Genomic DNA, 42,306 nt, shown 5'->3' with positions numbered 1-42,306 from the left:
GCCTCACCCATCGCTGCCACATCCTCGAAACCGGAAATGACAGCTTCCGCTTCAAAAACAGCTCGGCGAAGCCCGCTAAATCCACCAAGGAGAAACCGCGAAACTTGACGAACGCCTGACCCACAAATCATCATCAAGCCGGGTCAGTTCTCAATGGAAATCCTGGGTCAATTCTCGGCGGAAGTCGACAAAGACTGGAATAGCTGTTTCTCGCCGGCCGCCGCACTCGTGCCGGAGCGTCGATGCGCCGTACGCCAAGCCAATATCCAGCCCGATGCAGAGCGCCGTTGCCGATGACGTTGGCCAGTTCGACGGATCATCCGGATTTGGTTTAGGGTGCGCGCTCAAAATCGAACTCCCGTGGCAAAAGGGTTGCGTGCGAAGGCGCTCGTGCGAGCGAGGATTGGATCGGCCTCGTTACCTTCAAAGGTCACAGCTTCGGGCATCGGCCCCTGCACGTCGCCAAAGGCGGCGGCAATCGCGTCGGGCGCGAAGAAACGAGATTCGAGGCTGTCGAAGATGTTCAAGTACTCCCGAGCGAATACGGTGGCAGGCATGGCGCGGCGCTCCCGCTCGACGTCGGCAGGGGTGAGATGGGTGCATTCGTCGATCCGCGCCTCGATCTTCAACCAGTCCCGCTGATCGCCGTCGCTCCAAAGCCGGTAGAAAAATCCCTCCTTGGCCCATGCCGTCGATAGGAGCATGACGCGCGCAGTTCTCGCATGGCGCAAGACCATCGGCATCGCCGCCTGAAACAGCGCGTCCGAGACGCGCGCCGCCTCGTCCACCACCATCACGCCATCGACCGTCAGGCCGCGAATCGCCGCGTCGTCTTGTCCCGGCAGACCGAGCACGCGCGAGCCGTTTTCGAGCTGCAAGGAGAAGGCATTGTCGATCGCCAATTTCGCCCCGGCATGGAGCAGGAAGCCGCGAATACGGCGGATGGCCTCGCCTGATTGGCGCTGCGTCGGGGCGAGCACGAGCGAAGTGGAGCCTGCGGGTCCGAACTTCAGGTGATGCGCCGTCGCAATGGCGGCGGCAGTGGTCTTTCCCGCCTGCCGATGGACGAGTGCAATTGCTCGCTTGCGGCGCGGCGTCTCGACGAGCTTGCGCTGCCACGGATCGAGCTTGAGCCCGAGCGCAAGGCGCGCCCATGCTTCCGGCTCCTGCTGATAGAGCGCGAGCCTCAGCGCGCCCTTCGCTATTTTCCGAGCGTCGGGCGGCAAACCGTCAAGAACGGCGCGGACCCTCTCGACCGCTCCCGACGCTTGGCGCGCGCCTCCGGCAGCGCTAGTCGGGACTCTCTGGCTCGCAGACAATGGCTTCGATCTGCTTGATCCCCCCGCTCCTCCCGTTGCCCAACGCTTCGACAAGATTTGCGGCGATGGTTTCGGCGCTGATCGCGACATTGACATTTACCTGCGTAGGTTGCGGCTGGGTATGACCGGCAAGGCGGGAGACGCTATCCCAGGTCTGCCGCAACTGACCGAGGCCGTTCAGGGCGACGGTGAGTGAATTTTGCTTGGCCGCAGCCTCGACGATTGCGTCGATGCGCTGGCCGAGCGCCGCATACATCTCTGCGAGCTGTTCCGGGCTCGGCAGTAGGGCGAGGGCGACGGTGCCGCGCGATATTTCGTGGCGCGCCTCGCGAACTTGCTTCGTTCCGACCTTGGCAAGACCGGCGCAGGTGGTCTTGTGCCGATTGATGGCGGAGCGGGATAGGCCGAAGTCTTTCGCCAAGGTGCGTTCGGCAACCTCTTTCACGAGGGCGCGGTCGATCTCGGCACGGCGAGGATGGGTGCATACGCTGCAAGGTCGAGACACGGGCATAGTCCATTTTGTTATGTAATAACATAACATGGCCCGTATGGTTCGTCAAAACGGGCCATGTCCCGCGAAAACCGTCTGAAGGGTGCCGGCGCCGGATGGGGGTTGGTCCACATGGGGCGGCGGATTCAGACGAACTACTATAATAATCAGGTCGTTATGTGACATCAGGGCGATCCCTGAGCATGCGCAGTGCTCGGGGCGACTGGCCAACCATTCCGCTATCGTCCAACTATTCTGCGCCGGGAGGGATCAATCCTCCCGTTTCAGGTGGACGCTCGCCACGGGGAGCAACCCATACCAACGTATCAAGGTGGGAGCGTGGAAAGGTGAGAGCGTCACCAGCCGACAATGCCGAGAGCAACCCAGTCAGAGCCCGGCAGCCGATAGATTGCTACCGTGGGACCATGGATGGTTGTGATCGTGCTTCCGGCAAACGGCGATCGTGTTTCCGGCAGTGCTCGCGGCGCTCTCGCTTTCGATCCTACGGCCATGGGCGCGTGGAAGGTCGATGCGTCGCTTTCTTTCTCCGAGCCGCGCCCTACCCGGTTCGGGCTTCCGATATGCTTCCGAAATTATCCCTATCGGAAGCAGATGATCCCTAAGTCATTGAAATGATGGCGCGCCCGAAGAGATTCGAACTCCTGACCCCTAGATTCGTAGTCTAGTGCTCTATCCAGCTGAGCTACGGGCGCCTGCCATAGCGGGAGCCGCGCGGACCGGGCTCTGAAGCTCGGCGGCGCGGCGCGACCGCAAGACGACGCAGACTTAACGACTGAATGCCCGCCTGGCAATAGCTGCGGAGCCCTTCAAGGCAAATTCCTCGCAAGCGCCCCTATCGCGACGCCAGCGCCGGAGACGGCTTGGACTGCAGCGGAAATCCAAGCGTCGCAAAAATGCCGTCCCCCTGAACCCGGTTCTGAGCGGCGAATTCATGGAACCAGCGCGCGTCGAAATTGACCTGCTGCGCGCCCGCCTTGAGGGTATAGGTGATAACCGGTCCGATGGCCGCGACCCTTCCCCTGAACGAGCCAAGCTGATTGCCGGCGCCGCTGTCATTGGTGATCTGCTGATAGAAATAGCCCCCGACTCCGACGGAAAGTCCAAACGGCAGGTGCTGCGCCAGCGCCCATTCGAGATGAAGCTCCGCGCCGCTCTGATAATTCGTCGCGGAGTTGACGCCATTCAGCGTCACGCCAAGGGCCGCCGACGCTTCAAGACCAGTCTGGAGGCTGAGGAACGTATAAGCGCCTTTGATATCGAGCGCTGGCCTGTTGAGGCTCGTTTGCGCGATCCGCGCGGCATCGTAGTTGCCGGTCGGCACAAACCCGCTGAGGGTCAAATTCCAATGCTGGTCGCCCGCCTGCCAGCCGAGGATGGCGCTGAACTCCGAGTCGGTATAACTGTCGACGGATTGCTGAGTGGTGACGTGTCGATTGACGCCAAATGTGTCGGTAAATGGCGCGACCGCGGTGGTGGTTTCCGAGGCATAGGCGCTGGTATAGGCGAAACCGAGCTCGCCGCCGAACAACGTCGCCTCCGTGAACCAGGCGAAAACAAAGATATTTGCCGCGAAGTTATAAGTAACGCGCGAAGGGTCTTTAATCTTCGTGTTCTGGTAAAGATTGCCGCTGCCCTGATAGAGGTAGAAGTTATCCCAGAAATAGACGCCTGGCGGCGGCGTATAGCCGGCGAGTGGAAGCACCAGCCCGAGTTGATAATTGCTCAGCCCGTATTCCACCGCCTTCGCCGGCGCCGGCGCGAGGCCGCCTGCGGCAAGGAACAAGGCTGCGATGCGCGATGATCGCCTCATTCGGCGCCCTTATGTCTGGATTATCTCAAGTAGACAGGGAATATTACGGCGAGCCCTTCCACTGTCGAATGAATTTCAATAAAAGTTGAAATTTATCGTCACGAATTACATAATGCGTTACATATTAGCTACAGCCTCACCACCGTATGCCCGCAAAGCGCGGCGCAAACGCGGCTTAAGACCGAAGGCGCCCAAGAAATCCCGGCGCCTTCGCCTCGAACTGCGCGATTTGCAGCAATTAGGGCGTTTACTGGATCGCGTGCGCCGAATGACTACCTTCGGCGCGAACTTTTACTTCGAGACCTCGATCCCTCTCTTTTCTCTGAATTCGTCAATAATGTGCCCGAGCGCCTTGATGACGGTCTCGTCGGGATGCGCCTTGCAGTAGACGATTGTTTCGTGTTCCGCCTCTCTGGCTCGCGCTATATTGGCGTAATGCTTCTTGGCGAGGCCGTTGTACCAGCCGCTGTACCATGCCGTCAGGTAGTTCGCGTCTTCCTGATAGGTGCCCGCCAGCTGCGCGCATGTCAGCGTCTGCACGTCGAGCCAACCTTCCGCGTCGGCATAAGCACTCAGGGGCGTGGCGACTTGCGCGTTCGCGCCGGTCACGAGGCACGCGGCGAGGGCCGCTGTCGCGAACCAGGTTCTTTTCATTATTATTCTCCTTGGGCAAAATGAAAATCGATTGCGGAAATTGTTCTTAAAGCCTGGCGCTCCCCTCCTCGGATAACGCCGGCCCCTCGGATTCTACTGCAAAGCGCAAGCCTGAAACAAGGTCTGGATCAAATAACTTGTGAGTAACCACTGCCTAGCGACGGGCGATTTTGATTGATTGTTATTCGATCGTCACAAAAATACTGCGCTTTTTGCCCGAAAAATCGAATCTTTCATGGATTATGACGATCTTTCCAAGCATGATCGGGCACAATGGCTCGCCTATTCGGATGATGGATTGGTTTGGCGCCGAGAACCGGGGGGATTCGTTCATTGCGACCTGCATTGCTGGTGACCGCAGGATTGCTGATCGTCGTTGCGGCCGCTTTGGCGGCCTATTATTTCGTCGCGCCGCATGCGATCTTGCGCGTCACGACCGGAAATCCGGGCAGTCCGGCGCACCGCTTCATGGCCGCTTTCGCAGCGACCACTACGGCGCAGCATCCCCGCGTGCGGCTTCAGCTCGTCGAGGTCCCTGATCTCGCGGCAAGCGCCAAGGCGATCGAGGATCACCGGACCGATCTCGCCATCATCCGCAGCGACGCCGGCGTCCCGAGCAATGGCGCGACGATCGCGATTTTACGCCGCGACGTGTTCGCCGTCGTGACGCCCGCCAAATCCTCGATTGAGAAGATTCCCGACCTCGCCGGCAAGACGATCGGCATACCCGAGGGGCTTTTGCAGTCCTACAACGAGCACGCCCTCGACACGATCTTAAGCTATTATGATATTCCCGCTCAGAGCGTTCGCCGGATCTTTCTGCCAATCGCCGGCATCGGCGCCGCGCTCGCCGAAAAGCGCATCGCGGCGGCGCTCGCCATCGGCCCGATGGGGCCGGGCGAGGTCGTCGACGTCGTCAGCGCCGTGAGGGCGTCGATGAAGGCCTCGCCGAAAATCCTTGGCATTGACGAGGCCGACGCCATCCATTCGCGCTTTCCCGCCTTCGAATCAATCGACGTTCCCGCCGGCGCTTTCAAGGGGCGCCCGCCCATCCCCGACGACACCGTGTCGACCTTGGCGGTCACCTATCGGTTCGTCGCGCCGAACACCATGTTCGACATTGTCGCCGGCGCTATCGCGCAATCTCTGTTCACCGCCAAGGCAAGGCTGATGCAGGTGACCCCGCTCGCCGCTCAGATCGAGGCGCCGGATACGGACGAAAAAAATCCGGTCCTGCCCGTCCATCCTGGCGTCGCCGCCTATCTCAACAATGGCGAGCAGAGTTTTTTTGACGAGTTCCAGAGCTATTTTTACATCGGGGGCATGGCGCTGAGCGCGATCGGATCTCTCGTCGCCATTCTCATCGGCCGCCTGGGGCGACGTAAATCCAATGAGGAGCTGACAGAGATCGATCGTCTGATCGGCCTCGCGGATCGAGCGCTGCGGGCGCGAGAGCTGGCTGAGATCGAACCGCTGGAGGCGGAGCTCAACGGCATCGTCGGCCGGTTCGTCAAAAGGAACGCGGGCGGAGGCGAGAACTCGGCCTTTGCCGTCGCCATCGCCCATGCGCGCTATGCGATCGACAAGCAGCGCGCTATGGTTCTCAAGGAAAGCCGGGCCGCCGCCGACGAGCCGTCTCGCGCCGACGCCGCGGCCGCGCCAGCGCAGAAGATGAACTGAGGAAAGACAAGGCAAGCGCGGGCCGACGGGGCGGGCTTGACTTGGCGTATCGAGGCGTGTCTGCCTGCAAGCAAGCAGAGCCGCCAGCGCCGCTGTCCGGGATCGAAGGTTGCAAATCCATGCCGCTTACCGTCGCCGTCCAGATGGACCCGATCGAAAAAATCAACGTCGCCGGCGATACGACGTTCGCCCTCCTCCTCGAAGCGCAGGCGCGTGGGCACAGATTGATCTATTACACCCCGGACAAGCTTTCGCTGTCGGAGGGCCGCGTCATCGCCGAAGCGGCGCCGCTCACGGTTCGCGACGTCGCCGGCGACCACTTCACATTGGGCGAGGCAAGGCCGGTTGATCTCGCCGAAGCCGATGTGGTGCTGCTGCGCCAGGACCCGCCCTTCGACCTCGCGTATATCACCTCGACGCATCTGCTCGAATTGCTGCCCGCGCATGTGCTCGTCGTCAATGACCCGGCCAGCGTCAGAAACGCGCCGGAAAAACTGTTCGTCATGCAGTTCCCGGATCTCATGCCGCCGACGCTGATCAGCCGCGACAAGAGAGCCATCGAGGCGTTCCGCGAAACGCATGGCGAAGTCGTGATGAAGCCGCTCTACGGACATGGCGGCGCGGCGGTGTTCAAGGTCGCGCGCAAGGACCCGAACTTCGGGTCGCTTTATGATTTATTCGCGGCGAGTTTTCGCGAGCCATGGGTCGTGCAACGGTTTCTGCCCCGGGTCAGCCTCGGCGACAAGCGCATCATTCTGATCGACGGCCTCGCCCTTGGCGCGGTGAACCGCGTGCCGGCCGAAAACGACATTCGATCGAACATGGTGCGCGGCGGCGCGGCGGCCGCGACGGAGTTCACCCCGCGCGAAAAGGAAATTTGCGCGACGATCGGCCCGGAACTAAAACGGCGCGGCCTGGTTCTCGTCGGCATCGACGTCATCGACGGACATCTTACCGAAATCAACGTCACCTCGCCGACAGGCGTGCGTGCGATCAAGCGCGTCGGCGGCCCTGATCTCGCGGTCGCCGCCTGGGACGCGTTTGAGGCGAGACTGCAAGCCAGAAACAATGACATCGCCGCGCCTCTTGAGGATGCGCGATCGGGATGGAGTCCAGACCGGCTGCGAAGCGCGGCGCGCTCCGGAGAACCTAATCGGAGCCTTTGAGGCCTATGCTCGAATCCATGTCCCCCACGCGACCGCGGCGCGGACCAGCTCCGAACGCCGCGATGCTGTTCGATCGCTCCAAAGTGCGCGCCAAAATCAAGGCCGCGCATGCCGACGAGGCGGCGGGCGAGGCGAGGCGGCCGCAGGTTCTGGCGATTTTGCGCGAGGCCCTCGACCATGGCCGGCAGCACGCGCGGCGGGCGCTCGAAGCCAAGGGCAGCGGGCTCGTCTGCGCGGGGCAACTCGCCTTTATCGAAGACGAATTGATCGAATCCATCTATCATTATGTGCTGACCTATGTGCATCCGGCGCGGGGCCAGGAGACGGAGCCCCCTTGCGCCATCGCCGCAGTCGGCGGCTACGGCCGCGCAACCCTCGCGCCGGGGTCCGACATCGATCTCCTTTTTCTGCTGCCGGAAGGAGCTTCCGCGCGCACGCAGAACATTATTCAGTCGATTCTCTATATTTTGTGGGACCTCGGCCAGAAGGTCGGTCATTCCACCCGCACCATCGAGGAGTGCCTCAGCGAGGCGCGTGGCGATTTCACGGTGCGCACAGCCCTCCTCGAAGCGCGTTTCCTGCTCGGCGACGCCGCGCGTTTCGAAGCCATGCGCACGCGTTTCGAGCGCGAAATCGTGCATGGGACGGCGGCCGAATTCGTCGCCGCCAAGCTCGCCGAGCGCGACGCCCGCATCGCCAAGGCCGGCCGCTCGCGTTATCTCGTCGAGCCGCAGGTCAAGGACGGCAAAGGCGGACTTCGCGACCTCAACACCCTGTTCTGGATTGGCAAATACGTCTACGAAGTGCGCGAGCCCGCCGAGCTCGTCGCCGCCGGCCTGTTTTCGCGCGCCGAATACAGGCTCTTTGTCCGATGCGAGGAATTCCTCTGGCGCGTGCGCTGCCATCTCCATTTCCTGACCGGCCGCGCCGAGGAGAGGCTGACTTTCGACCATCAGCGCGAGATCGCGGCGCAGCTCGGCTATTCGACGCGCGGCGGCCTCGCCAGCGTCGAACGCTTCATGAAGCATTATTTTCTGGTCGCCAAGGAAGTCGGCGATCTCACCGCCATCGTCTGCGCCGCGCTCGAGGAAAAGCAGGCAAAGCCGCACGCCATGCTGGACCGCTTCGGCCCCTTCCTGCCGACGCCGACCGCCATTACCGCCGGCGATTTCGCCATTGAAAGCGGCCGCGTGACCGTTGCTGCGGAGGATGCGTTCGACGCTAATCCTGTCAATCTCGTCAAGCTTTTCTGGGTCGCCGACCGCAACGGGCTTGCGATCCACCCCGACGCCACGCGGCTCGTCACCAGGTCGTTGAAGCGCATCGACGCGAAGTTGCGCGCCGACCCCGAAGCCAACAGGCTGTTTCTCGATGTGCTGACGTCCCGCAATACGCCTGAGATCGTGCTGCGGCTGATGAATGAAGCCGGCGTCCTCGGCCGTTTCGTGCCGGAGTTCGGCAAGATCGTCGCGTTGATGCAGTTCAACATGTATCATCACTATACGGTCGACGAGCATCTTCTGCGCGCGGTCGGCAATCTCGCGGATCTGGAGCAGCAGCGATTTTCCGGCGAACATCCGCTCGCGAGCGAGATCTTGCTGTCGATCAGCAATCGCACCGCGCTGGTTGTCGCGCTTTTCCTGCATGACGTCGCCAAGGGCCGGCTTGAAGATCATTCGACCGCTGGCGCAAAAGTCGCGCGCGTCGTGTGTCCGCGCCTCGGCCTTAGCGACGCGGAGACCGAAACCGTCGCCTGGCTTATCGAGAACCATCTCGTCATGTCGGATACGGCGCAGCGGCGTGATCTCGGCGACCGCCAGACGGTCGCCACTTTCGCGCAGAAAGTGCAGACGCTGGAGCGGCTGAAAATGCTGTTCATCCTGACGGTGTGCGACATTCGCGCAGTCGGGCCCGGCGTCTGGAACCATTGGAAGGCCGAGCTGCTGCGCACGCTGTACTGGGAAACCGAGATGGTGCTCGCCGGCGGCCATTCGACCATTGACCGCCGCCGCCGCGTCGCTCAGGCCCAGCTCGAGCTGCGCCGCGGTCTGCCGAACTGGACGGACCTCGATTTCGTCGCCTACGCGGAGCGTCATCCGCAAGCCTATTGGCTCAAGGCCGATCTCGAGCAGCAGATCCTCCACGCCAAATTGCTGAATATGACCGAGGTCGAGATGCCGGCCCCGGTGACGCATATCGTCATCGATCCGTCGCGCGGCGTGACCGAACTCACCGTCATCGCGCCGGATCATCCAAAGCTCCTGTCCGTCATCGCCGGGGCCTGCGCCGCCTCTTCGGCGAATATCGTCGACGCGCAGGTGTTCACGACCACCGACGGCATGGCGCTCGACACGATCGTGGTGTCGCGCGCCTTCGATTACGATGAAGACGAACTGCGGCGCGCGAGCCGCATCGCTTACGCGGTCGAAAAGGCGCTGGCCGGCGATATCGAGCTCAAAGAGATGGTGGCGGCGCGCGGCGGCGGCCAGCCAGGCGCCCGCCAGAAGACGTTCCGGGTTCATCCAGAGGTCACGATCGACAATACGCTGTCGGCCCGGCTGACCGTCGTCGAAGTTTCCGGCCTCGACCGGCCGGGCCTTCTGTTCGATCTGACCACGGCTCTGTCCGGGCTCGATCTCAACATCAGCTCCGCCCATATCGCGACATTTGGCGAAAGAGCCGCCGACGTGTTCTATGTGACCGACCTCAATGGCGAGAAGATCGCGAGCGCCGGGCAGCAGGACTCGATTCGCCGCTCGATCCTGAAGGTTTTCGAGCCGCAGAAGGAGGAGCTTGCGCCCAAAGCCGGCAAACGCTGACCGCGCATCTTAAGCTCAAGCTCGGCAGTTGGGCGGGGGTTTTCTGGAGCCAATGATTTTTTGGCTTTTTCGAAAAGCTTGATTTTTACCGCTGGAAAACTGATATCCAGCCTGTCTTTACCTTCAGCAGATTGACCCATGAACGATATAGAGAACACGCAAAACGATCCGGACGACGTCAATGCGGCGGTGAGTGAATCTGCGCAAAAGCCAGCGGGCGAGCCGGATCCCTTTGTCGTGCTCGAAAATCTTCAGCTCGAAAATACCGGGTTGAAAGACAAGCTTCTGCGCACGCTCGCCGATATGGAGAATTTGCGCCGGCGCACCGAAAAGGAAGTCGCCGACGCCAAAACCTATGGCGTTACGTCCTTTGCGCGGGACATGCTGACCTTCGCCGACAATCTGCATCGCGCCATCGCCAATGTGCCGGCGGAGGTGCGGGCGAAGGCGGAGCCCGCCGTCAAAAGCCTGATCGAAGGGCTTGAGCTGACTGACCGCGATTTCGCGTCAAGGCTTGAGCGTTATGGCGTGAAAAAACTCGACCCGCAGGGGCAGAAATTCGACCCTAATCTGCACGAGGCGCTGTTCGAGCAGCCAGACGAGAGCGTGCCGACCGGCACGGTCGTTCAGGTGATCGAGCCGGGCTATGTCATTGGCGAGCGCGTGCTGCGTCCGGCCAAGGTCGGCGTCTCGCGCGGCGGCCCGAAGGGCTGAAGCCGGACGCTGCCCCGTTTTCGGTGATCGGGCGTTCCCTTGAATGGTATTCACGGCGATAGTGCGTCGATGATCCGGCAATCTGCGACAACGCCCCGGCTGCAGCTTCCGATCAGCTCACGCAGCTGATGGCGAAGCGCTGTCAGGTCGGCGATCTTTCGCTCCACCTTATCCAGATGCTCCCGCGCGATGGCGTCTACGTCGGCGCAATCGTGATCGTGTTGGCCGGCTAGATCGAGCAAGGCGCGTATCTGATCAAGGGTGAATCCGAGGTCCCTGGCGCGGCGGACGAAGCTGAGGCGATTCAACTCAGCGGCAGAGTAGCTTCGGTAATTGCCGTCGACCGTTCTGGCTGGCGGCGGTAGCAGCCCAATTCGTTCATAGTAGCGGATGGTCTCAACCTTCACGCCCGTCTGTCGCGCCAAGGTTCCGATAGTCAGTCGTTCGTCCATGCTGTTGACCCTGTAGTGACTACAGGGTGCATATAAGGCGCTCACCTAACAAAGGCGAGACCGATATGACTGGCTGCTGCCACAATGAGCATTGCGCACCGGCCAAGACGACTGGCGCTCCGCAGTGGCGTCGAGCGCTCTGGATCGCGCTCACGATCAACCTCGCCATGTTTTCGATCGAGATTGCCGCCGGCGTCGCCGCTGATTCAGCTTCGTTACAGGCCGACGCGCTCGACTTTATAGGCGATTCGGCAAATTGCGCGATCAGCCTGATGGTGTCCGGCCTCGCCCTCACTTGGCGGGCGCGCGCCGCCTTCGCCAAGGGGGCGACGCTTATGGCGTTCAGCCTCTGGGTGATCGCGATCACGGTTTGGCACGCTCTGTTCCATGCAGTTCCCGAGGCGGAAGTCATGGGCGCCATTGGACTTATGGCGATCGCCGCCAATGGATTCGTCGCCCTGCTGCTCTATCGCTTCAGGACCGGCGACTCGAACATGCGCTCGGTCTGGATCTGCTCACGAAACGATGTGATCGGCAACGCTGCGGTCCTCCTCGCGGCCGCAGGCGTGTTTGGGGCCGGAGCGGGCTGGCCCGACATTATCGTGGCCTCGATCATGGCCCTGCTTGGCCTCAGCGGTGGGGCCGAAATTATGCGCCACGCGGCGCGGGATCAGCGCACCGACAGCATGCCCGCAGTGGCCAGGGCTGAATAACGCCCCAGACCCCCTTACAGCATGGAGGGCAGCACGCGGTCGGGCGGGCGATGGCCGTCCATGAACATCTTGACATTGACGATGACCTTTTCGCCCATGTCGATGCGCCCCTCCGTCGTCGCCGACCCCATATGCGGCAATAAGGTCACCTTCCCCGCTTCCGCGAGCCGGATCAGCTTTTTCGACACCGCCGGCTCATGTTCGAACACGTCGAGCCCGGCGCCGCCGAGTTCGCCCGTCTCCAGCATCTTGGTCAGGGCCGCCTCGTCAATGATCTCGCCGCGCGCCGTATTGACCACGATGGCGTGCGGGCGCAGATATTTCAGCCGCCGCGCCGAAAGCAGATGATAGGTCGCCGGCGTATGCGGGCAATTGACCGAGACGATGTCCATGCGCGCGAGCATCTGGTCCAGCGATTCCCAGTAGGTCGCCTCGAGCGCCTCCTCGATCGCGGAGGCGACATGGCGGCGGTTGTGGTAATGGATCTGCAGGCCGAAAGCTTTGGCGCGGCGCGCGAGCGCCTGGCCGATGCGGCCCATGCCCACGATGCCGAGCCTTTTGCCGGTGATCCTGCGCCCCAGCATCCAGGTCGGCGACCATCCGATCCATTCGCCGGAAGGGATCAGCTTCGCGCCTTCGACGATCCGGCGCGCGACGGCAAGAATCAATGCCATCGTCATGTCGGCGGTGTCCTCGGTCAGGACGCCAGGCGTGTTGGTGATCGTGATGCCCCGGTCGGCGGCGGCGGCGACGTCGATATTGTCCACGCCATTGCCGAAATTGGCGATCAATTTCATTTGCTCGCCGGCAAGCCCGATGAGTTCGACGTCGATGCGGTCTGTGACGGTCGGGACGAGCACGTCGGCGGTCGCCAGGGCCGCGGCGAGTTCGCTACGCGACATCGGCTTGTCGTCAAGATTGAGTCTTGCGTCAAAAAGCTCGCACATGCGCGTTTCCACGACGTCCGGCAATTTGCGCGTGACGATGACGAGCGGTTTTTTTCGGGCCATCCTCTTTCCTGTCCTCCCGAAACCATGCGCTTTTCGACACAAACTGCGGCAATCGCGAGCCGCCGGCCCGCCGTTCAGCGGGGGCGGGCGGTGAAAAGCATCCCCTCTTCACCCGGCTTTAACCGCGACCGGCACAAAAACAAGCTCCATTTGGCTGCTTGCCTCAAAGCCAGGGTCTTCGTAGCAGATGACATGTCAAAGACAAGAACGCTCGCCAGTCTTGCGGGAAGCTGTTCGCGCCGCAGCGGCTCGCGCGTTTGCAAGGGACCAGGACAGAATGGAAGATTGGGCGCAGTGAGGGCGAAACGCTTTTTGACCGGCCTCATGGCCCTGTCCGCGGCCGCGCTCGGCTGGAGCCTCGCCGCGAGCCCCGCCCTCTCCGATCAGACCGGTTCAGCCAGCGGCCTGCCCGTGCCGCGCTATGTCAGTCTTAAATCGGATCGCGTGAACCTCCACGAAGGTCCCTCGAAAGATCATCGGACAATCTGGGTCTTTTTGCGCGCCGGGCTTCCCGTTGAGATCACGGCCGAATTTGAAATCTGGCGCAAGGTCCGCGATTCCGAAGGCACGGAGGGCTGGGTGCTCCATTCGCTGCTGTCGGGACGCCGCACCGCTCTCGTCACGCCGTGGAAAAAAGGCGTCGACTCAACGCTTTATGACAAACCCAGCACGCAATCGGCCACAGCCGCGATTTTGCAGCCGAACGTCATTGCAAATGTGCGCAGCTGCGATGGCGCCTGGTGCCGGGTGTGGGGCGACGGCTTCAAGGGATATATCCAGCAGTCGAATCTCTGGGGCGTCTATCCTAACGAAAAGATCGAGTGACGCTGGCGACGGTCTGCCGCCCCGGCGCGAAAGCGCAATCGACCACAGCCGAGCGACTTCTCCAACAATATGCTGCGTTAAAACAAGTAGTTAGGGGCGGAATGCGAGCCCGTCAAGACGCATTCCGCGCTCTGCCGATGAAGCGATTTGCAACGGCTGCGGACCGGAAAAAGGCGCTAACCGTCCTTATGGCCGGTTAAATGATCCCACCCTTGGTGGATGTTCGTCGACAAGCTCTTCAGCTCATTCTGGACGACATCCCAATTAACCATCGTCCGTTCGGCGGCTCCGTCCGGTCCTTCCCCTTTATGAGTCGAATCGAACACATAGGCGGCGCCGATCGTCAGCAACACGCCGACGATAATTCCAAACAAGAAGCGCATCTTGAAACCTTCCGCCTAAAATCGCGCCAAAACGGCGCGGGAATCACCCTATCTTTTGCGTTCTCAAGCGGTCAAGCAACCGACAGACACAATGTGCGGCCCGCCAACCGCCGCGCCGCGCACCAAGCGCCTGAAAGATTTCAGCAATGGAACAGATTTCTGATTCGCACGTTCCATGTGCATCGTTGGGGAAACGATAGTTTTCATAAGCGTTGCTTTTCAGACGACGCGCTTTCAATTCGTATCTTCACAAAAAGGGATCGCCTCATGGCTGCGTATGACTTGGATACGGCTTCTGATAACTTGCGAACGACTGCGCGTAATGTACAAAAGTCGACAAAAGAGGGCGTTGAAGCCGCTCAAGGCAATGCCCGCAAAATCGCAGAGAAAATAAACGACAGGATAAGCGACGGCGTGAACGCCTCCTGGGCGGCGGCGAGCGACGCTTTGGACCGGGCCCGCGAAACCGCGGGGGGAATAGGCGCGGCCGCCTCCGAAACCTTCGATGAGGGGGTCGGGCGCGCCGAGGAGGCCTTAAAGAGCGGCGGCAGGGATCTCGCCAAACGCGTCGGCCGGCAGCCTCTTGAGGCCCTGCTCCTCGCCGGGGCCGTCGGCTATCTCATCGGCTATCTGCTGCACAAAAGAGACTGAGCCCGACAAGCCCGCGTCGAACGGCGAACAAAATGCTATTAGAAACAGATGGTTGGAGAATTACATGAGCCGCGAGACCTGCTCCTTTGCAGAATTGCAATCGGTCTGCTTGCAGACGCTCAAGCAGTGCGAGGGCTTTGAAATGGTGAATGAGGTGCTGGTGCAGGCGCGTGAAAATGCCGAAGGCGCCGCCAATTGGACGCTGGCGGCTGTGCGTCCGCGCGTCGACAATAATTCGCTTCGCGCCGCGAGGGGCGTTATCGACTTTCTCCAGAAGAATTATCAGCTCGACGCCGCCGAAGCCGAGGCCAGGGCGCTCGCCGCACGGCGGCGGCGCTAGAGCATGTGCCCGAAAATTGGAACCCGGTTTTCGGGCATGCTCTAATTCATTGATAAGAAACTGATTTAGCCTTCGACGTAATCGTGGCGCGATTGCGTGCCTGCTCAACCGGCTCCAGTGCGTGGGCTTCGGGCATTTCCGCGCCGGCGCGCCCGCGCGGGTCGCGCAGCCTATGTTTCAATTTATGAATCAGATTTGATGGCCGGGCGGCTCTTCTTCCGCCAGATTGGAATGTGACGGCTGGGCAAGCCCCCCGTTTGGGCTTATCCCTTTTTCCTCAAGCCCAACTGTGTGGTGGAAGGAGAAAGGTTGACGTATTCCCAGATTCTCGGGACAGGCGCCTATGCTCCAAAGCGCATTCTGAGGAACAGCGACCTCGAAGAGATGGTCGCGACGACCGATGAATGGATAACTTCACGCACCGGCATCAAGGAGCGCCGGATCGCCGCGGAAGGGGAAGATACGTCGGATATGGCGGTCGTCGCCGCGCGTCATGCGCTGGCGATGGCGGGCTGTCGCGCCGAAGATCTCGATATGATCATTGTCGCGACCATTTCGGCCGACATGCCTTTGCCGTCCTGCGCTGTCCTCGTGCAGGCCAAACTTGGCGCCGCGCGGGCCTTCGCTTTCGACCTTTCCGCCGCCTGCGCCGGATCTCTTTTCGCGCTCAGCGTCGCCGACCAGTTCATCGCAAGCGGCAGAGCCAAGCGCATTCTCGTCATCGGCGCCGAACTCCTGAGCCGGGTCGTCGACTGGACGGACCGCAACACCTGCGTATTGTTCGGTGACGCGGCTGGCGCGATGGTGGTCGGTCCGAGCGCGGACTCCCACAGCGGTCTCTTGTCGGCGCATTTGCACTCGGACGGAACCGCCGCGGACATTCTGAACATTCCGGGCGGCGGCAGCCGGCATCCGCAATCGGAAGAAGTGCTCGCCAGCAAAATGCACAAAGTGCATATGAATGGGCGAGAAATATATAAATTCGCGGTGCGGGTCCTGCCTCAGGCGATTTTGGAAGCGCTTGACGCCAATGGGCTCGGCGTCGCCGACATCGACCATATCGTTTCGCATCAGGCCAATGCGCGCATCGTCGAGTCGGTGCTTGAGCGGCTCGGCATTCCGCTCGAAAAATGCTGGCTCAATCTCGAACGCTATGGCAACACCTCGAGCGCGTCGCTGCCGATTTCCCTGGACGAGGCCAATCGCGCCGGCCGTCTCAAAAAGGGCGATCTGATCGCGATGATGGCGATCGGCGCCGGCATGGCCTGGGGCAGCGCGCTGATGCGGTGGTGACGCCGCGCTCCGACTCTACATCTGATTCCAGGCAAGGCGCGCGGCGAGCAGAAGACAGATCGTCACCAGCATCGGCCGGATCAGCTTCGCGCCATTTTTGATCGCAGCGTGCGCGCCAAGACGCGCGCCGAAAAACTGCGCCGCGCCCATCGCAAAGCCAAGCGTCCAATAGACGTGCCCCGTCAGCATCAGGGTCGCCAATGCGGCAAGGTTCGAGGCGAAATTCGCGACCTTGGTTTGCGCCGTCGCCTTGATGAGTCCATAGCCGAGCAGCGCGACGAAACCCCGCATATAGAACGAGCCTGCGCCGGGGCCAAACAGGCCGTCGTAGCAGCCGATCAAAGGCGCGACGGTCAGCGTGAACAGCTTGGCGCCCATGCGCGGACGCGTCGCGATGTTGCTGATTTGCGGAGAGAGGGCGAAATAGACGGCGATCACGACGAGCGCCGCGGGCAAGATGGCTGCGAGCCAGTTCGTCGGAAGGTGCGAGACGAGCATTGCTCCGGCGATCGCGCCGAGCGCCGCGAGGAGAGCCAGCAGCCGCACGTCGCGCCATTCGACATGGCCAGCCCTCGCGTAGGTGCGCATGGCGGAGGCCGCCCCGAAGGTTCCCTGCAATTTATTGGTCGCGATGGCGCTGACCGGATCCAGCCCTGCGAGGGTCAAAGCAGGCACTGTGATGAGGCCGCCGCCGCCTGCGATCGCATCGACGAAGCCGGCGGTGAAAGCCGCGCCGACCAGCATCACGAAAGTCGGCGGTGAAATCGAATTCATGTCAGCGACCGGGATCAGCAGCCTCGACCACGGTCGAAGAAAAAATGCGCGGCGCATCTTTATCGCGCCGCCGCTTTGAAAAATACCTGGTGGTTGTTGCAGCGCTGATTCCGCGCAGCGCGCGGCGGCTCCGTCAGCCGGTTTCAGGATGAGCCCGGCGCCAGGCCAAGCGTCATGTGCACGTCAAAGAGACAATGCCGGCATGAGAAGAAGCGAGGAGATTCTAAGCCCTGGCCCTATCGCGCGACATAGGCTTTCGCGGCCGATGCGATCACCGCCTTTTTGAAGGCGCCCTCGATCGTTACGGCGAAATTGTAATGCGTCGGCGAGAAGGGCGCCGAATGGAACGGCTTGTTGCTGCGCCAACCGACGAGCACGGCGCCGACCAGCGGATCGCCTTTGTCGCCCACGATGACCGCGCCGCCCGAGGCGCCGTCCCCTGTCTCGCAATCGAAGGAGAACTCGCGTGTGCCTTCCTCGCCGACCGACAATTGATCATGCAACGCGCATTTTTCCATGGAGAGTTCGCGGCCCTCGCCCCAGTCAATATGGCCGCGCGCGACGAATTCAACAGGCGTGTTGGGGCTTTCCGCGCCAGCGAGTCCGTAAGGCGTCGCCCCATTGACCGGCCGCGTCAGGCGCGCAACGGCCCAATCATGCACGGCGGCCACCGCGTAAGGGTTCCTGCTGCCAGCGATGATGGATGAAAGATCGATCGGTGTTCTGACGTCTTTTCCGTCGACTTGATTGACGAAGGTGCAAGTTTTGGCGCGTGGCGCGCCGTCCTCGTCAAAGAAGACATGCGCCGCCGTCGTTACGAGATCGTCGGTCAAGGTCAATTGGCCGGCGCCATGCGCTGCGCCGCATTCGATCAGGCCGGAGGCTGCGAACTTGTGATGAAGCTCGACGGGACTGAGTTTTTGCTCGCTTGCAAACTCTTCGACGGTGCGTCGGCTGTTGCGGCCGAAGACGACAACTTTTTCGATGCGGGCGTCGGCGGCCAAGGTCGCATCGCCTTCGATGGCGTGCTGGAGAAAGGGAGCGGCGGAAGCGCCAAAGGAAGCGCCAAAAAGGAAGACACAGACGGCGGCGACATGCTTGCTGCCCTTAGGAATCATTCCTTTTGCTCCCTTATGTCAAAGGCCGAATATCAAAGCCCGACGACGCCGGCGCCGCACAATCACAAAGCTGCTATGCGAAAGTTTGTATTTTCCGATTGCGAACAGAAAAAGGCAGAATGGCATTTGATTCATTAGCCGCATATCCGGTTAACATTCCTTGAACCATGCGAAGGCGCTTTTCGCCGGCGCCCCTGCAGCGTACAAACACTTATTAAATCAATCAGATAAACGATCTTCGATGGGCCGCCCCTGCGACACATTAGCCTGCGGGGCTTGCGTGGCGATGGCGCCGAGGTTATGGCGATGATAGGGTCGCGCCGCCCATTTGGCGCGGCGGAGTGTCCGCCATGTTACACAAGCGAGCGAGAATCAGTCTCGTCTGGTCTTGAATCTCGGATTCGTCCGCGCATGAAGAAAACGCGTCTCGCACAGGAACAGAAGTGTCGACCTCCCTTCTCGAACGCTATAACGACAGGGTCGGCCAGGGTCTGATCGAGAGCGACGAAGCGCAAGAAGTCGTGCTCCGCAAGCTCGATAAGCTGCGCGCCGCGCTCGCCGATTATCAACCCGCGCCAAAGCCGAGCGGCCTGTCGCGCCTGTTCGGCGCCCGCCGCCCCGAGCCCTTCCTGCCGGGGCTCTACATCTGGGGATCGGTCGGACGCGGCAAGACAATGCTGATGGACCTTTTCTTCGAGGAAGCGCCGCAGCCGCGCAAGCGCCGAAGTCATTTCCATGCGTTCATGGCGGATGTGCATGCGGCGATCTACGCGTGGCGCCAGGCGGAGAAGCACAAGAAGGCCAAGGGCGACGATCCGATCGCCACCGTCGCCGACGCCATCGCCGAGCAGGCCCTGCTTCTCTGCTTTGATGAATTCCACGTCACCGACATCACGGACGCGATGATTCTCGGCAGGCTGTTCACGGCCCTGTCCGAGCGCGGCGTCGTCATCGTCGCGACCTCCAACGTCGAGCCCGACAATCTCTACAAAGACGGCCTCAATCGCGCGCTCTTCGTGCCTTTCATCTCGCTCATCAAGGCGAGGATGGAAGTCATCGAGCTGACGGCCCGCACCGATTTCCGGCGTGAGAAATTGCAGGGCCGGCAAACCTTTTATGTGCCGCCGGACGAAAAATCGGCGGCAGCGCTCACCGGCGCCTTCGAGGCGCTGACAGGGGTCGAACGCGGCAAGCCGATGGTGCTGCGCGTGCTCGGCCGCTCGCTCGCCGTGCCGGAGGCGCATGCGCATGTTGGCCGGTTTTCCTTCGCCGATCTTTGCGAGGCGCCGCTGGGTCCCTCCGATTATCTCTATATCGCGCGCTATTTTCACACCGTCATCATCGACGAGATTCCGGTCATCGCCCCGGGCCGGCGCGACGCCGTCAAGCGATTCATCACCTTGATCGACACGCTCTACGACGAGCATGTGAAGCTGATCGCCTCCGCCGCCGCCGAGCCCGCGGGCCTTTACGTCGGCGCCGACGGGCGCGAAGCCTTCGAGTTCGACCGCACGGTCTCGCGCCTGATCGAGATGCGTTCGGAAGCCTATATGGCGCTGCCGCACGGTTCGATCGCCTCGCTCGGCACGGGCGACGCAAGCGGCCTCGTCGAAACCTGACGCCGGCCGCGACGCCGGCGAAAAAAGCAACGCAGCGGCTCTCCCGGCCAGTTTCATGCGACCTTCTAAATTATAGGCAAAGCTGACGCCTGTATTCTGCGTTTTGGCGCTCCATCTGCACAAAACTCCATCAAAGTTGGCTGTGTCTGCGCTGGCGGCGCGATTTGAATTCCGTTATGGTGCGCCCCGGACCTGAGCCGCTAAGCCGCGATTGTGCGGAATGAGCGCCAGGCGTCATCGGCCAAGGGTCATCGCAATCATCTGCGATAACCATTTATCAAGAGAGCAAAACCTTGATTTCGTTGGCTTGCCGCGTTCAGCCTCTCCGCCCCCTGGCGGCGCCGAGGCCGTGGACCCAGAGCCCTTCCTTCCCATGAGAACCTTAACCCTTCGCCCTTCGGCGACTGAGGGAGACTTATAAAAATGGCGCGTAGCAAGATCGCATTGATCGGAGCCGGACAGATCGGCGGCACACTGGCTCATCTCGCGGCCCTGAAGGAGCTGGGCGACGTCGTTCTCTTCGACATCGCGGAAGGCACGCCGCAGGGCAAGGCGCTTGATCTTGCCGAATCCGGTCCGGTCGAGGGCTTCAACGCTTCCCTGAAGGGCGCCAATTCCTATGCGGACATCGCCGGCGCCGACGTCATCATCGTCACCGCCGGCGTGCCGCGCAAGCCCGGCATGAGCCGCGACGATCTTCTCGGCATCAATCTCAAGGTCATGGACGCGGTCGGCGACGGCATCAAACAATATGCCCCGGACGCTTTCGTGATCTGCATCACCAATCCGCTCGACGCGATGGTGTGGGCGCTGCAGAAAGCCTCCGGCCTCTCCCCCACCAAGATCGTCGGCATGGCCGGCGTTCTCGACTCCGCGCGGTTCCGCTATTTTCTCTCGGAAGAATTCAAGGTTTCGGTCGAGGACGTCACCGCCTTCGTGCTCGGCGGCCATGGCGACGACATGGTCCCTTCGCTGCGCTACTCGACCGTCGCCGGCATTCCGCTGACCGATCTCGTCAAGATCGGCTGGACGACGCAGGAAAGACTCGACGCCATCGTCGACCGGACCCGCAAGGGCGGCGGCGAAATCGTCAATCTGCTGAAAACCGGCTCCGCCTTCTATGCCCCCGCCGCCTCGGCGATCGCCATGGCTGAGTCCTATTTGAAAGACAAGCGCCGCGTGCTCCCCTGCGCTGCTCAGCTCAATGGCGAATATGGCGTCGACAATCTCTATGTTGGCGTGCCGGTCGTGATCGGCGCCAATGGCGTCGAGAAAATCGTCGAGGTCGCACTCGACGAGACGGAAAAGGCGATGTTCGCCAAGTCGGTCGCCTCGGTCAAAGGCCTCGTCGAAGCCTGCAAAGCGATCAATCCCGCTCTCGCCGGATAACGCTGCCGGTTCGGCCGCCCTGGCGGCCGAATCTTGGCGATCGAACTATTTCCTTCGCGGGCGCCAGAGCATAAGTTGCGCCAAAAAGGCTTCAAGAGAAGACAGCATGAACATTCATGAGTATCAGGCCAAGGCCGTGCTGAAGGAATTCGGCGTCCCGATTTCGCGCGGCGTTCCTATCCTGGAAAAGAGCGCCGCACGATCCGCCGCCGCTGAACTCCCAGGGCCGCTCTTCGTCGTGAAATCTCAAATTCACGCCGGCGGACGCGGCAAGGGCCGCTTCAAGGAGACCGAAGCCGGGCCGCAAGGCGGCGTGCGCCTCGCAAAATCCCCCGAGGAGGTCGAGCTCTTCGTCGGTCAGATGCTCGGCAGAACGCTCGTCACCGTGCAGACGGGCCCTTCCGGCAAACAGGTCAATCGCCTTTATCTCGAAGAAGGCTCGGACATCGCCAAGGAGTTCTATATTTCTCTCCTCGTCGACCGTTCCACCAGCCGGGTTTCCTTTGTTGTCTCCACCGAAGGCGGCATGGACATCGAGGAAGTCGCCCATAAAACGCCCGACAAGATTGTCACGTTCTCGGTCGATCCCGCAACGGGCGTTTTGCCGCATCACGGCCGCCGCGTGGCCCAGGCCCTCGGCCTTGACGGCGACCTTGCCAAACAGGCCGGAAAGCTCACGGCGCAGCTTTACGAAGCCTTCGTCGCCAAGGATATGGCGATGCTCGAGATCAATCCGCTGATCGTGTCGGCGGACGGTCGGCTCATCTGTCTCGACGCTAAAATATCGTTTGATTCCAATTCGCTGTTCCGCCACCCGGAGATTTTCGCGCTACGCGATGAATCGGAGGAGGACGCCAAGGAAATCGAAGCCTCGAAGCACGATCTCAGCTATATCTCGCTCGACGGCGAAATCGGCTGCATGGTCAACGGCGCCGGCCTCGCCATGGCGACCATGGACATCATCAAGCTCTATGGCGCGCAGCCGGCGAACTTCCTCGACGTCGGCGGCGGCGCGACCAAGGAGAAGGTGACCGAGGCCTTCAAGATCATCACCTCCGACCCGCAGGTCAAAGGCATTCTGGTCAATATCTTCGGCGGCATCATGAAATGCGACGTGATCGCTGAAGGCGTCATCGCCGCGGTGAAGGATGTCGGCCTTACCGTGCCGCTGGTCGTGCGCCTCGAAGGCACCAATGTCGCTCTCGGCAAAAAGATCATCGCCGCGTCCGGCCTTAACGTCATTCCGGCCGACGATCTCGACGACGCCGCTCAGAAAATCGTCGCCGCCGTCAAGAAAGTTTAGGACATGTCGATCCTCATCAACAGGGACACCAAGATTATCTGCCAGGGCTTCACTGGCAAGAACGGCACCTTCCACTCGGAGCAGGCGATCGCCTACGGCTCCCTGGTGGTCGGCGGCACCTCGCCCGGCAAGGGCGGCACGACGCATCTCGGATTGCCGGTGTTCGATACGGTCGTCGAAGCCAAAGAGGCGACCGGCGCCGACGCCAGCGTCATCTATGTTCCCCCGCCAGGCGCTGCGGACGCGATCTGCGAGGCGATCGACGCCGAAATCCCCCTCATCGTCTGCATCACCGAGGGCATTCCGGTCGAAGACATGATCAAGGTCAAGCGATCGCTTTGCGGCTCCAAATCTCGTCTCATCGGCCCGAATTGCCCGGGCGTCGTGACAGCCGACGAAAGCAAGATCGGCATCATGCCGGCGAACATCTTCAAGAAGGGGTCCGTCGGCATCGTGTCTCGCTCCGGCACGCTGACCTATGAGGCGGTCTTTCAGACCAGCCGCGAAAATCTCGGCCAGACGACCGCCGTCGGCATCGGCGGCGATCCCGTCAAGGGCGCTGAATTCATCGAGATTCTCGAACTATTCCTGGGCGATCCTGAGACGCACTCGATCATCATGATCGGCGAGATCGGCGGCTCTGCCGAAGAAGACGCCGCGCAATTCCTCAAGGATGAGGCCAAGCGCGGCCGCAAGAAGCCGATGGTTGGATTCATCGCCGGGCGCACGGCGCCTCCCGGCCGGCGGATGGGCCATGCCGGCGCTATCATCGCGGGCGGCAAGGGCGGCGCGGAAGACAAGATCGCGGCGATGGAATCGGCCGGCATCCGCGTCTCGCCGTCGCCGGCTCGCCTCGGCGCGACATTGGCCGAGCTGCTCCGCGCGTAGCGAAAAAATTTCTGGCCGGCGCGTTGAAACAGAAGATGCGCCGTCCAATTGGGATAATGTAATTCATTATATCGCATAGACGCGATACCGAAAAATTGAAAAACGTGTGGCCGTAATTTAAGCGCGTGAGCAAGAACATATAGGTTAATCTAGTAGACAGGCGACAATCACGCCGGGCGGACTTGGCCCCGGCGCTTTGTCTGGCTTCGCGGCCTAAGGCACGAGCCGAAATTTAAGGACGAGACACATGGCGCGCCAGAATGGCACTGATACGGCGAATGGTTCGGGAGGGGCCAGCGCGGGTCGCTCGGAGCCGAACGCCAAATTCGCGCAGACTTCTTTTCTTTACGGCGGCAACGCCGCCTATGTTGAACAGCTCCAGGCCGCCTATGAGCGCGATCCGAACGCCGTCGATCCCGAATGGCGGAGCTTTTTCGAACAGCTCAGCGACGATCGCGCGGCGGTCGAGACCAGCGCCAACGGACCGCATTGGCGCGCGCCCAACTGGCCGCTCACGCCGAACGGCGAACTGATCTCCGCGCTCGACGGCAATTGGGGCAAGCCCGACCTCACAGCCAAGGCCGCCGCCAAGGGCGACCAGAAGGCCGAAGCGAAACCAGCGATCGAAGCAAAACCCGGATCAGCCGTCCCTGGGCCTGACGTTCAGCGCGCGACGCGCGATTCCGTGCGCGCCCTGATGATGATCCGCGCCTATCGCATGCGTGGACATTTGCACGCAAAGCTCGACCCGCTCGGCATCGAGCGGCCAAGAGACAATGAAGAGCTGCATCCTGCGACCTATGGGTTCACCGAGGCCGATTATGATCGCAAGATCTTCCTCGATCATGTGCTCGGGCTCGAATTCGCCACCATCCGGGAAATGCTGCCGATCCTGCGCCGCACCTATTGCGACACGATCGGCTTTGAATTCATGCACATGTCGGATCCGGCGGAAAAGGCCTGGATGCAGGAGCGCATCGAGGGCCCCGGCAAGGAGATCAGCTTCACGCGCGAGGGCAAACGCGCGATTTTGAACAAGCTGATCGAGGCCGAGGGCTTCGAGAAGTTTCTCGACGTCAAATATACCGGCACGAAGCGGTTTGGCCTCGACGGCGGCGAATCGCTCGTTCCGGCGCTCGAACAGATCATCAAGCGCGGCGGCGCGCTCGGCGTTCGCGAGATCGTCATTGGCATGGCCCATCGCGGCCGCCTCAACGTCCTGTCGCAGGTGATGGGCAAGCCCCATCGCGCGATCTTTCACGAATTCAAGGGCGGTTCGCAGACGCCGGACGAAGTCGAAGGGTCGGGCGACGTCAAATATCATCTCGGCGCCTCGTCGGATCGCGATTTCGACAATAACCAGGTGCATCTGTCGCTGACCGCCAACCCTTCCCATCTCGAAATCGTCGATCCGGTCGTCCTCGGCAAGGTGCGCGCCAAGCAGGACCAGTTGCATGACGTCGTCGATCGCACGCATGTCCTGCCGCTGCTGCTGCATGGCGACGCGGCGTTTGCCGGCCAGGGCGTCATCGCGGAATGTTTCGGCCTTTCCGGCCTCAAGGGCTACCGGACCGGCGGTTCGATCCATTTCATCATCAACAACCAGATCGGCTTCACCACCTCGCCGCGTTATTCGCGTTCGTCCCCCTATCCGTCGGACACCGCGAAAATGATCGAGGCGCCGATCATTCATGTGAATGGCGACGACCCGGAAGCCGTTGTCTACGCGGCCAAAATCGCGATCGAGTTCCGGCAGAAGTTCCATAAGCCCGTCGTGATCGATATGTTCTGCTATCGCCGGTTCGGCCATAATGAGGGCGACGAGCCGAGCTTCACGCAGCCGATCATGTACAAAAGGATCCGCGCGCATCGTACGACGCTCGACGTTTATGCCGAGAAGCTGCTTGCCGAGGGCGTTGTAGCGGCTGGCGAAGTCGAGAAGCTGCGGGCGAATTGGCGCGGCCGCCTCGACGCCGAGTTCGAAGCCGGCCAATCCTATCAGCCAAACAAAGCCGATTGGCTCGACGGCCGATGGGCGGGCCTCAAGCCGGCGCTCGTCACCGCCGAGGACGACCGGCGCGGGCGCACCGGCGTCGATCCGGCGCGCCTCAAGGAAATCGGCGAACGCCTGACTACCGTGCCCGCCAATTTCAACGTGCACCGGACCGTCGCCCGGCTGCTCGACAACCGGCGCAAGATGATCGAGACCGGCCAGGGCATCGACTGGGCGATGGCCGAAGCGCTCGCTTTCGGCGCGCTGGTCGATGAAGGCCACCCCGTGCGGCTGTCGGGGCAGGACAGCGAGCGCGGCACATTCTCACAACGCCATTCCGTGCTGAACGATCAGGAAACGGAAGCGCGCTACGTGCCGCTGAACCATATCCGCGACGAGCAGGCCCATTATGAGGTCATAAATTCGATGCTCTCGGAGGAGGCGGTGCTCGGATTCGAATATGGCTATTCGCTGTCCGAACCGAATGCGCTGGTGCTGTGGGAGGCGCAGTTCGGCGACTTCGCCAATGGCGCGCAGGTGGTTTTCGATCAGTTCATGTCGGCCGGCGAGCGTAAATGGCTGCGCATGTCGGGCCTCGTCTGCCTGTTGCCGCACGGTTATGAAGGCCAGGGGCCCGAGCATTCCTCGGCGCGCCTCGAGCGCTATCTGCAGATGTGCGCCGAAGACAATATGCAGGTCGCCAATTGCACGTCCCCGGCGAATTACTTCCACATCCTGCGCCGGCAGCTGAAGCGTGAATTCCGTAAGCCGCTGATTTTGATGACGCCGAAATCGCTTCTGCGTCACAAGCGCTGTGTTTCGAGCTTCGACGAATTCATTGTCGGCTCCTCATTCCATCGCGTTCTGCGCGATCATGGCGAGAAGTTCCCGGCCGAATTCAAGCTTAAGCCAGACGCCGGGATCAGACGCGTTGTCCTTTGCACCGGCAAGGTCTATTACGATCTTCTCGAAGAGCGCGAAAAGCGCGGCGTCGACGACGTCTACCTTTTGCGCGTCGAGCAGCTCTATCCCTTCCCGCTGAAAGCGCTCGTCAATCTCCTCGCGCGCTTCAAGCAGGCCGAGGTGATCTGGTGCCAGGAAGAACCAAAAAACATGGGCGCCTGGAATTTCGTCGATCCCTATCTCGAATGGGTGCTCGGCCAGGTTGGCGGCAAATCGAGGCGTCCGCGCTATGCCGGCCGGCCGGCCGCCGCGGCCACCGCGACGGGGCTGATGTCGAAACATCTGGCTCAGCTGAAGGCGTTCATGGACGATATTTATGCGCCCTGATCCGGCCACGGCTCGTCCGGCCTGTGACTTCCCCGAGCGCGGCGGCTTCCTCCGCGCTCTCAATCCTTTTTATTCAGCGCATGATCTAATTCTTTCCAGGATCATGCTCGAACGGCAGCATGACATGGGCATTGAAAGATGACGATTGAAATCCGCGTTCCGACTTTGGGCGAATCGGTCAGCGAAGCAACGATCGGACGTTGGTTCAAGAAGGCGGGCGACGCCGTCAAGGCGGATGAGCCCCTGGTTGAGCTCGAAACCGACAAAGTCACGCTCGAGGTCAATGCGCCCTCTTCCGGCGTGCTCGCCGAGATCACCGTGAAGGATGGCGAAACCGTCGGCGTCGGCGCGCTTTTGGGCCAGATCAGCGATTCGGGCGCGCCCGCGAAAACCGAGGCGAAAGCTCCGGCAGCCGCTCCCGTGGCGGCTCCGGCGGCGGAAAAAGCCTCCGCCGCGTCGCTCTCCAGCCTTCCCATCATGGCGCCGTCCCCCGCCGCGGCAAAAATCGCGGCCGACAAAGGCCTCGATCCCGCCGCCATCGCAGGCTCCGGGGTGCGCGGCCAGGTGCTGAAGGGCGATGTGCTCGCCAGGATCGCCAGCCCTGCTCCGGTCCCGGCCGCCTCTGTCAGCCCGGCGCCGGCGCCGGTCCAGGCAAGAGCGCCCTCGCCGGCGTCCGACGCTGAGCGCGAAGAACGCGTTCGCATGACGCGGCTGCGCCTCACCATCGCGCGCCGTCTGAAGGATGCGCAGAACACCGCCGCCATGCTGACGACCTTCAACGAGGTCGACATGACCGAGGTGATGGCGCTGCGGTCCAAATATAAAGACGTGTTCGAGAAGAAACATGGCTCGAAGCTCGGCTTCATGGGCTTCTTCGTCAAAGCCGTCGTCGGCGCGCTGAAGGAGATCCCTTCGATCAACGCCGAGATCGACGGCGACGATCTGGTCTTCAAGAATTACTACCACATCGGCATCGCCGTCGGCTCCGAGAAGGGCCTCATCGTCCCAGTCGTGCGCGACGCCGATCAGCTGGGTCTCGCGGCCATTGAGAAAACCATCGCGGGCCTTGGCAAGCGCGCCCGGGACGGGCAGCTCAAGATCGAGGAGCTGCAGGGCGGCACCTTCACCATCACCAATGGCGGCATCTATGGCTCGCTGATGTCGACGCCGATCCTCAACGCGCCGCAATCGGGCATTTTGGGCATGCATAAGATCCAGGACCGCCCCGTCGTCGTCGGCGGCAAGATCGAAATTCGCCCGATGATGTATCTCGCGCTCTCCTACGACCATCGCATCGTCGACGGCAAGGAGGCGGTGACATTCCTCGTCCGCGTCAAGGAGGCTCTCGAAGATCCGGCGCGGCTCATCCTCGATATCTGAAAACGAGAGCCGCCCGGAAAGATCAACGCCAGATCCTGTCCTGCCTCGGGCCATCGCGGTCCGTCTTCCGCCATCCTTCCGCCATCCTTTGAAACGCCATCGCGCGGTTTCCTGGATGCGGTCGATTTTGTGAGGCTTCATGTCAACTTACGATCTGATCGTCATTGGAACCGGCCCCGGCGGCTATGTCTGCGCGATCCGCGCCGCGCAGCTCGGCATGAAGGTCGCCGTCGTCGAAAAGCGTAAGACCAAGACGCATGGCGGCACCTGCCTCAATATCGGCTGCATCCCCTCGAAGGCGCTGCTTTACGCGTCCGAGAAACTCGCCGAGGCAAACCATGACCTTGCCGCTCTCGGCGTCATCGTCGACACGCCGAAGCTCGATCTGCCGGCCATGCTGAAGCACAAGGACGACACGGTCGCCGCCAACGTCAACGGCATCGGCTTCCTGTTCAAGAAGCACAAGATCGAGTCCTTCTTCGGCCTCGGGGAGATCAAGGCGCCGGGCGAGGTCGAGGTCACGGCGGAGGACGGAACGAAACAGACCATCACCGCCAGGAACATCGTGATCGCGACGGGGTCCGACGTCACGCCGCTTCCCGGCGTCGAGATCGACGAACAAACCATCGTCTCCTCGACGGGCGCGCTCAGTCTGGCGGAGCCGCCGAAGGATCTGCTCGTCGTCGGCGCCGGCGTCATAGGCCTTGAACTCGGCTCGGTCTGGGGCCGGCTCGGCAGCAATGTGACGGTCGTCGAATTTTTAGATCGCATCCTGCCCGGCGTTGACGCGGAAGTCGGCAAGCAGTTCCAGCGCATCCTGCAAAAACAGGGCTTTACCTTCCAGCTCGGCCAGAAGGTCTCGAAAATCGAGAAAGGCAAGCGGCTAAGGGTGACGATCGAACCCGCCGCCGGGGGCGAGGCCTCGACGCTTGAAGCCGACGTCGTTCTGGTCGCAATCGGCCGGCGTCCCGTCACGGAAGGGCTGGGGCTTGAAAAAATCGGCGTCGCGATGGAGCGCGGCCGGGTCGTCATCGACGATCATTTCGCCACTAATGTGGCTGGCGTTTACGCGCTCGGCGACGTCGTGCGCGGCCCGATGCTCGCCCATAAGGCCGAGGACGAAGGCCTTGCGGTCGCCGAAATTCTGGCTGGTCAGCACGGGCATGTGAATTATGAGGCGATCCCCTCCGTCGTCTATACATCGCCGGAAATCGCCTCCGTCGGCGCGACGGAAGAGGAGCTGAAAGCCAGGGGAATCGCCTATAAGGTCGGCAAATTCCCCTTCACCGCCAATGGCCGCGCGCGGGCGATGCGGCAGACCGACGGCTTCGTCAAATTTCTCGCCGACGCCGAGACCGACCGCGTGCTTGGCGTGCATATCCTTGGGGCCGGCGCCGGCGAACTCATCGCCGAGGCCTGCCTTCTGATCGAATTCGGCGGCTCCTCGGAAGATCTCGCCCGCACCAGCCACGCCCATCCGACCCTTTCGGAAGCGATGCGCGAAGCAGCATTGGCGGTGGAGAAGCGGCAGATTCATATGTAAGGGCAGGCGCGGACGATTTGACCGTTGCCGAAGCGCCCGATCGACAGGGCGGCGCCCGGTTGCCGACCATGCGCGCGCCCAACAAAGCGCCTACACATCCTTGAACGGAAAAGGCGAAACGCTGCGCGTCGATTCATCGACGAGAAGGGCGCGAAGGGCCGGCGGCGCGGCGCGCTGGGCGCAGCCCGGCCGCTCGCAGAGGCGGCAGTTGATGCCGATTGGCGTTGCCTCGGGAGCATCGGGATCAAGTCGCCTGGCGTAGACGAGCCGGCGCGCATATTTGATCTCGCAGCCAAGTCCGATGGCGAAGCGCGGCTCGATGCCGCCCCAGGGCGTAATCGACCGGCGCACCGTGCGGGCGATGGAAAACCACTGCGATCCGTCCATCAGCTCGATGACCTGCGTCAGAATGCGGCCGGGATTGGCGAAAGTCGCGTGGATGTTCCACAAAGCGCAGGTGCCGCCCGAATTGGCGAAGGGAAAGCGGCTCGAGGAAAAGCGTTTCGAGACATTGCCGGCGATGTCGACGCGCAGCAGGAAGAACGGAATGCCGCGCGCGGTCTGCCGCGACAGCGTCGTCAAGCGATGGGCCACCTGCTCGAAGCTCGCGCCAAAACGCGCCGCCAGCACCTCGACGTCATAGCCGACAAGCTCCGCCGCCTCATAAAAGCGGTCGTAGGGCATCATCAAAGCGCCGGCGAAATAATTGGCGAGCGTGACGCGCAATAGTTTGCGGGCGACCTCGCTCTGCTCGAGGCGCGCGACGGTTTCATTCAGGAGCCCGTCGAATTCTGTCAGCGCCAACTGATAGGCGGCCTGAAAGGTCCTGCCCGGCTGGTCCATGACTTCGGAGATCATCAATTGCTTGCGGTGATGATCATACCAGCGCAGCCGATCGCCCATGACTTCGAGCGGGAGGGCGCGCACGCGAATGCCGTGGCGCATGCGCAGATAGTCCGTCAGCGCCGGGAACAGGCCGTGCGGCTCGACCTGCAGGGTCGAGGCGAAGGATTCGGCCGCCTCGTCAAGGTCGGCGAAGTGGTTACGGGCGTCCTGCAGAACGCCGCGCACCTTTTCGATGGGGCTCTCGCCAAGCAGCGGCTCGGCCCGATCGCGGTCCGCGCCGGAGAAAATTCCCGCTTCGCTCGCCTCGCGCGCCGTCGAATAGGCGCGATAGAGCCGCAGCATGGCGGCGAGGAGCGCCGGGGAATGTTCGGCGGCGTCGCGCACCTCGCCGCGCGGCACGGGGGCGTCGCGAAACAGCGGGTCGGCAAGAATTTGCTCCATATCGCCGACCGACTGCTCCCCGTCGGCCTCCATGAAATCGCGGGGATCGACGCCATAGACGTCGGTGAGCCGGATCAACACCTGCACAGTGATCGGCCGCTGGTTGCTTTCCATGAGATTGAGATAACTCGGCGAGACGTCGAGTTCGTCGGCCATGCGCGCCTGTGTGAGGCGTCTTTCGCGGCGCAGGCGCTTGAGGCGCGGTCCGGCGAAAATCTTCCTTGATCCAGTTTCGGCGCCCATTGTAAAACTCTTTGCAGACACACAAATTTACAAGGAAGGAAGTTTACACTATCACCTCATTCTATGTCGAATGGCTTGCCTGAAACAGCAATTTGTCGCCTATATGCCACAACATCGTCCGCTGGATCAGCGGATGTCAATTGCTGTGAACGTTGTGATTTGTGGAGAACAAGATGAGCAAAGCGATCAGCTTTGAAGACCGGACGAGGGGCGCACGATGAACTATCAAAGCACGATCTCCGGGCCCGGGCAGGCCAACGAATATCAAAGCCATATTGCCCAGATGAAGCAGCTCATCGAACGTCAGAACGGCACGTGGAGCGGCATCAACCCCGAGTCCGTCGCCCGCATGCGCCTGCAGAACCGCTTCCAGACGGGTCTCGACATCGCCAGATATACTGCTGCGATTATGCGCAAGGACATGGCGGCCTATGACGCCGACCCTGCCCTTTACACTCAGTCGCTGGGCTGCTGGCACGGGTTCATCGGCCAGCAGAAGATGATCTCCATCAAGAAGCACTTCGGCACGACCGACCGCCGGTACCTGTACCTCTCCGGCTGGATGGTCGCCGCGCTGCGCTCCGAATTCGGTCCGCTCCCGGACCAGTCGATGCATGAGAAGACGTCGGTGCCGGCTCTGATCGAAGAGCTTTACACCTTCCTGCGCCAGGCGGACGCCCGCGAACTCGGCGGCATGTTCCGCGCCATCGACGCCGCCCGCGCGGCCGGCGACGGCGCCAAGGAACAGGAGCTGCTGGCGGCGGCCGACAATTTCCAGACCCATGTGGTGCCGATCATCGCGGACATTGACGCGGGCTTCGGCAATGCGGAAGCGACCTATCTGCTGGCCAAGAAGATGATCGAGGCCGGCGCCTGCGCGCTTCAGATCGAAAACCAGGTGTCGGACGAAAAGCAGTGCGGCCATCAGGACGGCAAGGTGACTGTGCCGCACGAGGTCTTCCTCGCGAAAGTGCGCGCCTGCCGCTACGCTTTCCTCGAACTCGGCGTGGAGGACGGCATTATCGTTACGCGCACCGACTCGCTCGGGGCCGGCCTCACCCAGCAGATCGCCGTCAGCCATGAGCCAGGCGATCTCGGCGACCAGTACAATGCGTTCCTGGACTGCGAGGAAGTCGCGGCCGGCGAGGGTCGTAACGGCGACGTCATCATCAATCGCAATGGCAAGCTGCTGCGGCCGAAGCGCCTCGCCAGCAACCTCTATCAGTTCCGTCCCGGCACCGGAGCGGATCGTTGCGTGCTCGACTGCATCACCTCGCTGCAGAACGGCGCCGACCTCCTTTGGATCGAGACCGAAAAGCCGCACGTCGAGCAGATTGCGAGCATGGTGGACCGCATCCGGGCCGTCGTTCCCAACGCCAAGCTGGTCTATAACAATTCGCCGTCGTTCAACTGGACGCTGAATTTCCGCCAGCAGGTGTATGACGCCTGGAAAGCCGCCGGCAAGGACGTGTCCGCCTATGACCGGCCGGGCCTGATGAGCGTCGACTACGATCGCACGGATCTGGCCGCCGAAGCCGATGAGCGCATCCGCACCTTCCAGGCGGACGGCTCGAAGCGGGCGGGCATTTTCCACCATCTCATCACGCTTCCGACCTATCACACGGCGGCTCTGTCCACCGACAATCTGGCGAAAGAATATTTCGGCGATCAGGGCATGCTCGGCTATGTCCGCAACGTTCAGCGTCAGGAAATCCGCCAGGGCATCGCCTGCGTCAAGCACCAGAACATGGCTGGCTCCGACATGGGCGACGATCACAAGGAATATTTCGCCGGCGAGGCGGCCCTGAAGGCTGGCGGCGCTCACAACACAATGAATCAGTTCGGCTAAGGCGCCGGCGCTTTCATTGAGACAGATAACAGGGCGGTCCGGAGCGCCATGCTCCGGGTCGCCCTTGCTATTTAGCGAGCCCGCGGGCGTCCGCTTCAAGGACCAGCTCGCCCCGGAGAATCGGAGCGCCGCCCGCGGCGCGCGCGGACCGGGCTGACTGCGGCTTCCCCGCCGCCAATGCGCCGCGAATTTTCAAGCGTGTGCGAGGCGCTGGCGCTTTTTGATCATTTTGTTAATCTGTTCCCTGCAAAAATGTGGGCGCGCGCAATGCATTTGGCGCCGCGCATTGCCGACTCTAGCCGCAAACGGATGCTCATGACGGATTTCGCACTCGACGCGCTCGATCTCGCAGCGCTTCTCTGCTCGAGAGTTTGCCATGACGTGATCAGCCCTGTCGGCGCGATCGTCAACGGACTCGAGGTTCTCGAGGACGAGAAAGACGCCGAGATGCGCGATATCGCTTTCGACCTCATCAAAAAAAGCGCCGAGACGGCTTCTGCGCGGCTGCAATTCTGCCGGCTCGCTTTCGGCGCCGCGGGATCGGCGGGAGCCTCGATCGACACCGGAGAGGCCGAAAAAGTCGCCCGCGGCCTATTCGCCGATCAGAAAACACAGATCGAATGGCGCGCGGCGCGTGTTCTGATGCCGAAAAACCAGGTCAAGCTCATTCTCAATCTTTGCCTCATCGCCGCTGCCGCGATCCCGCGCGGCGGCGTCATTACGGTGACGACCGGCGACGCCGGCGCCTCGGGAGACGCATTGCGTCTGCGCGTCACCGCACAAGGACCGAACGCGAAGCTCGCGAGCCATACGCCCTCGCTCCTCGCGGGAGCGCCCGAGCATAACGCCGTCGACGCCCACGCCATCCAGCCGTTTTACACCAGCCTCGTCGCCAAAGCGGCAGATATGACTCTCGAAGTGGTCACTGAGCCCGATTTTGTCGCGATCGAAGCCTTCCACGCGAGTGACCGCATGGGGGCCGATGTAGCCGCCTAGGGCAAATAGCGCGCAAAACTCCGGGCGGCAACGAAAGCTGCGCGGCGCAGCGAAAAAGCAGGCGCCCCAAGTCACGGAGTTTTTGAAGCCCCTATTGCCTCACATACACTGCGTTAATACCCCGCGCGGGGAGAGGCTCTTGTCGTGAACAAATGCGATTTGGCGTAGCACCGCGATCATTCATCGCGGAAAGATCGTCAAGCGTCTCCAAAGTCGCTTGCGGTTTCCGGAATCGCCCGAAATTATAGAGGCCAATGCAAAAATCGGCCTCCCGGAGGGCGCCTGGCCCATAGAGCCCCTTCGAGCGGTCGGCGCATCACGCCGTAATCCGCTCCTCATCGTCCAGCGGTTCGCGCAGCACATAGCCGCGGCCCCAGACGGTTTCGATGTAATTGCGGCCCTGACTCGCATTGGCGAGTTTTTTGCGGAGCTTGCAGATGAACACGTCGATGATCTTCAGTTCCGGCTCATCCATGCCGCCATAGAGATGATTGAGGAACATTTCCTTGGTCAAGGTCGTCCCTTTGCGGAGCGAAAGCAGCTCCAGCATCTGATATTCCTTGCCGGTGAGATGAACCCTCGAGCCGGTGACCTCGACTGTTTTCTGGTCGAGATTGACGATGAGGTCGCCCGTCGCGATGACGGATTGCGCATGGCCCTTGGAGCGCCGCACGATGGCGTGGATTCGGGCGACGAGTTCATCCTTATGGAAAGGTTTGGTGAGATAATCATCCGCGCCAAATCCAAGCCCCTTCACCTTGTCTTCGATCGCCGCGAACCCTGAAAGAATGAGGATCGGCGTCTTGACCTTGGCGACTCGCAGCGTGCGAAGCACCTCATAGCCCGACATGTCGGGCAGGTTCAGGTCGAGCAGAATGATGTCGTAATCATAAAGCTTGCCAAGGTCGACGCCCTCTTCGCCGAGATCCGTCGTGTAGACGTTGAAATTCTCGGATTTCAGCATCAGCTCAATGCTTTGCGCTGTCGCGCTGTCGTCTTCAATCAATAAAACGCGCATCTGAGGTCCCCACCTTGCCCCGTCGGTCGCCTACCGGCGCGAGATCGTCCAGAGGCTCCCGGCCGGGCGCGCTATTGGCCCCGAGCGTTAACCTTTCGCTACGAGTTTCGTAACCTTAACGGGCATTGGTTAATAAAAGCATTCCTTCACGATGGTGATTTTAATACGGCGCTACCCGAATCAATTTTCGTCTGGCAAACGGCTGACGGCTTATGTCATCCGCCTGCATTCTGCGGGCGCAAGCTTGCGCGACGAAGAATTCCCGGTTTCCCACCTAAAACTTCTTCCATCCCCTGAGCGCCGCGCCAGTATGTCCGCCATTTGCGAAGCCCCGCGGCGAAAAGCCGGCGAATCGCTCTGAAACTCGCCGCCCGCGCGGCGACAGTAACGAATGGGCAACTTTGCTCCTGCAAACTTCACCGGTCGAAAAAGCATTCGGTCCTCGCTGGACAAGGCTTGATCGCCGGCTTTGAAGACGGCCGGTCAGCGGGTCCGGCAAGCGCCTTGCCGGCCGCCCGCTTCCGGGCGCGGCCCAGGGCGAAGCTCAGTGGGAGTGGAAATAGGATGAAGCTGCAGGAAACACTCGTTCGCCTCAAGCGGTTTCAGGTCGACGAAAGGCGCCGCCGGGTTGCGCAAATCGAGTCGATGGTCGCCGAATTCTCGAAAATTGCGCGCGAACTCGAGCAGGAAGTCGCCATCGAAGAACAACGCGCCGGCATTTTCGACGCCTCCCATTTCGCCTATCCGACCTACGCGCGCGCCGCCCGCGCCCGCCGCGACAATCTCAATCGCTCTGCCGAAGAATTGATGGGTCAGCTCGAAGACGCCCGCAACCGGCTCGAGGAGGCGATCGCCGAACTCGGCAAGGCGCAAGGGTGCGACGCCCGGGAAAAAACCGCTCATCCCATCGGCGACCTGCCCCTCGCGCCTCAGGAAAATCCGCCCGTGCGCCTGCGCGCCGCCCAGGCCTGAGATTTGAGCCCGAGATTTGACAGGCCCGATTCAGCCTGCTTCCCCTGCGCGCTAGCGCCGCGCCTTGCCGATTCTCCCTGAAAATCCTGCGCCTTTGGCGCAACATGGGCTAAGACAGCAATGGAAAGACGGAGGAGAGCGCCTCGCCGGGCGCCTTCGCCGCGGCCTTTTTCGGCGAATGTCCGGCGGCGCCCCGCTTGCCTCGCCTGACTTTGCGCAATCCGTCGGGAGCGGCATGAAACGGATTCTCGATTTCGTCTGGCCCGCCATCGGCCTGCTGGCTGTCGGCGTCTCGCTGTTTGTGCTCTACCAGGAGTTTCGCGGCCAGCACATCGGGCCGGAACTCTGGCGGCAGCTGCGCGCCATTCCGCCTTCACGCTACCTTCTCGCCATCGCTTCGACGCTGGTCGCTTACGGGGCGCTCGCCTGGTACGACCGGATCGCGCTCCGTCACCTTGGCGTCACGCATATTTCATGGGCGTTTGTCGCGCTCTGCTCCTTCACCACCTACGCCCTTGCGCATAATATCGGCGCCTCCGTCTTTTCCGGCGGGATGGTGCGCTATCGCGCCTATCACTCGAAGGGCCTCAACGCCGCGCAGGTCGCGGTGCTCGTCGCCCTCTGTTCGCTGACCTTCGGCCTTGGCACGATCCTCGTCGGCGGCCTCATTCTGGTGTTCGAGCCGGATCAGCTTGCGCGCTTCGGCGGCCTGCTCCCGGACGTTCTCACCAATCCGGCGACGGCTTTCGCCATCGGCGCGGCTTTGCTGATTCTGGTGGCGGCCTATCTGATCGGTTCGATTTTCCGCCTGAAGCCGCTGATCATTCGCGGCTTCCGGCTGGAATATCCAAAACCCGACATCGCCGTCCGGCAGCTTCTCGCCGCGCCGCTCGAACTGCTCGGGGCGGCGGGGATCATCTATTTCGCCCTTCCGGCAGCCGGCAATCCGGGCTTTTTCGTCGTGCTGGCGGTATTTGTGGCGTCGTTTTCGGCCGCGCTCGCCTCCAATGCGCCGGGGGGCCTTGGCGTCTTCGAGCTTTTGTTCCTGAAAGCCATGCCCACGACGCCGCAGGTCGAGGTGCTGACCGCGCTGCTCGTATGGCGGCTGTTCTATCTGATCCTCCCGCTGCTTTTCTCGCTCGTCGTTGTCGTTTTGTTCGAACGCAACAAGCTCAAAGAGGCGCTTCATCACGAGGCCGGCCACGCCCCTACGGAGGTCGGCGGCGCGAAGCAGCCCGGCAGGCGGCAAGCGGATGTTTCCTGATCGGAACCTTTAGACGCGCGCCCACGATCATGCGCGTGAGCCTCAGCTCCGCTCACGCCTTGGTTGGATAGATTGTTTCCCCACGGGCCAGCATGGCCACGTATCTTTCGATCCGCTGCGCGCGCGTCTCGGGTTTCTTCGCCTCATGAACGCGATACAGGATCGCGTAGCGGTTGTGGCTGTCGAGGTGGTCGAAGAGACGTTTCGCATCTCTATTGCGATCGAGCACGGATTGCAGATCTTCGGGGACCGTCGCTTTGCTTTGCGGCGCATAGGCGGCCTCCCAGCGGCCGTCGAGCTTGGCTTGCTCGATTTCCCTCGTCCCGGCTGGCTGCATCCGGCCGAGTTCGATCAGCGCGACCGCCCGCTCGCGATTGTTTTGGGACCACTTTCCCTTGGGACGGCGGGGCGTGAAGCGGATAAGCCAGTGGTCGGCATCGAATTTGTCGAGCTGCCCGTCAATCCAGCCGTGGCAGAGCGCGCCATCAATCGCTTCCAGCTTCGAGACGCTCGAAACGCCTGACGTCGCCTTGGCCAGCTTCAGCCACACGCCCTTCGACGTGAACGGCTGGGCTCCGAGCCAGGCTTCCCATTCGGCGCTTGAGGCGAAGGTGAGGACAGGCAGATCGATCTTGGTCTTCGGCGGCGGCATACCGTCTCATCATTGACGCGGCGAGGAGATGAGCGTCGGGGCCATTTTCACCGCGCTGCTTGAAACGGTCAACATCTTTGGCCCGGCGAGGCTGACGCCGCCGGGCCGAGACCGTCAGGCGACGTGCGCGCCTCGCGCCCGGAGGCGGGCCCCCGCGGCAACTTGAGCGGGATCGTCAGTTGCAGACCCTGATACGGCGATAGCCGACGATATTGCCGTAACCATCGACGACCGGCTGGCGGCTGAAATAGCAGGCCGGGGCATCGTAATAGGGGGTCGCGGCGGCTGCGGCGCCGAGCGCGAGACCGGCGGCGAGGCCGCCAACGCCCCAACCCCACGGATGATAATAGCCCCAGGCGGCGGCGGGCGTGCTCGAGGCTGCGACGCCAAGGCCAAGGGTCGCGACGGCAAGGGCAGCGGCGATGGTTTTACGAACTGTGCTCATGATGCTCTCTCCTTCATTCGCCGCGCTTCGTTCCGGCGATGTCTGAAGGTTAAGCCCACCCCGCCCCGTCCGACTGTGCGGGGAAACACGCGATCGTGAACGAATGGTAATGTTTGGGGCGCGTCGGGACAGCGTCTCGGGCTTTGCTGCGCGGGCGATACATGGATCATGATTCGCTCGGTGATCGTTGTTCGTCAGGCGTTCATTCCGCTTCATCCGCCCAGATGCCCGGCTTCAGCCGTATCCCCGCCTCATCGAGCTTGCGTTCGAGATCCTTGCGCGAGCCGTAATTTTCGATCAGCGGACGCGCAAAATCCTCCGGCGCTTTATAGCCATTACTGCGGTAGGGCATGCCCGCAAAGACCTTCAGTGCGGTCTCGGCGTCAAACCAATATCCAACGTCATTCAGAAGAAAGTCCGCCAGCGCAGGATCGTCGAAGCCGATGACTGTGATTTCAGGGTCTCTTTGACCCCAGATCGCCCAGTCCGCATGCTCCGGTATCCAGACAACCGTATCTCCGTGGTAGAGCAGCGCGTCCGCGTCATTGCCGGGGCTGAGCTGGACGAGAGTGGAATATTCTTCATCGGTGATATTCGCGCCGAAACGAAACGAATTGATCTTTCCGAAGTGCTTATAGAAATAGGAAATCGGATTTGGATCGAGGACACTCAGGAGAATTATATCCGTCTGACTACAAAAGCGGCCATCGTGAATGATTTCCATTAGATTCGACCCCAAGCCGAATTCTCGAAGCAGCGTGAATTTATAATTCTTCTTGAATACATATTGAGGCAGAAGGTAGTCTACATGAAAGGCACCCTGTATTATTTCAGTAACTCTTGAGTAATTGTCAATAGACAGAAAGCCTTCGCTCATTATTCGTTCCTCAATCTGAGTTTCATGTTCGCATCTTTTATATTGCTTTGAGGATAGAAATATTCGGCCGTCGCTCCGCCAGTCGATTTTGAGAAATCCCGTATGGAATAGCGTGCTCCCTCTGTGGAGGAATAATTCATCGCCTTCCCATCCGGCCTCGGCGAAGACCCGCAATCGCGCCAAGGCGACCGAGTCCTATCAGCTCGCCCTGGTGTTCGACCCCGCCAACCAATTCGCCAGGGGCGGCCTTTCACTCGCAGGGCGTGCGTAAGGCGCGAGAGCGGCGGGCCTACTCGTCCGCCCAGATGCCGGGCTTCAGCCGTATCCCTGCCTCGTCGAGCTTGCGTTCGAGATCCTTGCGCGAGCCGTAGTTTTCGATCAGCGGACGCGCGAAATCCTCCGGCGCTTTATGGTCGCGATAAGGCATGGCGGCGAACTCCGCGACCGCGGTTTCGGCGTCGATCCAATAGCCGTCTTCGTTAAGCAGGAACTCCGCCTGCGCCGGATCATCGATCCCGATGACGGCGATCTCGCGCGACCTCTCGCCCCAGATCGCCCAACGGCCGTTATCCGGTATCCAGACCACCGTTTCCGAGTTGAATATCAGCGCATCGTTTCTGTTGCCGGGATTCCGCCAAAGCAGCTTTATGTATTCTTCTTCGGTTATATCTGTGCCGAAGTAGAATGAATTGATTCTATCGAAATGTTTATGAAAATAGGAGATTGGCTCAGGGTCCCGAACACTTAACAGAACTTTTTCGGTCTTGTCGCAAAACCGATTATCGTGAACGATCTTTATAAGACCCGTCGTGAAGACGTAGTCAAAATCCGCCAAGAGCGTAAAGTTGTACCGCTTCTTAAATACGCGATCCGGAAGCAACCGGTCCGCATGAAAAATAGGACGGACTGTCTCCTGCACCTTGGGATAGTCGTCGATCATTAGGAAATCCTGGCTCATCGGTTCACCCTCAGCCTGAGTTTCATATCCACCCTTCCGGCGCCATCCACGTGGAAATAATTAGCGCTCGGCCCATCGTGCGATTTTGAGTCATCTCTGACACTGTATTTGGCTCCATCCGGCGAAAAATAATTCGTCACGTTTTCAGCTGACGTGGGTTCAGATTTCCATCCTTGCTCGCGCAAACTTGCTTCGAATCCATCGCGGGTCATATCGAGATCGTAATTAGGCGAACTCGTGCGAGGATTGCTGATATCCGTCCCCTTGACCCCGGGCAGCCCCGGAATGTCGACCGGCTCGCCTCTACCCGGTCGCGGCAGAGGATAGTCCGGCTTGCTGACCTCAGGCCGTTTTCCGGGCTGGACGGGTTCAGGCCTCGTCTCCGGTCGCAACGGTTCCGGAGGTTTTGTCTCCCCGGGTTCGCGCTCGAAACGCCGGGCGCGGGAGCCAAGCCATTCGAGGAAACGGCCGATCGCCTTCAGCCTGCCCTTGCCGCGATAGGCCGCCGGCTCCGCTTCGGCCCCGCCGCCGCTCCAGCGGCCGTGGGCGTCGCGCGGCTGATCGGGATTGTAAGCGGCCTTGACCAGCGGCGCTCCGGCCTCGGCGAAAAGACCCGGATCGACTCCTTGCGCCTTTAACAGAATGTCCGGGCCGACCCCGGCCTTGAGCATTTCTTCAGCGACGAAGAGGCGCAAGACAAGGTAGGGATCGTCGCAAGCCGGCGCGTCGGCGAAAATCAGATGAAGCTGCGCCAGCGCCGCCTCGCCCTCGTTCCACACCCCCGCGGCCCGGCGCAGTCTCGCCAGAAAAAGCGGATCGATCCCTTGTTCAAAGGCCGTCGACAGGATCGCCGCCGCGCGCCGCTCGTCGAGGACGAGACGGGGCCTGCCTCGCCCGTCTTTCTCCATTCCCGCGAGGATGGTTGCAGGACCGAAAACGATACCCTCGCCCGTGATCTCCATCTGAGGCGAGAGACGGCCGGGCCGCGTCCTCGCCCAAAACGCCCGCGAAATGTCGTCTGCCGCGTCCAACCACAGGCTCCCCGTCCGAAGGCTGAGATTTGGCCGGAGCATAATCGCGAACGGCTATTGCGCCTAAAACAAACAGTGAACAGATTTGGGCTGGGAAGAATGTGCGATGGCGGAAAAGCCTATTCCGGCGCGGCCGTCCATCGAGACGCCGCTGCGCGGCTCCTCAGGACGAGGGAAAGGCTTTTGGGGAGAAGTGCGGGACGCGCGGCCGTCTTAACCTATTCATCGCGCGCCTGTGCGACGAGGCCCCGCGGCGGAGCCTCGGCGCGGGCGCGCCCCCTCACACCAGCGCGCCGTGGCAGTGCTTGAATTTCTTGCCTGAACCGCAGGGGCAGGGCTGATTGCGGCCGACCTTGCCGTAAGCGCCGTCGCCTTGCAGCGCCGCCTCCTGCTCTGGACGAACGAGGGTCGCCGTCGATCCGGCGTCCTCGGCCAGAAATGACGGCGCGGAGGGGTGCGTATAAGTCAGCGCGGCCGCGGCTTCCTCGAAGGCCGCGCTCGCCGTCGCGATCTGCGTCAGGCCGGCGGGCTGAAGCGGCTCGTTCGGCTGGGCCGGCTCGAAGGCGACCTCGACGCGGGAAAGCTGCGATGTCGTGAGCTCGCGCAGCTGCGCGATCAACTCGTCAAAGAGCTGGAAAGCCTCGGACTTATATTCGTTGAGCGGATCGCGCTGCGCCATGCCGCGCCAGCCCACCACCTGACGCAAATGATCGAGCGTGACAAGATGCTCGCGCCAGAGATGATCGAGCGCCTGCAGCACGATCTGCTTTTCGATATAGCGCATGACCTCGGCGCCGTTGCGCTCGACCCTCGCCGCATAGGCCTCGTCCGCCGCCTTTTGCAGCCGGTCGCGCATGTCCTCGTCGGTGATGCCCTCTTCCCGGGCCCAATCGGCGAGCGGCAGGTCGAGATTGAGCGCCGCTTTGACCCCTTGGGACAGCGCTTCGATATCCCAGGTCTCGGGATAGGCGTCGTGCGGCGCGTATTTGGTGACGAGATCCTCGACAACGCCCTGGCGCATGTCGTCGATCATCTCCTCGAGCGACTCCTTCGCCATCATCTCGCGGCGCTGCTCGA

General features: G+C 61.6%; 36 protein-coding genes, 1 tRNA gene and 3 pseudogenes (1 of these 40 cut by a window edge). 22 read left to right on the top strand and 18 right to left on the bottom strand.

Annotated features, from left to right (window positions below; genetic code table 11):
* Positions 1 to 119, top strand: a pseudogene (locus MPC4_RS21040) (ATP-binding protein); the annotation flags it as partial.
* A gap of 225 nt (positions 120 to 344) precedes the next feature.
* Here MPC4_RS21040 and MPC4_RS20795 read toward each other — a convergent pair.
* The 5 genes from MPC4_RS20795 to MPC4_RS20775 all read right to left on the bottom strand — a co-directional run bounded on the left by MPC4_RS20795 (position 345) and on the right by MPC4_RS20775 (position 4,294).
* A complete protein-coding gene (locus MPC4_RS20795) occupies positions 345 to 1,226 on the bottom strand; it encodes a DEAD/DEAH box helicase (RefSeq protein WP_174514214.1) in 882 nt (293 codons plus the stop codon).
* 64 nt (positions 1,227 to 1,290) lie between these two features.
* Entirely contained in the window at positions 1,291 to 1,764 is a 474-nt protein-coding gene (locus MPC4_RS20790) for a hypothetical protein (RefSeq protein ID WP_174514213.1), read from the bottom strand.
* Between the two features lie 681 nt (positions 1,765 to 2,445).
* A tRNA-Arg gene (locus MPC4_RS20785) sits at positions 2,446 to 2,522 on the bottom strand.
* Positions 2,523 to 2,662: 140 nt separating this feature from the next.
* On the bottom strand, positions 2,663 to 3,640 hold the full coding sequence (locus MPC4_RS20780) for a SphA family protein (RefSeq protein ID WP_174514212.1): 978 nt from the start codon (positions 3,638 to 3,640) through the stop codon (positions 2,663 to 2,665).
* Positions 3,641 to 3,931: 291 nt separating this feature from the next.
* A complete protein-coding gene (locus MPC4_RS20775) occupies positions 3,932 to 4,294 on the bottom strand; it encodes an HdeA/HdeB family chaperone (RefSeq protein WP_174514211.1) in 363 nt (120 codons plus the stop codon).
* A 333-nt stretch (positions 4,295 to 4,627) separates the two neighbouring features.
* On the opposite strand from MPC4_RS20775, the gene MPC4_RS20770 reads away from it, so the two are divergent.
* The 4 genes from MPC4_RS20770 (at position 4,628) to grpE (ending at position 10,673) form a co-directional block, all read left to right on the top strand.
* Positions 4,628 to 5,974 carry a TAXI family TRAP transporter solute-binding subunit gene (locus tag MPC4_RS20770; RefSeq protein ID WP_244629137.1) on the top strand — a complete coding sequence of 449 codons (1,347 nt, stop codon included), beginning with the start codon at positions 4,628 to 4,630 and terminating at the stop codon, positions 5,972 to 5,974.
* A 119-nt stretch (positions 5,975 to 6,093) separates the two neighbouring features.
* Positions 6,094 to 7,140 (top strand): glutathione synthase, encoded by a 1,047-nt coding sequence (gene gshB, locus MPC4_RS20765; RefSeq protein ID WP_174514210.1) that lies wholly within the window; start codon positions 6,094 to 6,096, stop codon positions 7,138 to 7,140.
* Positions 7,141 to 7,157: 17 nt separating this feature from the next.
* Positions 7,158 to 9,959 (top strand): [protein-PII] uridylyltransferase, encoded by a 2,802-nt coding sequence (locus MPC4_RS20760; protein ID WP_244629136.1) that lies wholly within the window; start codon positions 7,158 to 7,160, stop codon positions 9,957 to 9,959.
* Between the two features lie 138 nt (positions 9,960 to 10,097).
* Entirely contained in the window at positions 10,098 to 10,673 is a 576-nt protein-coding gene (grpE, locus tag MPC4_RS20755; protein ID WP_174514208.1) for a nucleotide exchange factor GrpE, read from the top strand.
* Between the two features lie 50 nt (positions 10,674 to 10,723).
* Here the strand turns inward: grpE and MPC4_RS20750 are convergent, their stop codons facing one another.
* Positions 10,724 to 11,125, bottom strand: a complete 402-nt coding sequence (locus tag MPC4_RS20750; RefSeq protein WP_134490326.1) for a MerR family transcriptional regulator — start codon at positions 11,123 to 11,125, stop codon at positions 10,724 to 10,726.
* Between the two features lie 65 nt (positions 11,126 to 11,190).
* On the opposite strand from MPC4_RS20750, the gene MPC4_RS20745 reads away from it, so the two are divergent.
* Positions 11,191 to 11,838 carry a cation efflux transmembrane domain-containing protein gene (locus MPC4_RS20745; RefSeq protein WP_174514207.1) on the top strand — a complete coding sequence of 216 codons (648 nt, stop codon included), beginning with the start codon at positions 11,191 to 11,193 and terminating at the stop codon, positions 11,836 to 11,838.
* A gap of 14 nt (positions 11,839 to 11,852) precedes the next feature.
* On the opposite strand, the gene MPC4_RS20740 is transcribed toward MPC4_RS20745, so the two are convergent.
* The gene (locus MPC4_RS20740; protein ID WP_174514206.1) at positions 11,853 to 12,848 is read right to left on the bottom strand and encodes a 2-hydroxyacid dehydrogenase; all 996 of its coding nucleotides are present in this window, start codon (positions 12,846 to 12,848) and stop codon (positions 11,853 to 11,855) included.
* A gap of 324 nt (positions 12,849 to 13,172) precedes the next feature.
* Here MPC4_RS20740 and MPC4_RS20735 point away from each other — a divergent pair, with 324 nt between their 5' ends.
* The 4 genes from MPC4_RS20735 (at position 13,173) to MPC4_RS20720 (ending at position 16,340) form a co-directional block, all read left to right on the top strand.
* Positions 13,173 to 13,673, top strand: a complete 501-nt coding sequence (locus MPC4_RS20735) for an SH3 domain-containing protein (protein ID WP_134492556.1) — start codon at positions 13,173 to 13,175, stop codon at positions 13,671 to 13,673.
* 212 nt (positions 13,674 to 13,885) lie between these two features.
* A complete protein-coding gene (locus tag MPC4_RS20730) occupies positions 13,886 to 14,707 on the top strand; it encodes a hypothetical protein (RefSeq protein WP_174514205.1) in 822 nt (273 codons plus the stop codon).
* 64 nt (positions 14,708 to 14,771) lie between these two features.
* Positions 14,772 to 15,047: a hypothetical protein gene (locus tag MPC4_RS20725; protein WP_134490336.1), complete on the top strand. Its 276-nt coding sequence runs from the start codon at positions 14,772 to 14,774 to the stop codon at positions 15,045 to 15,047.
* Between the two features lie 309 nt (positions 15,048 to 15,356).
* Entirely contained in the window at positions 15,357 to 16,340 is a 984-nt protein-coding gene (locus MPC4_RS20720) for a beta-ketoacyl-ACP synthase III (RefSeq protein ID WP_174514204.1), read from the top strand.
* A 15-nt stretch (positions 16,341 to 16,355) separates the two neighbouring features.
* Here the strand turns inward: MPC4_RS20720 and MPC4_RS20715 are convergent, their stop codons facing one another.
* Positions 16,356 to 17,114 (bottom strand): TSUP family transporter, encoded by a 759-nt coding sequence (locus MPC4_RS20715; protein ID WP_174514221.1) that lies wholly within the window; start codon positions 17,112 to 17,114, stop codon positions 16,356 to 16,358.
* Positions 17,115 to 17,350: 236 nt separating this feature from the next.
* On the bottom strand, positions 17,351 to 18,232 hold the full coding sequence (locus MPC4_RS20710; RefSeq protein ID WP_174514203.1) for a trypsin-like serine protease: 882 nt from the start codon (positions 18,230 to 18,232) through the stop codon (positions 17,351 to 17,353).
* A gap of 443 nt (positions 18,233 to 18,675) precedes the next feature.
* Here MPC4_RS20710 and zapE point away from each other — a divergent pair, with 443 nt between their 5' ends.
* From zapE to lpdA, 7 genes are all read left to right on the top strand, one after another.
* On the top strand, positions 18,676 to 19,851 hold the full coding sequence (gene zapE, locus MPC4_RS20705; protein WP_174514202.1) for a cell division protein ZapE: 1,176 nt from the start codon (positions 18,676 to 18,678) through the stop codon (positions 19,849 to 19,851).
* A 423-nt stretch (positions 19,852 to 20,274) separates the two neighbouring features.
* Positions 20,275 to 21,240 (top strand): malate dehydrogenase, encoded by a 966-nt coding sequence (mdh, locus tag MPC4_RS20700; RefSeq protein WP_174514201.1) that lies wholly within the window; start codon positions 20,275 to 20,277, stop codon positions 21,238 to 21,240.
* A gap of 106 nt (positions 21,241 to 21,346) precedes the next feature.
* Positions 21,347 to 22,543 (top strand): ADP-forming succinate--CoA ligase subunit beta, encoded by a 1,197-nt coding sequence (gene sucC / locus MPC4_RS20695; protein ID WP_174514200.1) that lies wholly within the window; start codon positions 21,347 to 21,349, stop codon positions 22,541 to 22,543.
* A gap of 3 nt (positions 22,544 to 22,546) precedes the next feature.
* The gene (gene sucD, locus MPC4_RS20690; protein ID WP_174514199.1) at positions 22,547 to 23,431 is read left to right on the top strand and encodes a succinate--CoA ligase subunit alpha; all 885 of its coding nucleotides are present in this window, start codon (positions 22,547 to 22,549) and stop codon (positions 23,429 to 23,431) included.
* A 247-nt stretch (positions 23,432 to 23,678) separates the two neighbouring features.
* Positions 23,679 to 26,714 carry a 2-oxoglutarate dehydrogenase E1 component gene (locus MPC4_RS20685; protein WP_174514198.1) on the top strand — a complete coding sequence of 1,012 codons (3,036 nt, stop codon included), beginning with the start codon at positions 23,679 to 23,681 and terminating at the stop codon, positions 26,712 to 26,714.
* Between the two features lie 138 nt (positions 26,715 to 26,852).
* Positions 26,853 to 28,094, top strand: a complete 1,242-nt coding sequence (odhB, locus tag MPC4_RS20680; protein WP_174514197.1) for a 2-oxoglutarate dehydrogenase complex dihydrolipoyllysine-residue succinyltransferase — start codon at positions 26,853 to 26,855, stop codon at positions 28,092 to 28,094.
* 139 nt (positions 28,095 to 28,233) lie between these two features.
* Positions 28,234 to 29,637 (top strand): dihydrolipoyl dehydrogenase, encoded by a 1,404-nt coding sequence (gene lpdA, locus MPC4_RS20675; protein WP_174514196.1) that lies wholly within the window; start codon positions 28,234 to 28,236, stop codon positions 29,635 to 29,637.
* 90 nt (positions 29,638 to 29,727) lie between these two features.
* On the opposite strand, the gene MPC4_RS20670 is transcribed toward lpdA, so the two are convergent.
* On the bottom strand, positions 29,728 to 31,167 hold the full coding sequence (locus tag MPC4_RS20670) for a helix-turn-helix domain-containing protein (protein ID WP_134490359.1): 1,440 nt from the start codon (positions 31,165 to 31,167) through the stop codon (positions 29,728 to 29,730).
* A 217-nt stretch (positions 31,168 to 31,384) separates the two neighbouring features.
* Here MPC4_RS20670 and MPC4_RS20665 point away from each other — a divergent pair, with 217 nt between their 5' ends.
* Both MPC4_RS20665 and chpT read left to right on the top strand, forming a co-directional pair.
* Positions 31,385 to 33,016: an isocitrate lyase gene (locus tag MPC4_RS20665; protein ID WP_174514195.1), complete on the top strand. Its 1,632-nt coding sequence runs from the start codon at positions 31,385 to 31,387 to the stop codon at positions 33,014 to 33,016.
* A 315-nt stretch (positions 33,017 to 33,331) separates the two neighbouring features.
* Positions 33,332 to 34,012: a histidine phosphotransferase ChpT gene (gene chpT, locus MPC4_RS20660; RefSeq protein ID WP_174514194.1), complete on the top strand. Its 681-nt coding sequence runs from the start codon at positions 33,332 to 33,334 to the stop codon at positions 34,010 to 34,012.
* 316 nt (positions 34,013 to 34,328) lie between these two features.
* Here the strand turns inward: chpT and ctrA are convergent, their stop codons facing one another.
* Positions 34,329 to 35,030 (bottom strand): response regulator transcription factor CtrA, encoded by a 702-nt coding sequence (gene ctrA, locus MPC4_RS20655; protein ID WP_174514193.1) that lies wholly within the window; start codon positions 35,028 to 35,030, stop codon positions 34,329 to 34,331.
* 564 nt (positions 35,031 to 35,594) lie between these two features.
* On the opposite strand from ctrA, the gene MPC4_RS20650 reads away from it, so the two are divergent.
* Both MPC4_RS20650 and MPC4_RS20645 read left to right on the top strand, forming a co-directional pair.
* Positions 35,595 to 36,002: a flagellar export protein FliJ gene (locus MPC4_RS20650; RefSeq protein WP_174514192.1), complete on the top strand. Its 408-nt coding sequence runs from the start codon at positions 35,595 to 35,597 to the stop codon at positions 36,000 to 36,002.
* A gap of 235 nt (positions 36,003 to 36,237) precedes the next feature.
* A complete protein-coding gene (locus MPC4_RS20645) occupies positions 36,238 to 37,266 on the top strand; it encodes a lysylphosphatidylglycerol synthase domain-containing protein (protein ID WP_174514191.1) in 1,029 nt (342 codons plus the stop codon).
* A 52-nt stretch (positions 37,267 to 37,318) separates the two neighbouring features.
* Here MPC4_RS20645 and MPC4_RS20640 read toward each other — a convergent pair whose 3' ends face one another.
* The 3 genes from MPC4_RS20640 to MPC4_RS20630 form a co-directional block, all read right to left on the bottom strand.
* Positions 37,319 to 37,918 carry a YdeI/OmpD-associated family protein gene (locus MPC4_RS20640; RefSeq protein ID WP_174514190.1) on the bottom strand — a complete coding sequence of 200 codons (600 nt, stop codon included), beginning with the start codon at positions 37,916 to 37,918 and terminating at the stop codon, positions 37,319 to 37,321.
* Between the two features lie 175 nt (positions 37,919 to 38,093).
* Positions 38,094 to 38,363 (bottom strand): hypothetical protein, encoded by a 270-nt coding sequence (locus tag MPC4_RS20635; RefSeq protein WP_134490374.1) that lies wholly within the window; start codon positions 38,361 to 38,363, stop codon positions 38,094 to 38,096.
* A gap of 202 nt (positions 38,364 to 38,565) precedes the next feature.
* Positions 38,566 to 39,240 carry a hypothetical protein gene (locus MPC4_RS20630; protein ID WP_174514189.1) on the bottom strand — a complete coding sequence of 225 codons (675 nt, stop codon included), beginning with the start codon at positions 39,238 to 39,240 and terminating at the stop codon, positions 38,566 to 38,568.
* Positions 39,241 to 39,352: 112 nt separating this feature from the next.
* Here MPC4_RS20630 and MPC4_RS20625 point away from each other — a divergent pair, with 112 nt between their 5' ends.
* Positions 39,353 to 39,511, top strand: coding sequence for a hypothetical protein (locus MPC4_RS20625; protein WP_174514188.1), 159 nt, complete (start codon positions 39,353 to 39,355; stop codon positions 39,509 to 39,511).
* Positions 39,512 to 39,529: 18 nt separating this feature from the next.
* On the opposite strand, the gene MPC4_RS20620 is transcribed toward MPC4_RS20625, so the two are convergent.
* From MPC4_RS20620 to secA, 4 genes and pseudogenes are all read right to left on the bottom strand, one after another.
* The gene (locus tag MPC4_RS20620) at positions 39,530 to 40,180 is read right to left on the bottom strand and encodes a hypothetical protein (protein ID WP_174514187.1); all 651 of its coding nucleotides are present in this window, start codon (positions 40,178 to 40,180) and stop codon (positions 39,530 to 39,532) included.
* 14 nt (positions 40,181 to 40,194) lie between these two features.
* Entirely contained in the window at positions 40,195 to 41,229 is a 1,035-nt protein-coding gene (locus tag MPC4_RS20615) for a hypothetical protein (RefSeq protein ID WP_174514186.1), read from the bottom strand.
* Between the two features lie 280 nt (positions 41,230 to 41,509).
* Positions 41,510 to 41,590, bottom strand: a pseudogene (locus MPC4_RS21840) (SEC-C metal-binding domain-containing protein); the annotation flags it as partial.
* Positions 41,591 to 41,796: 206 nt separating this feature from the next.
* Positions 41,797 to 42,306: pseudogene (gene secA / locus MPC4_RS20610) on the bottom strand (preprotein translocase subunit SecA) (its annotated part continues 2,032 nt past the right edge of the window); the annotation flags it as partial.

Source organism: Methylocella tundrae (genome assembly GCF_901905185.1).
GTDB lineage: Bacteria > Pseudomonadota > Alphaproteobacteria > Rhizobiales > Beijerinckiaceae > Methylocapsa > Methylocapsa tundrae.
Note: the sequence above shows the minus strand (reverse complement) of the source record. Positions and strands in the feature narration are given on the sequence as shown.

Coding starts and splice junctions, on each gene's coding strand:
- MPC4_RS20780 (WP_174514212.1), bottom strand. CDS start 3,640: ATGAGGCGATCATCGCGCATCGCAGCCTTGTTCCTTGCCGCAGGCGGC.
- MPC4_RS20775 (WP_174514211.1), bottom strand. CDS start 4,294: ATGAAAAGAACCTGGTTCGCGACAGCGGCCCTCGCCGCGTGCCTCGTG.
- gshB (WP_174514210.1), top strand. CDS start 6,094: ATGCCGCTTACCGTCGCCGTCCAGATGGACCCGATCGAAAAAATCAAC.
- MPC4_RS20760 (WP_244629136.1), top strand. CDS start 7,158: ATGTCCCCCACGCGACCGCGGCGCGGACCAGCTCCGAACGCCGCGATG.
- grpE (WP_174514208.1), top strand. CDS start 10,098: ATGAACGATATAGAGAACACGCAAAACGATCCGGACGACGTCAATGCG.
- MPC4_RS20750 (WP_134490326.1), bottom strand. CDS start 11,125: ATGGACGAACGACTGACTATCGGAACCTTGGCGCGACAGACGGGCGTG.
- MPC4_RS20745 (WP_174514207.1), top strand. CDS start 11,191: ATGACTGGCTGCTGCCACAATGAGCATTGCGCACCGGCCAAGACGACT.
- MPC4_RS20740 (WP_174514206.1), bottom strand. CDS start 12,848: ATGGCCCGAAAAAAACCGCTCGTCATCGTCACGCGCAAATTGCCGGAC.
- MPC4_RS20735 (WP_134492556.1), top strand. CDS start 13,173: ATGGCCCTGTCCGCGGCCGCGCTCGGCTGGAGCCTCGCCGCGAGCCCC.
- MPC4_RS20725 (WP_134490336.1), top strand. CDS start 14,772: ATGAGCCGCGAGACCTGCTCCTTTGCAGAATTGCAATCGGTCTGCTTG.
- MPC4_RS20715 (WP_174514221.1), bottom strand. CDS start 17,114: ATGAATTCGATTTCACCGCCGACTTTCGTGATGCTGGTCGGCGCGGCT.
- MPC4_RS20710 (WP_174514203.1), bottom strand. CDS start 18,232: ATGATTCCTAAGGGCAGCAAGCATGTCGCCGCCGTCTGTGTCTTCCTT.
- mdh (WP_174514201.1), top strand. CDS start 20,275: ATGGCGCGTAGCAAGATCGCATTGATCGGAGCCGGACAGATCGGCGGC.
- sucC (WP_174514200.1), top strand. CDS start 21,347: ATGAACATTCATGAGTATCAGGCCAAGGCCGTGCTGAAGGAATTCGGC.
- sucD (WP_174514199.1), top strand. CDS start 22,547: ATGTCGATCCTCATCAACAGGGACACCAAGATTATCTGCCAGGGCTTC.
- MPC4_RS20685 (WP_174514198.1), top strand. CDS start 23,679: ATGGCGCGCCAGAATGGCACTGATACGGCGAATGGTTCGGGAGGGGCC.
- odhB (WP_174514197.1), top strand. CDS start 26,853: ATGACGATTGAAATCCGCGTTCCGACTTTGGGCGAATCGGTCAGCGAA.
- lpdA (WP_174514196.1), top strand. CDS start 28,234: ATGTCAACTTACGATCTGATCGTCATTGGAACCGGCCCCGGCGGCTAT.
- MPC4_RS20670 (WP_134490359.1), bottom strand. CDS start 31,167: ATGGGCGCCGAAACTGGATCAAGGAAGATTTTCGCCGGACCGCGCCTC.
- MPC4_RS20665 (WP_174514195.1), top strand. CDS start 31,385: ATGAACTATCAAAGCACGATCTCCGGGCCCGGGCAGGCCAACGAATAT.
- chpT (WP_174514194.1), top strand. CDS start 33,332: ATGACGGATTTCGCACTCGACGCGCTCGATCTCGCAGCGCTTCTCTGC.
- ctrA (WP_174514193.1), bottom strand. CDS start 35,030: ATGCGCGTTTTATTGATTGAAGACGACAGCGCGACAGCGCAAAGCATT.
- MPC4_RS20650 (WP_174514192.1), top strand. CDS start 35,595: ATGAAGCTGCAGGAAACACTCGTTCGCCTCAAGCGGTTTCAGGTCGAC.
- MPC4_RS20645 (WP_174514191.1), top strand. CDS start 36,238: ATGAAACGGATTCTCGATTTCGTCTGGCCCGCCATCGGCCTGCTGGCT.
- MPC4_RS20640 (WP_174514190.1), bottom strand. CDS start 37,918: ATGCCGCCGCCGAAGACCAAGATCGATCTGCCTGTCCTCACCTTCGCC.
- MPC4_RS20635 (WP_134490374.1), bottom strand. CDS start 38,363: ATGAGCACAGTTCGTAAAACCATCGCCGCTGCCCTTGCCGTCGCGACC.
- MPC4_RS20630 (WP_174514189.1), bottom strand. CDS start 39,240: ATGAGCGAAGGCTTTCTGTCTATTGACAATTACTCAAGAGTTACTGAA.
- MPC4_RS20620 (WP_174514187.1), bottom strand. CDS start 40,180: ATGATCGACGACTATCCCAAGGTGCAGGAGACAGTCCGTCCTATTTTT.